General features: G+C 72.3%; 52 protein-coding genes (2 of these 52 cut by a window edge). 30 read left to right on the forward strand and 22 right to left on the reverse strand.

Annotated features, from left to right (window positions below; all coding sequences use genetic code 11):
- Positions 1-390, forward strand: partial view of a VOC family protein gene (locus tag ACGFI7_RS03540; protein ID WP_393398604.1) — the 3' portion only. 177 nt of this gene lie to the left of the window's left edge; the window shows 390 of its 567 coding nt (coding positions 178-567); its start codon lies beyond the left edge, outside the window; the stop codon is at positions 388-390.
- Here the strand turns inward: ACGFI7_RS03540 and ACGFI7_RS03545 are convergent.
- Positions 342-1,766: an MFS transporter gene (locus tag ACGFI7_RS03545; RefSeq protein ID WP_393398606.1), complete on the reverse strand. Its 1,425-nt coding sequence runs from the start codon at positions 1,764-1,766 to the stop codon at positions 342-344. The genes ACGFI7_RS03540 and ACGFI7_RS03545 overlap by 49 nt on opposite strands.
- 111 nt (positions 1,767-1,877) lie before the next feature.
- Between ACGFI7_RS03545 and ACGFI7_RS03550 the strand changes: the two genes are divergently transcribed.
- Both ACGFI7_RS03550 and ACGFI7_RS03555 read left to right on the forward strand, forming a co-directional pair.
- Positions 1,878-2,372, forward strand: a complete 495-nt coding sequence (locus tag ACGFI7_RS03550; RefSeq protein ID WP_393398608.1) for a winged helix-turn-helix transcriptional regulator — start codon at positions 1,878-1,880, stop codon at positions 2,370-2,372.
- A gap of 61 nt (positions 2,373-2,433) precedes the next feature.
- A complete protein-coding gene (locus ACGFI7_RS03555) occupies positions 2,434-3,324 on the forward strand; it encodes an aminoglycoside phosphotransferase family protein (RefSeq protein ID WP_393398610.1) in 891 nt (296 codons plus the stop codon).
- A gap of 4 nt (positions 3,325-3,328) precedes the next feature.
- Here ACGFI7_RS03555 and ACGFI7_RS03560 read toward each other — a convergent pair whose 3' ends face one another.
- Positions 3,329-3,973, reverse strand: coding sequence for a TetR/AcrR family transcriptional regulator (locus tag ACGFI7_RS03560; protein ID WP_393398612.1), 645 nt, complete (start codon positions 3,971-3,973; stop codon positions 3,329-3,331).
- 94 nt (positions 3,974-4,067) lie between these two features.
- Here ACGFI7_RS03560 and ACGFI7_RS03565 point away from each other — a divergent pair, with 94 nt between their 5' ends.
- Complete coding sequence (locus ACGFI7_RS03565) at positions 4,068-4,871, forward strand: alpha/beta fold hydrolase (RefSeq protein WP_393398614.1); 804 nt, start codon at positions 4,068-4,070, stop codon at positions 4,869-4,871.
- A gap of 6 nt (positions 4,872-4,877) precedes the next feature.
- Here ACGFI7_RS03565 and ACGFI7_RS03570 read toward each other — a convergent pair whose 3' ends face one another.
- Positions 4,878-5,315, reverse strand: a complete 438-nt coding sequence (locus tag ACGFI7_RS03570) for an acyl-CoA thioesterase (RefSeq protein ID WP_393398616.1) — start codon at positions 5,313-5,315, stop codon at positions 4,878-4,880.
- On the reverse strand, positions 5,316-5,948 hold the full coding sequence (locus tag ACGFI7_RS03575; RefSeq protein WP_393398618.1) for a TetR/AcrR family transcriptional regulator: 633 nt from the start codon (positions 5,946-5,948) through the stop codon (positions 5,316-5,318).
- Positions 5,949-6,018: 70 nt separating this feature from the next.
- Between ACGFI7_RS03575 and ACGFI7_RS03580 the strand changes: the two genes are divergently transcribed.
- Together ACGFI7_RS03580 and ACGFI7_RS03585 are read left to right on the forward strand one after the other, a co-directional pair.
- Complete coding sequence (locus tag ACGFI7_RS03580; protein ID WP_393398620.1) at positions 6,019-6,333, forward strand: hypothetical protein; 315 nt, start codon at positions 6,019-6,021, stop codon at positions 6,331-6,333.
- Between the two features lie 8 nt (positions 6,334-6,341).
- Positions 6,342-6,968 carry a TetR/AcrR family transcriptional regulator gene (locus ACGFI7_RS03585; RefSeq protein ID WP_393398622.1) on the forward strand — a complete coding sequence of 209 codons (627 nt, stop codon included), beginning with the start codon at positions 6,342-6,344 and terminating at the stop codon, positions 6,966-6,968.
- On the opposite strand, the gene ACGFI7_RS03590 is transcribed toward ACGFI7_RS03585, so the two are convergent.
- Complete coding sequence (locus tag ACGFI7_RS03590; RefSeq protein ID WP_393398624.1) at positions 6,936-7,109, reverse strand: hypothetical protein; 174 nt, start codon at positions 7,107-7,109, stop codon at positions 6,936-6,938. The two genes, ACGFI7_RS03585 and ACGFI7_RS03590, sit on opposite strands and share 33 nt — an antisense overlap.
- Before the next feature lie 155 nt (positions 7,110-7,264).
- Between ACGFI7_RS03590 and ACGFI7_RS03595 the strand changes: the two genes are divergently transcribed.
- On the forward strand, positions 7,265-7,417 hold the full coding sequence (locus ACGFI7_RS03595) for a hypothetical protein (protein WP_393398626.1): 153 nt from the start codon (positions 7,265-7,267) through the stop codon (positions 7,415-7,417).
- Positions 7,418-7,433: 16 nt separating this feature from the next.
- On the opposite strand, the gene ACGFI7_RS03600 is transcribed toward ACGFI7_RS03595, so the two are convergent.
- Genes ACGFI7_RS03600 through ACGFI7_RS03615 form a run of 4 tightly spaced genes read right to left on the reverse strand, consistent with a single transcriptional unit; the run spans position 7,434 to position 11,010 of the window.
- Positions 7,434-8,267: an LLM class flavin-dependent oxidoreductase gene (locus tag ACGFI7_RS03600; protein ID WP_393398628.1), complete on the reverse strand. Its 834-nt coding sequence runs from the start codon at positions 8,265-8,267 to the stop codon at positions 7,434-7,436.
- Between the two features lie 25 nt (positions 8,268-8,292).
- Positions 8,293-9,126, reverse strand: coding sequence for a GNAT family N-acetyltransferase (locus tag ACGFI7_RS03605; RefSeq protein WP_393398630.1), 834 nt, complete (start codon positions 9,124-9,126; stop codon positions 8,293-8,295).
- A gap of 60 nt (positions 9,127-9,186) precedes the next feature.
- Positions 9,187-9,534, reverse strand: a complete 348-nt coding sequence (locus tag ACGFI7_RS03610; RefSeq protein ID WP_393398632.1) for an STAS domain-containing protein — start codon at positions 9,532-9,534, stop codon at positions 9,187-9,189.
- A 33-nt stretch (positions 9,535-9,567) separates the two neighbouring features.
- Entirely contained in the window at positions 9,568-11,010 is a 1,443-nt protein-coding gene (locus ACGFI7_RS03615) for an LCP family protein (RefSeq protein ID WP_393398634.1), read from the reverse strand.
- A gap of 80 nt (positions 11,011-11,090) precedes the next feature.
- Between ACGFI7_RS03615 and ACGFI7_RS03620 the strand changes: the two genes are divergently transcribed.
- A complete protein-coding gene (locus ACGFI7_RS03620; protein ID WP_393399596.1) occupies positions 11,091-12,107 on the forward strand; it encodes a glycosyltransferase family 2 protein in 1,017 nt (338 codons plus the stop codon).
- A gap of 51 nt (positions 12,108-12,158) precedes the next feature.
- Here ACGFI7_RS03620 and ACGFI7_RS03625 read toward each other — a convergent pair whose 3' ends face one another.
- The gene (locus ACGFI7_RS03625) at positions 12,159-13,415 is read right to left on the reverse strand and encodes an SDR family oxidoreductase (RefSeq protein WP_393398636.1); all 1,257 of its coding nucleotides are present in this window, start codon (positions 13,413-13,415) and stop codon (positions 12,159-12,161) included.
- A gap of 95 nt (positions 13,416-13,510) precedes the next feature.
- On the opposite strand from ACGFI7_RS03625, the gene ACGFI7_RS03630 reads away from it, so the two are divergent.
- The 8 genes from ACGFI7_RS03630 to ACGFI7_RS03665 all read left to right on the forward strand — a co-directional run bounded on the left by ACGFI7_RS03630 (position 13,511) and on the right by ACGFI7_RS03665 (position 20,225).
- Positions 13,511-14,959, forward strand: a complete 1,449-nt coding sequence (locus ACGFI7_RS03630; protein ID WP_393398638.1) for a CDP-alcohol phosphatidyltransferase family protein — start codon at positions 13,511-13,513, stop codon at positions 14,957-14,959.
- Complete coding sequence (locus ACGFI7_RS03635; RefSeq protein WP_393398640.1) at positions 14,956-15,579, forward strand: DUF5941 domain-containing protein; 624 nt, start codon at positions 14,956-14,958, stop codon at positions 15,577-15,579. The genes ACGFI7_RS03630 and ACGFI7_RS03635 overlap by 4 nt, the downstream gene beginning before the upstream one ends.
- Before the next feature lie 77 nt (positions 15,580-15,656).
- The gene (locus ACGFI7_RS03640; RefSeq protein ID WP_393398642.1) at positions 15,657-16,391 is read left to right on the forward strand and encodes a sugar phosphate nucleotidyltransferase; all 735 of its coding nucleotides are present in this window, start codon (positions 15,657-15,659) and stop codon (positions 16,389-16,391) included.
- A 27-nt stretch (positions 16,392-16,418) separates the two neighbouring features.
- On the forward strand, positions 16,419-17,459 hold the full coding sequence (locus ACGFI7_RS03645; RefSeq protein ID WP_393399599.1) for an iron-containing alcohol dehydrogenase family protein: 1,041 nt from the start codon (positions 16,419-16,421) through the stop codon (positions 17,457-17,459).
- The gene (locus ACGFI7_RS03650) at positions 17,437-18,204 is read left to right on the forward strand and encodes a CDP-alcohol phosphatidyltransferase family protein (protein WP_393398644.1); all 768 of its coding nucleotides are present in this window, start codon (positions 17,437-17,439) and stop codon (positions 18,202-18,204) included. Before ACGFI7_RS03645 ends, ACGFI7_RS03650 begins: the two co-directional genes overlap by 23 nt.
- A 188-nt stretch (positions 18,205-18,392) precedes the next feature.
- Complete coding sequence (locus tag ACGFI7_RS03655; RefSeq protein WP_393398646.1) at positions 18,393-19,277, forward strand: glycosyltransferase family 2 protein; 885 nt, start codon at positions 18,393-18,395, stop codon at positions 19,275-19,277.
- Positions 19,278-19,375: 98 nt separating this feature from the next.
- A complete protein-coding gene (locus ACGFI7_RS03660) occupies positions 19,376-19,753 on the forward strand; it encodes a DUF4260 family protein (RefSeq protein WP_393398648.1) in 378 nt (125 codons plus the stop codon).
- Positions 19,725-20,225, forward strand: coding sequence for a TetR/AcrR family transcriptional regulator (locus tag ACGFI7_RS03665; protein ID WP_393398650.1), 501 nt, complete (start codon positions 19,725-19,727; stop codon positions 20,223-20,225). Before ACGFI7_RS03660 ends, ACGFI7_RS03665 begins: the two co-directional genes overlap by 29 nt.
- A 33-nt stretch (positions 20,226-20,258) precedes the next feature.
- On the opposite strand, the gene ACGFI7_RS03670 is transcribed toward ACGFI7_RS03665, so the two are convergent.
- The gene (locus tag ACGFI7_RS03670; protein ID WP_393398652.1) at positions 20,259-20,924 is read right to left on the reverse strand and encodes a nitroreductase; all 666 of its coding nucleotides are present in this window, start codon (positions 20,922-20,924) and stop codon (positions 20,259-20,261) included.
- A 403-nt stretch (positions 20,925-21,327) separates the two neighbouring features.
- Between ACGFI7_RS03670 and ACGFI7_RS03675 the strand changes: the two genes are divergently transcribed.
- Positions 21,328-23,499 (forward strand): PQQ-binding-like beta-propeller repeat protein, encoded by a 2,172-nt coding sequence (locus ACGFI7_RS03675; RefSeq protein WP_393398654.1) that lies wholly within the window; start codon positions 21,328-21,330, stop codon positions 23,497-23,499.
- A gap of 54 nt (positions 23,500-23,553) precedes the next feature.
- Here ACGFI7_RS03675 and ACGFI7_RS03680 read toward each other — a convergent pair whose 3' ends face one another.
- The 5 genes from ACGFI7_RS03680 to ACGFI7_RS03700 all read right to left on the reverse strand — a co-directional run bounded on the left by ACGFI7_RS03680 (position 23,554) and on the right by ACGFI7_RS03700 (position 29,859).
- A complete protein-coding gene (locus tag ACGFI7_RS03680) occupies positions 23,554-24,267 on the reverse strand; it encodes an acetoacetate decarboxylase family protein (RefSeq protein WP_393398656.1) in 714 nt (237 codons plus the stop codon).
- A gap of 36 nt (positions 24,268-24,303) precedes the next feature.
- Entirely contained in the window at positions 24,304-25,290 is a 987-nt protein-coding gene (locus tag ACGFI7_RS03685) for a glycosyltransferase (RefSeq protein WP_393398658.1), read from the reverse strand.
- Positions 25,291-25,347: 57 nt separating this feature from the next.
- Entirely contained in the window at positions 25,348-26,523 is a 1,176-nt protein-coding gene (locus tag ACGFI7_RS03690) for an acyltransferase family protein (RefSeq protein ID WP_393398660.1), read from the reverse strand.
- Between the two features lie 151 nt (positions 26,524-26,674).
- Positions 26,675-28,300, reverse strand: coding sequence for an LCP family protein (locus ACGFI7_RS03695; protein ID WP_393398662.1), 1,626 nt, complete (start codon positions 28,298-28,300; stop codon positions 26,675-26,677).
- 143 nt (positions 28,301-28,443) lie between these two features.
- Positions 28,444-29,859, reverse strand: coding sequence for a hypothetical protein (locus ACGFI7_RS03700; RefSeq protein WP_393398664.1), 1,416 nt, complete (start codon positions 29,857-29,859; stop codon positions 28,444-28,446).
- A 182-nt stretch (positions 29,860-30,041) separates the two neighbouring features.
- Between ACGFI7_RS03700 and ACGFI7_RS03705 the strand changes: the two genes are divergently transcribed.
- The 3 genes from ACGFI7_RS03705 to ACGFI7_RS03715 all read left to right on the forward strand — a co-directional run bounded on the left by ACGFI7_RS03705 (position 30,042) and on the right by ACGFI7_RS03715 (position 34,110).
- A complete protein-coding gene (locus ACGFI7_RS03705; RefSeq protein ID WP_393398666.1) occupies positions 30,042-32,063 on the forward strand; it encodes a hypothetical protein in 2,022 nt (673 codons plus the stop codon).
- A gap of 89 nt (positions 32,064-32,152) precedes the next feature.
- A complete protein-coding gene (locus ACGFI7_RS03710; RefSeq protein WP_393398668.1) occupies positions 32,153-33,049 on the forward strand; it encodes a glycosyltransferase family 2 protein in 897 nt (298 codons plus the stop codon).
- 2 nt (positions 33,050-33,051) lie between these two features.
- The gene (locus tag ACGFI7_RS03715; protein WP_393398670.1) at positions 33,052-34,110 is read left to right on the forward strand and encodes a glycosyltransferase family 4 protein; all 1,059 of its coding nucleotides are present in this window, start codon (positions 33,052-33,054) and stop codon (positions 34,108-34,110) included.
- On the opposite strand, the gene ACGFI7_RS03720 is transcribed toward ACGFI7_RS03715, so the two are convergent.
- The 3 genes from ACGFI7_RS03720 to ACGFI7_RS03730 all read right to left on the reverse strand — a co-directional run bounded on the left by ACGFI7_RS03720 (position 34,014) and on the right by ACGFI7_RS03730 (position 37,255).
- Positions 34,014-34,970, reverse strand: coding sequence for a YbhN family protein (locus tag ACGFI7_RS03720; protein WP_393398672.1), 957 nt, complete (start codon positions 34,968-34,970; stop codon positions 34,014-34,016). The genes ACGFI7_RS03715 and ACGFI7_RS03720 overlap by 97 nt on opposite strands.
- Before the next feature lie 36 nt (positions 34,971-35,006).
- Entirely contained in the window at positions 35,007-36,068 is a 1,062-nt protein-coding gene (locus ACGFI7_RS03725) for a hypothetical protein (protein WP_393398674.1), read from the reverse strand.
- Between the two features lie 104 nt (positions 36,069-36,172).
- Positions 36,173-37,255: an SPFH domain-containing protein gene (locus tag ACGFI7_RS03730; protein WP_393398676.1), complete on the reverse strand. Its 1,083-nt coding sequence runs from the start codon at positions 37,253-37,255 to the stop codon at positions 36,173-36,175.
- 94 nt (positions 37,256-37,349) lie between these two features.
- Here ACGFI7_RS03730 and ACGFI7_RS03735 point away from each other — a divergent pair, with 94 nt between their 5' ends.
- From ACGFI7_RS03735 to ACGFI7_RS03765, 7 genes are all read left to right on the forward strand, one after another.
- The gene (locus tag ACGFI7_RS03735) at positions 37,350-38,177 is read left to right on the forward strand and encodes a methyltransferase domain-containing protein (protein ID WP_393398678.1); all 828 of its coding nucleotides are present in this window, start codon (positions 37,350-37,352) and stop codon (positions 38,175-38,177) included.
- Positions 38,178-38,305: 128 nt separating this feature from the next.
- The gene (locus tag ACGFI7_RS03740) at positions 38,306-39,199 is read left to right on the forward strand and encodes a lysylphosphatidylglycerol synthase domain-containing protein (RefSeq protein ID WP_393398680.1); all 894 of its coding nucleotides are present in this window, start codon (positions 38,306-38,308) and stop codon (positions 39,197-39,199) included.
- A 93-nt stretch (positions 39,200-39,292) separates the two neighbouring features.
- Positions 39,293-40,411, forward strand: a complete 1,119-nt coding sequence (locus tag ACGFI7_RS03745) for a glycosyltransferase family 4 protein (protein ID WP_393398682.1) — start codon at positions 39,293-39,295, stop codon at positions 40,409-40,411.
- A gap of 20 nt (positions 40,412-40,431) precedes the next feature.
- On the forward strand, positions 40,432-41,523 hold the full coding sequence (locus tag ACGFI7_RS03750) for a sugar phosphate nucleotidyltransferase (protein ID WP_393398684.1): 1,092 nt from the start codon (positions 40,432-40,434) through the stop codon (positions 41,521-41,523).
- Between the two features lie 47 nt (positions 41,524-41,570).
- Positions 41,571-42,467: a DNA-3-methyladenine glycosylase family protein gene (locus ACGFI7_RS03755; protein ID WP_393398686.1), complete on the forward strand. Its 897-nt coding sequence runs from the start codon at positions 41,571-41,573 to the stop codon at positions 42,465-42,467.
- 62 nt (positions 42,468-42,529) lie between these two features.
- A complete protein-coding gene (locus ACGFI7_RS03760) occupies positions 42,530-45,088 on the forward strand; it encodes a bifunctional FO biosynthesis protein CofGH (protein WP_393398688.1) in 2,559 nt (852 codons plus the stop codon).
- A 150-nt stretch (positions 45,089-45,238) separates the two neighbouring features.
- Positions 45,239-46,918: a substrate-binding and VWA domain-containing protein gene (locus ACGFI7_RS03765; protein ID WP_393398690.1), complete on the forward strand. Its 1,680-nt coding sequence runs from the start codon at positions 45,239-45,241 to the stop codon at positions 46,916-46,918.
- Between the two features lie 82 nt (positions 46,919-47,000).
- Here the strand turns inward: ACGFI7_RS03765 and ACGFI7_RS03770 are convergent, their stop codons facing one another.
- The 3 genes from ACGFI7_RS03770 to cofD all read right to left on the reverse strand — a co-directional run bounded on the left by ACGFI7_RS03770 (position 47,001) and on the right by cofD (position 50,099).
- Positions 47,001-47,744: a lytic polysaccharide monooxygenase gene (locus tag ACGFI7_RS03770; protein ID WP_393398692.1), complete on the reverse strand. Its 744-nt coding sequence runs from the start codon at positions 47,742-47,744 to the stop codon at positions 47,001-47,003.
- A gap of 127 nt (positions 47,745-47,871) precedes the next feature.
- Complete coding sequence (locus tag ACGFI7_RS03775; protein ID WP_393398694.1) at positions 47,872-49,164, reverse strand: coenzyme F420-0:L-glutamate ligase; 1,293 nt, start codon at positions 49,162-49,164, stop codon at positions 47,872-47,874.
- Entirely contained in the window at positions 49,161-50,099 is a 939-nt protein-coding gene (gene cofD, locus ACGFI7_RS03780; RefSeq protein WP_393398696.1) for a 2-phospho-L-lactate transferase, read from the reverse strand. Before cofD ends, ACGFI7_RS03775 begins: the two co-directional genes overlap by 4 nt.
- A 171-nt stretch (positions 50,100-50,270) precedes the next feature.
- Here cofD and ACGFI7_RS03785 point away from each other — a divergent pair, with 171 nt between their 5' ends.
- From ACGFI7_RS03785 to ACGFI7_RS03795, 3 genes are all read left to right on the forward strand, one after another.
- Positions 50,271-52,343: a hypothetical protein gene (locus ACGFI7_RS03785; RefSeq protein WP_393398698.1), complete on the forward strand. Its 2,073-nt coding sequence runs from the start codon at positions 50,271-50,273 to the stop codon at positions 52,341-52,343.
- 321 nt (positions 52,344-52,664) lie between these two features.
- Entirely contained in the window at positions 52,665-52,925 is a 261-nt protein-coding gene (locus ACGFI7_RS03790) for a WhiB family transcriptional regulator (protein WP_049564653.1), read from the forward strand.
- A gap of 112 nt (positions 52,926-53,037) precedes the next feature.
- Positions 53,038-55,792, forward strand: partial view of a glycosyltransferase family 2 protein gene (locus tag ACGFI7_RS03795; RefSeq protein WP_393398701.1) — the 5' portion only. 290 nt of this gene lie beyond the right edge of the window; 2,755 of the gene's 3,045 nt are visible here — the first part of the coding sequence; its start codon is at positions 53,038-53,040; the stop codon falls past the right edge of the window.

Consider the following 55,792-nt stretch of genomic DNA (forward strand, 5'->3'; position numbering starts at 1 on the left):
GACTCGCTGCTGTCGCTCGCCGACCGCAAGCCCGACTGGCCGTTCACCCCGGCGCTCACCCGGGTGTACGTGGACGACGTGGCGGCGACCCTCGCCCGCGCGGAGGCCCGCGGGGCGCGGATCGTCACGCGTCCGACCGACTTCTTCGGTGACACGCTCGCCCGGTTCCAGGACCGGTGGGGGAATCTCTGGTGGGTGTACCGGCACGACCCCTCGGCCGCCCAGGACTGGGAGGCCGAGGGGTCCGACGCCGACGACTGGACGAGCTTCGCCACGCCCGAGCTCGACTACATCCACGCGAGCCTGGTGGAGGCGATGCGCTCGCTCCACGACCCGAGAAGTCAGCCCGACTGCAACGAAGGGCTGCCCTCGGGGTCGGGGACGGGCTGAGGGGCGGCGGCGCGGCGGCGGAGGCCGAAGGCGGTGATCAGGGCGCCGACGGCCACGGCCGCGACGGGGACGACGAGGGCGACCCGCTGGGCCTCCAGCATCGCCGCGGGCGTGCCGCCGTCGCCGAGCGCCGCCACGCTCACGGCCGTCACCGCCGACAGGCCGAGCGCGGTGCCGAACTGGATGGAGGTGTAGAGCAGACCGCTGGCCAGGCCGTGCTCATGCTCCGCGACCCCCTCGGTCGCGGCCATGGTCAGCGGACCGTACGCCAGGGAGAAGGCGATGCCGAGCAGGAACATGGTCGGCAGCATGGCCGCGTAGGTCCAGTCCATGCCCATCGGCAGGAAGAGCGCGTACGCGAGGACGGCGACGACCAGTCCGGCGAACAGCACGCGGGCGTTGCCGAACCGGTTGACCAGCCGGGGCGTGAGCGTCGGCGCCAGGATGACGTCCAGGCTGATCACGAGCATGGCCAGGCCGGTCTGCAGGCTGCTCCAGCCGCGCACCTCCTGCAGGTAGAGCGTGACGATGAACTGGAATCCGGCGAACGCGGCCAGGAACAGCAGCGCGCCCAGGTTGGCCCGCACCAGCGGGGCCGAGCGCAGGATGCCGAGCCGGACGAGGGGGTACGCGGTGCGTCGTTCGATCAGTACGAAGGCGGCCAGCAGGGCGAGGCCCGCGGCGAGTACGGTGATCGTGACCGGGAGGCCGTCGCCGGGGTGTTCCAGCCGGACCACGCCGTACACCAGCAGCAGCATCGCGCCGGTGATGCTGAACGCGCCGGCCAGGTCGAAGCCGCCGGGCGGGCGTTCGGCGGCCGGGCTCTCCTTGAGCAGGAGCAGCGCCGCCACGAGGATCACCCCGGCCAGGATCACCGGCGCGAAGAACACCCACCGCCAGCCGATGGAGGCCAGCAGTCCACCGGCGACCAGGCCGAGCACGTAGCCGCCCGAGGCCGTGCCGGCGTACACGCCGAGCGCCTTCGTACGCTGCGGCCCTTCGGGGAAGTTGCCGGTGACCAGGGAGAGCCCGGCGGGCGTCATGAAGGCGGCGGCGACGCCGGTCACGAAGCGGGCCGTCAACAGGGTCCACCCTTCGGTGGCGAAGCCTCCCAGGCCGGAGAAGAGCAGGAAGACGGTCAGCCAGAACAGGAACATCCGGCGGCGTCCCAGCAGGTCGGCGGCCCGGCCGCCGAGCAGCATGAAGCCGCCGTAGCCGAGCACGTACGCGCTGACGACGCCGCTGAGCATGCCGGTGGACAGGCCGAGATCCGCCCGGATCGCCGGTAAGGCCACGTTCAGCATGGCCACGTCGATCCCTTCCAGGAAGATGGCGCCGGCGAGCACGAAGAGCACGCCCCAGGAACGTGCGGACATCGAGGTGGGCACAGTCGGTCCTTTCACAAAAGCGGAACCGGCCCGCAGTTCCTCTCCTGCATGCCGGTTCCTTCTTGTAACCAGCAGCATCGTCGAGCATCATGGGATCTCATGGAAGACGGCACTTTCAAGTCACTCGGTCACTGCGGGGATACCGGCGACGACTACGACGTTCTCCAGTGGGACACGCGGGAGGACTGCGAGGTCCGGCAGATCCTCGACCGCGTGGCGGACAAATGGTCACTGTTGGTCATCGCCCTGCTCGACCGGCGCAGCCTCCGGTTCACCGAGTTGCGCCGCAACATCGACGGGGTCAGCCAGCGCATGCTCACCCGTACGCTGCGGCATCTGGAGCGTGACGGGCTGATCAGCAGGACCGTGCACCCGACCGTCCCGCCGCGCGTCGACTACGCGCTCACCTCGCTGGGCACGACCCTGCATTCGACCATCCGCGAGCTGGTCGTCTGGACCGAGACGCACCAGAACGAGATCGCCGCCGCCCGCAGCGCCTACGACGCTCGCGTGCTCGCCGAGCAGCGGGCCGCGGAAGCGGAGGCCGCCGAGCGGGCCGAGATCGCCCGCACCGCACTCAGCGGCACCCGCTGAGACGGAAAGCGGCGCGGAAAAGAGGTTGCGGGCCGGGACCGGCGCGGGGAGGGTTCCTCGGATGAGGATGCATGCCGACCAGCTGACGGTCTCGCCCGGGACGGTGCGCGCGTTGATCGACGCGCAGTTCCCCGAGTGGCGGGGGCTGGAGGTCAGGAGTGTCGTCTCCGAGGGCACGGTCAACGCCATCTTCCGCGTCGGCGACCGGTTGGCCGCCCGGTTCCCGCTGCAGCCCGGGGACGCCGACGGGACGCGGCGGTGGCTGCGGGCGGAGGCGGAGGCGGGCCGCGAGCTGGCGGGCCGGACGCGGTTCCGTACGCCGGAGCCCGTCGCGCTGGGCGAGCCTGGGGTGGGATATCCGCTGCCGTGGTCGGTGCAGACGTGGGTGCCCGGGGTGGTGGCCACGGAGGAGGACCCGGGGGAGTCGGAGGCGTTCGCGCGCGATCTGGCGGAGCTCATCCGGGACCTGCGCGCCGTCGGCACCCGGGGGCGCACGTTCGCGGGTCAAGGCCGGGGCGGTGACCTGAAGTCCCATGACGCGTGGATGGAGACCTGCTTCAGGAACAGCGAGGGGCTGCTCGACGTCCCCGGGCTGCGGCGGCTGTGGGACTTCCTGAGGAGCCTGCCGCGTGAGGCGGAGGACGTGATGAACCACGGTGACCTGATCCCCGGCAACGTGCTCGTGGCGGGCGGGCGGCTGGCGGGGATCCTGGACGTGGGCGGGTTCGGACCGGCCGACCCCGCGCTGGACCTCGTGAGCGCGTGGCACCTGCTGGAGCCGGGGCCGCGCCGGGTCCTCAGGGACGAGCTGGGTTGCGACGACCTCACCTGGGAACGCGGCCGGGCGTGGGCGTTCCAGCAGGCGATGGGCCTGGTCTGGTACTACGCCGACAGCAACCGGGCCATGAGCCGGATGGGCCGGCGCACCCTGGACCGCGTCCTGGCCGGCTGAGCCGTCAGCCGTAGGCGGCGAGGAACACCTCCACCGCCTGGCCGGCGAGGCTCTCCAGCTCCTCGGTCTCAGGACCGGCGGAGGTGCCGGCGAACATCGCCTGGTTCATCGGCTTGTACATGACCAGCCCGGCGAACTGGTAGGCGGCCAGCGTCGGGTCCGGCAGTTTCCGCAGCAGCCCGCGGTCTTCCAGGCGGCGCAGCGCCTCGCCCATCTCCACGACCGACGGGTGGAAGCCCTGCTCGAACCATGCCCCGGAGATGTGCGGGAACCGGTCGGCCTCGGCGATGACCAGGCGGCGCAGCCGCAGGACGTCCGGCCGGGTGAGGCCGGCCAGGAGGGCGCGGGCCAGGGCGTGCAGCGCCTGGCGCGCGTCGGCGGCGCGGTCGAGGTCGGCCGCGACCTGCCGGAAGCCGTCGAGGAGGTGGGCGGTGGTGCCGAGGATGATCTCGGTGAAGAGGTGTTCCTTGTCGGCGAACTGTTTGTAGACGGTCTGCTTGGACACCGCCGCCTTGGCGGCCACCTCGTCCATGCTCGCGCCGAGGTAGCCGTTCTGCAGGAACACCTCGGTCGCCGCGTCCAGGATCGCGCGCCGCTTTCTGGCCGTGCGACCAAGCTCGGGCTCGGCGCCGCTCTGCTGTGGGTCCACCACACCTCCTTGGGGCCTCGGGAGGAATAGTACTGGACAGTTCCGTACTGAAGTCAGTACTGTACGGTCCAGTTCTGAAAACGAGGAGGGGCACATGGGTACGGTTCGCTCGAAGGACGGCACCGTCATCGCTTTCGACGCCGTCGGGGAGGGCCGGCCGCTGATCATGGTCGACGGGGCCACCGCCCACCGCGCCGTCAACCCGCTGAGCGGGGAGGTGGGCGAGCTGCTCCGCGACGGGTTCCGGACGTACTCCTACGACCGGCGCGGGCGCGGCCAGAGCGGCGACACCGCACCGTACGCGACGGAACGTGAGATCGAGGACCTCGCCGCGCTGATCGAGGACGCCGGGGCCCCGGCCATGGTGTGCGGCTTCTCCTCGGGCGCCGCCCTGGCCCTCGACGCCGCGGTCGCCGGTCTGCCGATCGACCGGCTGGTGGTGTGGGAGCCGCCGTTCATCGTGGACGACAGCCGCCCGCCCCTGCCGGCCGACTACGTCGAGCGGCTCGACGCGGCCATCGCCGCGGGCCGTCCGGGCGACGCGGTGGAGCTGTTCTTCACCGCGGCGATCGGCATGCCCGCTGAGGTCGTCGACGGCTTCCGGCAGAGCCCGATGTGGGCGGTCGTCGAGGAGGTCGCGCACACGATCGCCTACGACGGGCGGTTCGTGGCCTCCACCATGGCGGGCACCCCGCTGGACAAGGACCGGTGGGCCTCGATCGACGTGCCCGTCCTGGCCATGCACGGAGACGGCACCGACCCGACGCTGATGGTCGGCGCCCGCGTCATCGCCGAACTGCTGCCCACCGCGACCCTGCGGGTCGTCAAGGGCGAGCAGCACAGCGTGGCCCCCGACGTGCTCGCCCCGGTGCTCAGGCGGTTCGCCGAGACCGCCTGAGCGATGTCACGACACCGCCGCCTGCAGGAAGAGGGGCGCGGCGGCGGCGCGCGACTCGGCGCTGATCGGGGTGGGGCGGAACGTGGCGGGGTCGAGGTTGACGTTGGCGCGGTAGCCCTCCGCGTGCGTGGTCTCGTGGTCGGCGGACAGGACGAGGAAGCCGTAGACCACGCTGGAGCTGCCCATCCGCTCGATCCACAGGCGCACGGCCAGCTCGCCCGCCCCCATGACGGGCATCCGGTAGGCGATCTTGAACTCGCGCACGGCGAAGGAGACGTCCTTGAACGCCGACGTGGCGGGGTCCGGCGTCCAGCCGAGCCTGCTCCAGTAGGCGGCGATCGCGCGCTCCACCAGCAGGGCGTAGCGCGAGTTGTGCAGCAGGCCCATGACGTCCAGGTCGTCGAAATGGACGTGGACGAGCTCGTAATGTCCTTCGTCGGTCATTCAGTCCTCCGGTAGGAGTGAAGGGTCGGGGCAGAGCGCGCGCAGCCTCTGCAGGACGGCGCGGCGCGAGTGGGTGAGGGTTTGTGAGTCGCCGAGCAGCCGGGAGTGGGTGACGACCAACTCGCCGAGTGCCTCGATCTCGTACGCGAGCTGGGCGGGATCGACGTCGGGCCGGAGCTCGCCGCGGGTGATGGCCTCGGCGGCGAGGCGCTGGACGAGCGCCAGCCAGTCGTGCAGGGCCTGTGAGACCCGCTCGTGCACCACGCCGGGCCGGTCGTCGAACTCGGTCTGCACGGCCAGGAAGAAGCATCCGCCGGGCAGCACCCGATCGGTGTAGAAGCGCAGCCGCGCCTCGTGCAGGGCGAACAGCCGCCGGACGCCCACCGGCGCGCGCAGCGCGGGGGAGACGACCCGCTCGGTCCACTGGCGGTAGGCCCACTCGATGGCGTCGAGCTGGAGGTGCTCCTTGTCGCGCCAGTGGGTGAAGAAGCCTGACTTGCTCACGCCGAGCGCGGTGGCCAGGCGGCCGAGAGAGAGCCCGTCGAGGCCCTCCATGGAGGCGAGGCGGACGGCTTGGGCAAGGATCGCCTCCCTGCTGCGCCGGCCGCGCAGCAGGCGTCCGTCGTGTGTCATGTCCCCAGACTATATGAACGACCGGTCGTTCTTCTATAGTTGAGCGACTGCTCAAATCAGGCTTTACTGGTTGAGCAGTCGCTCAAATCCGGGGGATCGATGCCTGACTGGACGTACCAGCCGCTGCGACAGGGCCGGGTTCGGTGGGGCGCTGCTGGCGGCCGGCGCGGCGATCACGCTGCTGAGCGCCTGGGGGTGGCGGCGCGGCGAGGGCTGGGTGTGGTGGTCGCTGGCGGTGGCCGCCGTCGCCGGGTTCGTGCCCGCCGTCACGGCCCACGGCGCCATCGGGTATCTGGATCTCTGGCATCTCGCCCCGGTCTTCGCCGGGGCGGCGCTCACCGCGGTGGCGCTCGCGCTCTCTCGCCCGTACCTGTGTGCCCGATGATGGTCGGCATGGCCGACACCCGACAGCGCCTGATCGACGGCGCGATCACGACGCTGCGCGAGCGCGGCATCGCCGGCGTCTCCGCGCGGACGATCGCCGCCACCGCCGGGGTCAACCAGGCGCTGGTCTTCTACCACTTCGGCAGCGTGCCCGAGCTGCTCAAGCAGGCGTGCCTGACCGCCACCGAGGCCAGGGTGGCGCCGTTCCTGGCCCGGATGGAGCAGGTCACCAGCCTCCGCGAGCTGCTCGACCTGGGCCGGCGGGTGCACGCCGAGGAGCGGGCGGCCGGCAACGTCACCGTGCTCGCCCAGTTCCTGGCCGGCGCGCAGGCCGACCCGGCGCTGGCCGAGGCCACCTCGGCCGCGCTGGAGCTGTGGATCGGCGGGCTGGAGCGGACGCTGGAGCGGCTGCTGGCCGGCTCCCCGGTCGCCGAACTGGCCGACGTCGAGGGGCTCGCCCGCGCGGTCGCCGCGGCGTTCATCGGGCTGGAGCTGTACGAGGGCGTCGACCCGGCGGGCGGGCAGGCCGCGCTCGACGCGCTGGAGCGGCTGGCGGTGCTGGCCGAGGTCGTCGACGATCTGGGTCCGGTGGCGCGGCGGGCGCTACGGGCCAGGCTCCGCAGATCCACCGCCTGACGCCTTCTCGCGCTCCGGCTCCTTGTGCAGCGGTCCCTCGACCAGATCCGTGGCCGAGGTCGGATCACCGTCCGTCAGGCCCGCGAACAGGATCGCGAGCAGGGCATAGAACAGGGACGACAGCTTGCCTGGCTTGTTCATGAGGACACCTCCATGTCGTCCTCAGAGTGAGAGAAGCCGCTTGCAGGTGACCTTCCTCCCGTTAAACCGAGCCTTCGGTGGATAAAGGGGGAAACGACAGTAAAGACCTTGATAGGGGAGAGATGCGCATGCTGCGTCGAAGGAGTCACAGGGCGATGCTCGCGAGCGCCGCGATGGCGGCCGTGCTCGGGCTGACCGGCGCCTGCGGAGGCGGTGGCGACGACGGCGACGACGATCCGGACGTCGTCAACACCACCCAACAGGACGGCGACGACCAGGACGACGGCCAGGACAACGACAACGACTGACCGGCGCGGAAGCGAGTCAGAGAGCCGTGAGCAGGGCCGTCACATGAGGGAGCGGGTCGGCGGCGACCGGACGGACCAGCACCGTGCCGGCCCCCGCCGCCCACAGGGCCTTGACGTGCGCCGCGGCCTCGTCGGCGGTGCCGACCGCCATCCCCACCTCCGCCTCGGCCACGCCCAGGAACGTCGCCTGCTCGGCCACGAAGCGGTCGGGGAACCCCGGCCCCACGTGCAGATAGGTGAAGGCGGCCAGCTCATGATCGCCGGTGGCGGCGATCTGGCCGAGCACCTGCCGGATCCGGTCGGGGCCGAAGCCCTCGGGCAGGATCGTGCCCTCGGCGACCCGTCCTGAAAGGGCCAGCGAGCGGGGCCGCAGCACGCCCGCCAGCACCGGCGGGACCACGTGCGGCGGATGGACCAGCGACAGCCCGTCCAGCCGGACCGACCGGCCCGCCATGGTCACCGTCTCGCCCCGGAGCAGCGCCCGTACGGCCGTGATCGTCTCCTCCAGGAGGGCCAGCGGCGACGGCACGGCGGCCCCCGCCTGGGCCATCCACGCCGGCACCCCGTGACCGATCCCGGCGGCGAGCCGGCCGGGGTGCAGCCGGGCGAGGTTGGCCAGCTCCATGGCCAGCAGCATCGGGTTGCGCAGCGGCGCCGGGGCGATGCCGATGCCGACGCGCAGCCGGGAGGTGACGGCCAGGGCGGTGGCGGCGGACGAGACGCCGCTGGTCCAGCCCAGGTCCTCCACCACCCACAGGTCGTCCACCCGGTCCAGGCCGTCGAGCGCCCGCGCCACCGGCACCAGCCGCTCGGGCGGCAGGTCCCTGTCGAAGATCACGCCCAGTCTCATGACGCCTCCCGGGTCGGCGCGCCCGTCACCCGGCCGCGCGCCAGTAGTAGCGGAACAAGCGGCCGACCTCGGAGTATCCGGCCCGCAGGAACGCCGCCGCGGTCGGCGCGTTGGCCACGTCGGTGGCGGCCACGACGCGCTCGACCCCGGCCTCGGCGAGCGTGCGGGTGCCGCGGGCCAGCAGGTCGTCGACGTAGCCGCGGCCGCGGTGCTCCGGCACCACCCCGATGTAGGCGATCGAGTGGTCGTCGGGCGCGACCAGGCCGACCGGCTCGTCGCCCAGATAGCCGATCACGAACCAGCCGGGCTTGCCCTTGCGGTTCATCAGGTCGTCGTACATCCAGCGGGCCTCGTGCTCGGCCCCCGCCGTCGCCAGCTCCAGCCGGGTGTCGTAGTCGAGCGACCCGTACGAGATGCGCACCAGCAGGTCGAGCACCTCGGCGGGGTCGAGCTCCCGGGCCGGGCGGTAGGTCAGCCGGCCGGGGTCGGCGGGCAGGTCGCTGCCGAGCCGCCATTCGAGCAGCAGCCGCTCGACCTCCATCGTGAACCCGGCGCCGGTCAGCGACTCGTGCTGCACCGCCCGGTCGACGAGCGGCGACAGGCCGGGCGGCAGCGGGATGTCATGAATGATCTTCGACAACCCGGCGGCGGTCAGGGCGCGGCGCAGCAGGCGTGCGGCGGCGGCGGGGTCGGGGCCCGGCTCGAACTGCCAGACGAGCACCGGCTCTGCGCCGGCGAAGGGCGCCCAGAACGCCAGCCGGACGGGGCCTTCCACGAAACACCACTCCGGCCGTGTCCTGCCCTCGTCGTGGGCGGAGACGAGCTGGGAGCGTGCGGGCTCGGGGAACTCGTCGAACAACGCGCATGCCTCCACAGGCGAAGGGACGACGACGCCATCATCTCGCACGCCCGGCGCGGGCTACGCCGCGGTGCCGAGCGCGGCCTGCGCGTCGGCGAGCGAAGGGCTCGTCTCGAAGTGACGGTCGAGGTTGGTGATCGTCAGCAGGTGGCTGATCATGCCGTCCTGCAGGACCAGAATCAGCCTGCCGCCGGTGCGCCGCACGTGGTTGAGGGTCGAGACCAGCACGCCCAGCCCCACCGAGTCGCAGAAAGGCACCTCGCTCAGGTCCATGACGAGCTGGAGCGGGCCCGGGGTGGACAGGACCGGCTCAAGCTCGGCGCGGAGCCGGGGAGCGGCTGCCACGTCGAGTTCACCGGAAATGCGTAGAACCGTGCACAGATCCTCCTGCCAACACCTGACCACCATGGGAAAAGGCTGCCCTGATGGGGGATTGTTAACCTATTTCTTGCAGATGTTCTGGCTTGCCGTTTCTGCGGTCGGGGAAGAGCTCGGCCGGGCCGACGGCGACGTGCTCGCCTTGGGCTTGGCCACCTTCGGCTGGTCGGCGCCCAGGACGACCTCGATCTCCTTGACGTCCGCCTGTCGCAGGTCGGCCCCCGGGATGGCGGCGGCGACCGTGCGCCCGGCGGCCTCCTGCCCGGGGCCGTAGCGCACCACCGTCTTCTTGTGGTCCTTGCGCGCGGTGTTGCCGGCGGTCTCCGGCACCCGGAACCCGTAGGCGATCAGCCCGGCCCGCGTCCGGGCGCCCAGCCCGCTGATCAGCGTGCCGTTGAGCACCCTGACCGTCACCTGCTGCGGCGGCACCGTCGTCGGCTTGGCGGACGTCTTGGCCGACGGGCTCGCCGCCGGGGTGGGCCTGGCCAGGTCCTGGTCGGCCTCGATGGCCCGGAACAGCTCGCGCGCCTTCGCCTTGTCCCACAGCACCGCCGACTCGCCGGTGGGCGTGCGGTAGTCGACGTCGGCCAGCGGCACGTCGGCGAACTGGACGTTGTCGAGCTTGACGTCCCTCAGCTGGGTGGCCAGGCCGAGCAGCCCGTCGTCGGGGTCCACCTTGATCGTGCCGAGCGTGGTGTTGACGAACGAGGCCAGCTTCGCCGGATTGGCCAGCGTGTCGGCGCTCAGCGCGCGGTTGAGCAGGGCCGAGATCACCTGCTGCTGGCGGTCGATCCGGTCGAGGTCGGAGCGGGCGGTGGCGCGGGTGCGGGCGTAGCCGAGCGCCTGCACGCCCTGCAGCTCGTGGGTGCCCGCGGCGAGGTTGAGCCCGGTCTTCGGGTCGTTGATCGGCACGGGGGTGCAGACCGTGACGCCGCCGAGCGAGTCGACCACGTCGATGAAGCCCAGCACGTTGACCTCGATGTACCGGTTGATCTTCAGGCCGGTGGCCTGCTGGACCGCCTGCACGGTCAGCTTCGGGCCGCCGAACTGGTAGGCCGAATTGATCTTGTGATCGCCCTTGCCGGGGATCGCCGTCCAGGTGTCGCGCGGCAGGCTCACGACCGTGATGCGGCTGTGGTCCTCCGACAGGTGGATCACCATCATGGTGTCGGTGCGCTGGCCCGACTCGCGACCGAGCTTGAGCTCGTTCTGCTTCTTACGGGTGAGGTCGTCGCGCTTGTCGACGCCCACCAGCAGGATGTTCTCGGCCCCGCGCGGCGCGGTCTCCTCGACCCCCGCGTCGACCGTGCCGATCTGGCGCGGCGTCGCCCAGACCACTCCGGTGCCGATCAGCACGCCCGTGGACAGCAGGCCCGCCAGGACGGCGTTGCGCCGCCGCACCCGGGCGCTCTTGCGCGGTCTGCGCCGCCCCGCGGCGAGCTTGACGCCGCCGTAGGCGTCACCGCCCACGATCACCCCGGCGTCCTCCTCGCCTGGGTCGCGCATGGCCGCCCCCCTCCTGCTGCCGGAGGATTGCGCTCTCGATTGCCGTCCTCCCGTGGTCGTACAGTAGCGTGAGCCCCGCCATGAAGCAGTTCCCCGACTCGCCGCACGCGCCAGCGGAGACGCGTGGCTGGCCCCCCATCTCCGTCGTCATGCCGGTCCTCAACGAGGAGCGCCATCTCCGCGAAGCCGTCGACCAGGTGCTCGCCCAGCACTATCCGGGTGAGATCGAGGTCGTCCTCGCCGTGGGACCGTCACACGACCGCACACAAGAGGTCGCCGAGGCGATCGCCGCCGCCGACCGCCGGGTCACCGTGGTGCCCAACCCGACGGGCCGCACCCCCAACGCGCTCAACGCCGCCATCGCCGCCTCCCGCAACGGCATCATCGCCAGGGTCGACGGCCACGCCATGCTCCCGTCCGACTACCTGCGGGTGGCGGTCGAGACCCTGTACGAGACAGGCGCCGACAACGTCGGCGGCGTGATGGCGGCCGAAGGCGTCAGCCCGTTCGAGCAGGCCGTCGCGTGCGCGATGACCTCCAAGATCGGGGTGGGGGCGGCGGCCTTCCACGTCGGCGGCACGGCCGGGCCCGCCGACACCGTCTATCTCGGCGTGTTCCGGCGATCCGCGCTCGACCGGGTCGGCGGCTACGACGAGCACTTCCAGCGGGCCCAGGACTGGGAGATGAACCACCGCATCCGCCAGACCGGCGGCCTGGTGTGGTTCCAGCCGCGGATGCGGGTCTCCTACCGGCCACGGCCCAACGTCAAGGCGCTGGCCAAGCAGTACTTCCACTACGGCAGGTGGCGCCGGGTGGTGGCGCGCACCCACGAGGGCACGATCAACCTGCGCTACCTCGCGCCGCCGGCCGCCGTGCTGGCCATCCTGCTGGGGCTGGTGGCCGCGCCGTTCCTCCCGCTCGCGCTGATCGTCCCCGGCGGCTACGCCGCGGCCATCGTGGCGGGGTCGGTGGTGACCGGGAGCGGGCTGTCGTGGGCGGCCAAGCTGCGGCTGCCGGTCGTGTACGCGACCATGCACATGTCGTGGGGCTGGGGCTTCCTCACCAGCCCGCGCAAGCTGGCCCGCCCGCCTCGCTGACCTTCACGCGCCGCCTCGCCGTCCACCGGTGAGGCGGCGCCCTACGCCCGCTCAGGTCTCGACGACCTGCCCGGTCAGGCCGGAGACCAGGGTGTCCAGGCAGACCCGGGCCGCCTCGGCGCCTCCGGTCCCGGGCCCGGTGAGCACCGCGTTGACCCGGACGCCGCCGGCCGCCCACTCGGCGGCCAGCGCCCGCGCCAGCTCCGCGGTGGCCGCCCGGACCGGCGCGGCGACGCTCCCGTCGCCGCCGCCCGCCTGGAGGACGAGCGCGCCGCCGCTCTCCCCGAGCACCGGGTAGGCCGCCCTGGCGACGTTCCCCGCCCCCAGATAGGCCAGCGCCAGCCCGTCCGCGTCCGCTCCCGCCAGCTCGCCGGCGCACGTCCCCGCCAGGTGGATCACGTGGTCCACCTGGCCCGCCTCGGCCAGCGCCTTGGCCGCCGGCTCCTCCGTACGGGCCAGCTCGGCGGGGAAGGCGCGCACCACCGCGCCGCACTCGCCGGCCAGAGCGGCGAGCGGCGCGGCCTCGCCGAAGACCGCGAGCGTGCGGCCGCCGAGTACGCGCCGGCGGTCGGCGGGGGAGGGGGCGGGCGTGCCGGCGGCGGCCAGCCGCAGCAGCTGGTCGGCGATGGACAGGTCGAGCGGATGGGTGACCTTCATGTTGCGCTCGCTGCCCGGCACGAGGTAGATCGGCACCTCCGGCAGGTAGCGCAGCACCACGCCGCAGTCGTCGGTCGCCTGACGGGTGGCGAAGTCCGGGTCGGCCATGGCCCGCCGGTACGCCTCGCGGATCACCGACAGCCGGAACGCCTGCGGCGTCTGCGCCCGGCGCAGCCGCGACCGGTCGAGCACCTCGCGCACGATGTCGCCCTCGGCCACCAGCACCGTGTCGGAGCTCGGGATGGCCACCTCGACGGCCTCGTACGTCTCCAGGGCGCGCACGCAGTCGGCGATGATCCGGGGCTCCAGCAGCGGCCGCACGGCGTCGTGCAGCAGGACGTCGCACTCCCGCTCGCCCACCGCCCGCAACGCCCGCCAGGTGCTCTCGGTCCGGCTGGCCCCGCCCTCGACGATCGCGGTCACCTTGCCGAACCCGCACCGCCGCACCAGCTCGCGCACCGGCTCCACGAACCCCGGCGTCATCAGCACGACGATCTCGTCGATGTCGGGGGAGGCGTCGAACAGCGCGATCGTGTGCTCCAAGATCGTCCGCCCGGCGAGCTTGATGAGCTGTTTGGGCTCGCTGTGGCCGACACGCTGACCGACGCCGCCCGCGAGCACCACGCCGATGGAGGGCCGCCGAGAAATCATAGTTCGAGGGTAACGGTCCTGGTCCGTGCTATCGCGTGGACAGATCGCTACGCTGTGTGCCACGCGCTCCCTCATCAAACGGGAGGACCCGCGCCTTGACAGACCCGCTCCCGGCGAGCGGCACGGCCAGTTCGGCGGTGCTCCTCGCCACGACTCCCGCGTGCCGGCTCGGCTGCCGCGAGGGCACGCTCCTGGACCGCCTCACCGACCAGCTCACGTCGCTGCGGGTGCGCGAGGTCCAGACGCTGACGTCCGCCGGCGGGCTCCCGGCCGACCTGCGCGGCGTCGCCAAGCTGGCGCGCGTGGCGGCGGGAGCGGTCGCGCTGCTGCCCGGCGACCTGGTGGCCCACACCGAGGCGCTGGCCATGCTGCTGGAGCACCCGGCGCGCGACACGCGGGCGCTGGTCGCCGGCGAGACCGCGATCGGCCCGATGCGGCCGCCGCTCCGGGCCGAGGGCGGGCGGATCACCGCGGCGGGCAGCTCGTTCCACACCGTGCCGGAGGCCAACGCCGCGTTCGCGGGCGTGATGCAGGTCGGCGAGGCCGACCTGGGGGCGCTCGCCGACGTCGCCGAGGAGCTGGCCGAGCTTGCGGACTCGGGCCGGCTCGGCCCGGTCACCCCGCTGGAGGCCGTCGACCTGCTGCTGGTCGGGGTGGTGAGGTCGGGGGCGCCGGTGCGCGCGGTGCCGCTCGGGCCGCTCCACTCCTCGCGGGTCACCGGGCAGGCCTCCGCCGACGCCGCGATCGAGCGGCTGGCCGAGGTGGACGAGGACGAGGTGCGCCTCGACGGCGCGGTCAAGTCCGACGACGGCTTCTTCGCCTCGTACTTCGTCTCCCCGTGGACCCGCCACCTGATCAAACGCGCGCACGCGCGCAAGCTCACCCCGAACGCCGTCACCGGCATCTCGATCGCCGTGGCCGGGCTGGCGGCGATCTGGTTCTCCGCCGGCACCCGGGGCGCGATGGTGGCCGGGGCCGTGCTGTTCTACCTGTCGTTCGCGCTCGACTGCCTCGACGGCCAGCTCGCGCGCTACACGCGCGGGTTCACCCCGCTCGGCGCGTGGGCCGACGGGATGGCCGACCGGCTCAAGGAGTACGCGGTCTACGTCGGCCTGGCCTTCGGCTACGTGGCCACCCATCCTTCCGGCGGCAACCCGGACGGGATCTGGTACCTCGCCGTCGGGGCGATGATCCTGCAGGCCGTCCGGCACTCGATCCACTTCTCGTACGCCGGATCGGTCTGGGACGCCGGCCAGGTCGGCGCGCTGTGGGCCAGACCGGTGCGCTCGCTGCTGGAGCCGGCCGACGCCGGTCGCGGCCGTCCCCGTCAGGGGTTGCTCAGGATCGCCCAGCGGGTGCGGCACGGCTCGGCGGTGCACTGGCTGCGCAAGATCTTCGCGCTGCCCATCGGGGAGCGGACGGCCCTGATCGCCGTCACCGCGGCGCTGTTCGACGCCCGGGTGACATTCGTGGCGCTGCTCGGCTGGGGCGGCGTCGCCGCCGTCTACCAGCTCGCCGGCCGGATGGTGAGGTCCGTGGAATGAGTCCGGTGCACATGGTCCCGGTGCCGCGCGGCAAGGTCGTCACCTACCGCGACGACGGGCCGCTCTCGCGCGGCATGGGCATGCTCGTGGCCGGGCAGCTCCCGCCGCTGCCGCCGCTGGTCGCCGCCGCGTTCGTCACCGGGATCCTGCTGCTGATGGGGGTGGCGGGGGCCGGCGGGCTGGCGGTGTTCGCGCCGCTGGTGCCGCTGCTGCTGGCCGGGCCGGGCAGCTCCCACCCGCACGACGGCCGGTTCGACTGGGTGGCGCCGCCCATGCTGCGGGCGATCGAGTACGCCTTCATCGCCGCCTGCGGCTTCGCCCACGACGTGCCGCCGGTGCTCATCTTCCTGCTGCTCGGCGCCGTCGCCTTCCACCACTACGACCTGGTCTACCGGCTGCGCCAGCAGGTCTACCCGCCGCCCTGGCTGTCGGCGCTCGGCCTCGGCTGGGAGGGGCGGATGCTGGTGCTCGGCGCGTTCGCGCTCGTGCCCTGGGCGACCGGCGGATTCGCGCTGCTGGCCGCGTATCTCTGGGGTGCTTTCGGCTGGGAGAGCCTCACCTGCTGGCTCGCCGCGCCCAGGACCGGAGCGCGCGCCGCCGAGGCGGGAACGCAAGACTAGCGGCGGATTACCCGCACGGGGCCGAAAGCCAACTAACCTTTGGGCCTACGTAGTCATGCTCGACTGAGGAGTGCACGTTGCTGGGAATGGTGCTGGCCGCTGGAGCCGGACGACGCCTGCGGCCGTACACCGACACGCTGCCTAAGGCGCTCGTGCCGGTCGACGGCGAGACCACGATCATGGACATCTCGCTGCGCAACCTGGCCGCCGTGGGCCTGCGCGAGGTCGTGGTCATCGTCGGTTACGCGGCGCAGGCCGTACACGAGCGCAAGCGCGAGCTCGAGGAGCGCCACGGCGTCGAGCTCACCCTCGTGCACAACGACAAGGCCGAGGAGTGGAACAACGCCTACTCCCTGTGGTGCGCGCGCGACTACTTCGCCCGCGGCGCGCTGCTGGTGAACGGCGACACCGTGCACCCCGTGTCGGTCGAGAAGACGCTGCTCGCCGCGCCGGAGACCAGCGACATCCTGCTGGCCGTCGACGACGTGAAGAAGCTGGCCGACGAGGAGATGAAGGTGACGCTCTCCGAGGAGGGGTCGCTGCGCCGCATCACCAAGCTGATGGACCCGTCCGACGCCTACGGCGAGTACATCGGGGCCACGCTCATCCGGCCCGGCGCCGCCGAGCGCCTGGCCGACGCGCTCCAGGCCACCTTCGAGCGCGACCCGCAGCTCTACTACGAGGACGGCTACCAGGAGATGGTGGAGCGCGGTGAGGCCATCCACGTCGCCCCCATCGGCGAGGTCGACTGGGTCGAGGTGGACAACCACGACGACCTGGCCAAGGCCCGCACCATCGCCGTCCGCTACTGAGGGGGCCGGATGCCGCTTCTAGCGAGGATGCTGCCCGCGCCGATCCAGATGGAGGTCAGGCGCGGTGCCGTCGCGGAGCTCGGCGCGCTGCTCGCCGACAGCAGGGTCGCCACCTCGGGCCGGGTGGCGGTCGCGGTCGGCCCCGGCCAGGGCGACCACATCGAGAGCCTGATCGCGCCGACCCTGGACGAGGCCGAGGTGTTCCGCGTCTCCGACGGCAGCGTGGAGGCCGCCGTCTCCCTCGGCGGCGACCTGCGCAAGGGCGCCTACGAGGTGGTGGTGGGCGTCGGCGGCGGCAAGACCATCGACACGACCAAGTACGCCGCCTCACTGGCCGGCATCCCCATGGTCGCCGTCGCCACCAACCTGTCCCACGACGGCATCTGCTCGCCGACGGCCTCTCTCCTGTACGAGGGCGGCAAGGGCACCTTCGGCGTGCCGATGCCGCTGGCGGTCCTGGTCGACCTCGACTTCGTGCACAACGCGCCCCAGGCGCTGGTCCGCTCGGGCGTCGGCGACGTGCTCAGCAACCTGTCGGCGTGCGAGGACTGGCAGCTCAGCAACGTCGAGCGGGGCGAGCCGATCGACGGGCTGGCCTGCTCGATGGCGCGCACCGCCGCGGAGGCGCTGCTCGGCCGGACCGACTCCATCGAGTCCGACGCGTTCCTGACCGTGCTGGCCGAATCGCTGATTTTGTCGGGCATGTCGATGGTGGTCGCCGGGTCATCTCGGCCCGCGAGCGGTGGAGACCATGAAATCATGCATGCCGTGGACCAGCTTTTCCCCGGCACCTCCAACCACGGCGAGCTCGCCGGGATCGGCACCGCGTTCTGCTATTTCCTGCGGGACGACCAGGTGCGACTCCGGCAGGTCACCGACTGCCTGCGCCGCCACCAGCTGCCGGTGCTGCCCGGCGACATCGGGCTGAGCAACGAGCAGTTCGCCGAGTCGGTGGTGCTGGCGCCGTCCACCCGCCCCGGCCGTTACACCATCCTTGAGCACCTGCGCCTGCAGGACTCCGAGATCCGCGATCGGGTGGAGGACTATGTCCGGGCCTTCGGTCGCTGAGCTGCGCGGGGTCGCCCAGCCCGCCGGTCATCTGGAGCGCCGCAACGGTGAGCACTGGGCGGGCGTGCTCTACATGCGCAGGCTGTCGATCTACGTCACCTGGCTGATGACCAAGACCCCGGTCACGCCCAACCAGCTCACCTGGGTGATGACGCTGGCGGGGGTCGCGGCCGGGGTGGTGGTGGCGCTGCCGGGGCTGTGGGCGGCGGTGGGAGCCGCCCTGCTGGTGCAGGTCTACCTGCTGCTCGACTGCTCCGACGGCGAGCTGGCCAGGTGGACCGGCAAGACCTCGCTCACCGGCGTCTACCTCGACCGCGTCGGCGCCTACTTCACCGAGGCGGCGTTGCTGGCCGGGCTCGGCTGGCGGGCGTCGGCCGTGCTGCCCGACTGGTACACGGTGCTGGGCTTCGCGGCGGCGCTCGGCGCAATCCTGATCAAGGCCGAGTCCGACCTGGTGGAGGTGGCGCGGGCGAAGGGAGGCCTGCCCGCCGCCACCGAGGCGGCGGCCGTGCAGTTCCGCTCGGGGCTGCTGGGGCTGGGCCGGCGGGTGCTCGCGGCGACCGGGTTCCACCGGATCGTGCAGCCGATCGAGCTGTCGCTGCTCGCGCTGGCGACGGCGGTGATCGACGTGGTGCGGGGCGATCTGCTGGCCACCCGGGTGCTCGTGGTGGCCTGTGTGGTCGCGGCCGGGCTACAGGTTGTCCTGCATTTGGTCAGCATTCTCGCGTCGAGGCGGCTGGCGTGATGCGATTCCCGGAACCGGCGGCGGCCCTCGTCCGTCCTATTGATCGGACATTGGCGGTTCGGTGGGGGTTCACTACCGGTTCCGATACGCTTAGCTCCACCAATATCAGGAAATATGCGAACCAGCAGACTCGGTGATCATGAAAGATTGCTCCGCCCGTGCTCTCAACGCGTCAGGACGATGATTCGTTGAAGATCTCGTGCGTCATCCTCACCATGGGAAACCGGGTCGCGGAGCTGGACCGGGCGGTCGCGTCCGCGCTCAACCAGATCGACGGAGACGTCGAGGTGGTGATCGTGGGCAACGGCGCCGACGTGCCCGAGCTGTCCGCGACGCCACCCGCTGGTTCGTCGGCGACCGTCAAAACGATTCGGCTCCCCCACAATACGGGCATCCCCGCCGGCCGTAATCGGGGGGTCGAGGAGTGCTCCGGCGACGTGGTGCTGTTCCTCGACGACGACGGCTGGTACGCCAACCAGAAGGTGGCCTCGCACGTCCGCGACCGCTTCGCCACCGAGCCCGACCTGGCCGTCATCTCCTTCCGGGTGATGGACCCCGACGGCGGCATCGGCCAGCGCCGCCACGTCCCGCGCCTGCGCGCCGGCGACCCGGAGCGCAGCTCGCCGGTGACGACGTTCCTGGGCGGCGCCTCGGCCGTCCGCCGCTCGGCCTTCCTCCAGGTGGGCGGGCTGCCGGAGCGGTTCTTCTACGCGCACGAGGAGACCGACCTGGCCTGGCGGCTGCTGGGCGAGGGATACCGGATCGAGTACGACGCCGAGACGGTCATGTACCACCCGCAGGTGCCGCCGACCCGTCACGCCGACTTCTTCCGGCTCAACGCGCGCAACCGCGTGTGGCTGGCCCGCCGCAACCTGCCGTGGGCGCTGGCGGTGCTCTACCTGCTCGACTGGGTGGTGCTGACCCTGATCAGGGAGCGGGGCTCGAAAGAGTCGCTGAAGGCCTGGTTCACCGGCTTCTTCGAAGGGCTGCGCACGCCCGCGGGCGAGCGCCGGCCGATGGCCTGGAAGACGGCCTGGCGCATGGTGAAACTGGGCCGCCCGCCCATCGTCTGAAGGGCCTGGAAACCCCCGTCCTCCGGCGGGGGCTTTTTCCGGCTTGACGGCTAACAGCGTTAGCATTAGGCTAACAGTGTTAGCTGAGGGAGGGTGTCATGAGGGTGGCTTGGGGCGGGCTGGCGGTTTTCTGTCTGGCCTTCATCGTCTTCGAGGCCGTGAAGCACGGCTGGATGGCCGGGGTGTCGGCGCTGGCCTTCCTGATCCTGCCGGACCTGACCATGCTCATCGGGGCGAGAGAGGGCGGCGGCGGGCGGATCTCACCGCGGGCGGTGCCGTTCTACAACGCGGCGCACCGGGCCTGGGTGCCGCTCCTGCTGCTGGTCGGCTACATTTTCGTGCCGATCGGCGGAGTGCCGACGTGGACCGCAGGGCTGGCCTGGCTGGCGCACGTCGCCGCCGATCGCGCCTTCGGGTACGGATTGCGGGAGCGGGACGGGAGCAGGCGTGTCAGAGCGGTCACGGCAGATCGTTGAGGCGGCCGTGTGCCTCGTCGAGGAGGGCGGGACGGAGGCGCTCACCATGCGCGCGCTGGCCGAGCGCCTGGGCATCCGGGCGCCCTCGCTCTACAAGCACTTCCCCGACAAGGCCGCCGTCGAGGCCGAGGTGATCGCCCTCGCCATGCGCGACCTGGCGCGGGCGCTGGAGGCGGCCAAGGACGAGCTGGAGGCGCTGGCCGGCGCCTACCGCGCCTACGCGCTGGCGCACCCGCACCTCTACCGGCTGATGAGCGCCGGGCCGCTGCCGCGCGAACGGCTGCCCGACGGGCTGGAGGAGCGGGCCGCGCTGCCCGTCGTGCGGGCCATGGGCGGGGAGAGAGTGGCGGCGCGCGCGGTGTGGGCCTTCGCGCACGGCATGGTCATGCTGGAGCTCGACGGCCGCTTCCCGCCCGGCGCCGACCTCGACGGCGCCTGGCGAGCCGGCGTGGCCGCCTTCAGCCGTACCTAGGGGTCCGTCCCGTAGATCTTGACCGCCTGACGGTCACGCTCCGATGAAGCTCACTGTTTCCGTCATTTCCGCGCGCTCGGTACGCAGCCGTGGCACGCCTTCCTTCTCGAACCCCACCGAGACACCGCAGAACAGTGCGAGCCTGTCATCGGCTCCGACTATGCGGCTGACGGTCTTGCGATACATGGTCCACATCACCTGGGGGCAGCTGTGCAGCCCTTCCGCCCTCAGCAACAGCATGACCGTCTGTAAGTACATCCCCGCGTCCCCCCACTGCCCGGGCCCCATCATCCGGTCGAGGTAGCAGAACAGTACAACCGGCGCCCCGAACGCCTCCGAGTTCAAAGCGGCGATCTTCATGGGCCTGTCGGGGTCGTCGTGCTCGATTCCCAGCGCTTTGTACCGCTGGGCAGCAGCGGCGGAGAAGCGGTCCAGATACGGTGAGGCCAGGTCTGCCGGGTACATCGGATACTCCCGCTCATCGCCCGGGTCTCCGGCCAGTGCCCTGGCCGTCGCGTGCTTCTTCAGCTCGGCCAAGGGCTCACCGGCCACTACGTACAGATGCCACGGTTGGAGGTTCCCGCTCGATGGAGCCCGCGTCGCCGCGGTCAGCACGCGTTCAAGCGCTTCTTTGGGCACGGGCTCATCGCTGAACGCCCGCACGGCCCGGCGACTGTCCACGGCTTCATACACATCCACGTCTTCTCGTCCTCTCACTCATTGACGAGCACCTCTCTAACGCCTGGTACATGCGCTCACGTTTGTCGGTGCGAAGAGCCATTGCACGGTGGTCCTTCATCCTGTCGATGCCGCGTCGGCCAGTACGCGCCCGGGACGTTCGCTGGGACGGCCCAGCCCGCGGCGTGGAATGCGCACACCCTCCAGCACGCGCCGGAAGCAGGGGCTGTCGCCTTGCCGGCCAGGCATGCTGATGGGCACGCACCACGATGGAGTCCACGCTCACCTCCGCGGGCCGGGCGCGGTTTGGTTGACAGGCTGCCCCGGGACCGTCCGAGTGCGTGGTCGACAGGCCGTCTGTTCGCGGGCTCGCCGTACCGGCATAGTGAGATCTGTCGGACGGGGGTCTGGGAGGAGTGGACGCGTGGGCGCGTTGGAAGGGCTTCAGCCGGGGGATCCGCAACGGATAGGCCCATACCGGCTCGTGGCGCGGCTCGGCGCGGGCGGGATGGGCCGAGTGTATCTGGGGTACTCCCGAGGCGGCCGCCGGGCTGTAGCGGTGAAAGTGGTACGCCCGGAGCTCGGCGATGACCAGGCGTTCCTGGACAGGTTCGCCCGCGAGGTCGCGCTGGCCCGCACCGTGAGCGGCTTCTTCACCGCCGCCGTGCTGGACGCCGAGCCCAAGGGAAACCCGCCGTGGCTGGCGACCGCCTACGTGCCGGGGATGTCGCTGGACGACGCGGTGTCCGCTCATGGTCCGTGGCCGGAGAACTCCGTGCTGGCACTGGGCGTGGGGCTGGGGGAGGCCCTGCAGTCGATTCACTCGGTCGGCGTGGTGCACCGGGACCTGAAGCCGTCCAACGTGCTCCTGACCGCTGACGGACCCCGCGTCATCGACTTCGGCATCTCGGTGGCCATCGAGGGCACCCGGCTGACCCAGACCGGTATGGCGGTGGGCACTCCCGGCTTCGTCTCTCCCGAGCAGTTGACCGGTGACCCGGTCGGGCCCGCTTCGGACGTGTTCTCCCTGGGAGCGGTGCTGACGTTCACCGCCAGCGGGTCCGGACCGTTCGGAGCCGGTTCCTGGCAGGGCCTGTGGTACCGCACGGTCCACCAGGACCCCGATCTCCAGGCGCTGCCGCCCGGGCTGCGAGGTCTGGTCGAACGGTGCCTGGCCAAGCGGCCCGAAGCCCGGCCGACCACGACGGAGCTGATCGACGAGCTCACCGGGGCCGCCTGGCCGGACGGGCGCCCGGCGCCGGCCACGCAGTTCACCGGAGTCTCCTGGTTACCGGAGGCGGTCGCGCAGATCGTGCGGGGCCGCGCTATGACTCCCGTGGCCGATCGGCCGGACGCGCGAACGGAGCACGTGCAGCGGCCGGGTCCGCCACCGACTCCGACGAGGGCGCTGATCGTTCCGCCTCCAGCCGGTGGAGGCGACCGGCGCGGTCCCACCCGCCGACGCGTTCTGCTCGGCCTGTCCGCGGCCGGTGCGCTGGCGGCCGGCGTCGCCGGCACGCGGTTCCTCGCCTCACCACCGCCTTCGCAGCGAGCGGAAAAGTGGAAGCTGGCCGGGGCGGGCTCTCCTGTCGTCGCGAACGGGCTGCTCTACACCGATGTGCGTTCGACTCTGTACGCCCTGGATCCGGCCACCGGCCGCGAACGGTGGTCGTTCCGCCTCCGCTCTCGCGTGAACTCGATGGTGACGGACGGTCGAACCGTCTATTTCAGCGACCTCCGCAAGCCCCAGCGCCTCTATGCCGTGAGCGGAGCAACGGGCCGCGAGCTGTGGCATTTCGACTGCGAGGCGATCTCGAAGGCCAGTCCTGTTCAGGTGCAAGACGGCGTGGTCTACACCCGGGATCTGAGGCACTTGTACGCGGTGAGTGCCGACACCGGCCGGCAGATGTGGCGGTTCGGGTACGTCTCGAGCGACGAACCGGTCTTGACGAGGAGGGCCATCTATCTCCTCGACTACGAGGAGCAGGTATGCGGGCTCCACCCGATCTCGGGCGATGTGCTGACGAAGTTCACCATCCCGGATCAACGCCCCTCGCCGCTGGAGCTGGCCGAAGGGACGTTGTACCTCCGCGGCGACGGCCGGTTGTATGCCGTCGACGCCCAATCCGGAGAGGTGAAGTGGCAGATCATCACCACAGGTGCCCCCTCGCGGCCGGTCGTGTCCGGCGAGGTGGTCTGCTTCGCTGCCGACAGCGGCCGGTTCTGCGGGGTGGATGGCGCCTCGGGCAAGGAGTTGTGGCATGTCGACACGGGTGGCAACCTGTATTCCCAGCCGGTCGTGGAGCACGGGGTGGCCTATTTCGGTGGACGCGACGGCGTCCTCCACGCGGTGGAGGCGGCCAGCGGGGATGAGCGGTGGACCTTCAGCGTCCGGGGGACGGGGATGCGGACGCCCGTACTCGCTCGGGGAACGGTTTACGTCGCCAGCGATCACCTCTACTGGCTGTATGCGGTGGACGCGGTCACCGGGAGCGCGCGATGGCGGCTTCGCACGGACGGTGAGATTCACGAGCGGGTGGTCACCGACAAGATGGTCTACGTCGCCAGCCGCTCCCTGTACGCGGCACCCGTCTAGGACGTCGCTCCAGCCTCTTGGACGCGGGCAGCACAGATCCCGAACCCCTTCACGTCAGACCGGTTCGGCCTCGTCCAGGGTCATGGTCGCGTGCGCGACCGTGCCCGCCAGCAGCGGGCGCCTGGGCAGGCCCAGCTCGCTCAGCTCCTTGGCGATGGGATGGTTGCCGAGGCGGATGAGCGCGCCGCCGGGGCGCACGCGGATCCCGCGCGTCCGTACGGACCAGGGGATGCGCCGGGTGCGGCCGTCGCGGTGCGTGTAGGCGTCCAGGGTCACCAGCGGCCCCGGGCCGGGCAGCGGGGTGCCGGGCTTGACCAGCATGTCGAGCACGAGCCTGCCGTCCCTGCGCAGGATGCACCGTTTGTACGGGGTGCCGAGCCGCAGGTCGATGTCCGCCAGCTCCTTCGGCACGCCCCACAGCGAGCGCCCCGCCTCCAGCGTGAACCCCTGGTCGACCGGCATCCAGTGGACGAACGCGGCCGCGTTCCTGAGATCCCCGAGCCCCACCGACCCCGCCGCGCCCGGCCGCCGGATCAGGAACGCCATGCCGAACTCGTGGTAGGAGTCGAGATCACCGTCGCGGTAGTCGGCGAACACCAGCACGCAGACGGCTTTGCCGGGCAGCACCTCGGCCACGTCCAGCCCCGAGTACGCGAGCACGGCCCGCGCGGCGTCGGCACGGACCAGGTAGAGAGCGCCGCACACCATCACGTCCCTCACCCGGACGGGCATGGTCACCGTCCGGCCCTGGATCAGATGCGATGCCATAAGTCCTAGTACATCAACCCCGCAACGCCGTGACCATCACCCCATGGACCGGCTCTGTACCGCGAACGACCGGGCGCCGGCGGCGACGCCCGCCCAGCCCTCCATCCGCGCCACGAACGCCGGGGCGTGGTCCGGCCAGTGGTGGTGCGCCCGGGCGTGCGCGTGCCCGCGGGCGGCGAGCGACCGGCGCAGCCCCGGGCTCTCCTTCAGGTCCAGCACCGCGTCGAGCGCCGCCTCCACGTCCAGGGGCACCACGACGCCGCAGCCGGCCCGATCCACCAGGGCCGCGCCCTGCGGGGTGGTGACGACGGGCAGGCCGCGGCCCAGGTAGTCGAGGATCTTGGTGGGCACGCGGGTCACCGCCGGGTCGGCCAGCGACAGCCCCGCCAGGGCGCCTTCGGCCATGCGCAGCGCGTGCCGGTTGGGCACGTGGCCGAACCAGTCGAGCAGGCCGGCCCGCTGGGCGTCGCGCAGCAGCGGGCGCGCCTCCCGGTCGGCCGGGCCGATCAGGTCCATCCGGACGCCATGAGGGGCCAGCCGCCGGGCCAGGCCGATCAGCTCGCCCACGCCCGTGGCCGCCGACAGCCGGCCGAGGTGGACCACGCGCGTGTCACCGGGCGGCGGCGGGTCCGTGGACACGAACGTGGCCTCGGGCACCACCTCAGGGGTGATCAGGTGGCACCGGCGGGCCGCCCGCGCCAGACGGGCCTCGGAGACGTCCTCGCGCACGTCCCAGACGACCGGCTGGCGACGGTACGGCAGCGCGCGCAGCAGGCGCCGGTCGTGCACGATCAGCAGGTCGGCACCCCGCGCGCCGCGCCGGAGCGCCGTCCTGGCCCGGCCGTGGCCCGCGTCGCGGGCCACGTCGACGGCGGCGAGTCCCGCGGCCGGGGTCACGTTGTGCTGGGTGAACGGCGCGACGTAGGTCACCTCGTGGCCCGCGTCGAGCAGCGCCCTGATCTGCCGATGCATGATCCGGGCGTCCTCGGGATGGTGGACGACGGTGGCGACGCATACCCGCATGCGTCCGATGCTCCGCGCCTGCGGGGGCGGCGGCGTGAATGCGGGAGGAACTACCGCTTAACGCTTGGAAGGACGCCGGTAGAGCCAGGTCAGGCGTGGCTCCAGCACCCACTTGAAGACCGTCCGGGTCTCCGGCAGGCAGAGCACGATCGCCAGCGCGAAACAGCTGAAGCTGATCGCCAGCGTGCCCAGCGGGCCGTGCAGCCACGGCAGGTTGAGCCAGCCCTGGTCCTTGGCGATGAGCACCGGGATGCCGTGGAGCAGGTAGCAGTAGAGCGTGCGGGTGCCGAGATCCGAGTACCACGTCTCGCCTCTGGGCACCAGCGCCAGCACCGCGATGCAGAGCGCCAGGCCGCAGAGGAGCAGCCCGGTGCGCACGCCGAGCCCCATGTACCAGGACAGGTCCATCTTCTCGTAGCTGCTCTTGTAGTAGAACGGCGCGAGCGGGGCCTTGGGCGCGATGAGGATGGCCACGGCGGCCGCGGCGACGATGGTGACGGCCGAGACGATCTTGATCCACAGGCGGTCGAGCAGCTCGAAGTGCTCCGGCTGCATGACCAGCCCGATCACGAAGAACGGCAGCAGGCCGAAGAACCGGTCCATGCTGAAGTCACCGGAGATCTCGGAGAACCCGGCGAACAGGTAGATCGCGATCGCCACCGGGACGGGGAACTTCATCCGCTTCCACACCGGCGTCGACAGCCGCCAGAACAGCAGCGCCAGCAGGTACCAGTTGAGCCACGCCGGGTCGATGATCGTCAGGCTCCACTTCTGCCCGAGGGAGAAGCGCAGCGCGGCGTAGCCGACCTCGACGATCACGTACGGCACCAGGAAGGTGTCGACGAGCTTGTTGGTCTTGGCGTTGGAGTTCCAGAAGTTTCTGGACAGGTAGCCGCTGATCAGCACGAACAGCGGCATGTGGAAGGTGTAGATGAAGATGTAGAGCGACCGGTTGGAGTCGGCGTCGAGCGTCGGCACCAGCGAGTGACCCACGACGACGAGCGCGATCAGCACGAACTTGACGTTGTCGAGGTACGGGTCGCGCTTGCGCTTCGGCGCCTCGGCCCGGGGCTCCGGCTCCTGGGCGGGAGCGGGAGCCGTCGGCTCCTGACCCGAACGCGGGGTGAAGAGCCCTTCGCCGCCAGGGAGCGGCCAGCGCGCTCCCGTGTTCGCCGGACCCGCACTCACATCGCCGGGGGTCTGGACCGGAGGGGAGTACTTGGTGTCAGACACAGGGAAGTCGCTCAGCTTCGCTCGGGGCCGGGGAACACGACAGGCGGCAACGCCTACGAGGGCCAGCCGCGTCGCGGACCCGAACCACGATATCCGTTGGCGGGGGTCCTGTCTCACGGCACGACAGTTACACAGACAACTTGCAGGTGGCTTACACGCAGACGTTGCGCTGCTGGGACGCGGTGATCGTGTTCTTCTCCACCGCCTCGGACAACTGGGTGATCTTGACGCCCTTGAAGTCGGTGCCGATGACGAGCTGGAGCACCGGGCCCTTCTTCGCGGTGGCGGACGGGGTGCTGGTGGGCGCCACCGTGGGTGTGTAGGGCTCGGTGTTGCTGGGCTTGACCTTGCCCGCCTCGGGATCCGGCGCCGGGTTGAGCTTCTTGGCCAGGACACCGGCGTGGTCGGTGCCGGTCTGGGCCGTCTTCGGGTAGCGCACCTCGGTGGTGGCCACCGGCTTGCCGTCCGCGCCGGAGTAGTTGCCCAGTCCGGCGACCTGGAAGCCTTCCTTGGCGAGCTGGTCGGCGACCTCGCGCGCCTTGCCCGGCTCGCCGGTGGCGTTGAGCACCTGGACGCGCACCTGCTGGGGCTTGACGGTGACCTTCGGCGTGCTCGTGGTCGCGGTCGGCTCGGGGTCGGGCAGGTCGGTGTCGTTGATGATGGAGGTGAACAGCTCGCCCGCCGCGGGCTGCTGCCAGACGACGCGGTTCTCGTTCTCGGCGTCGGGCACCCACGGCACGGTGGTCAGCTTGACGCCCTTGGCGGTCAGGTCCTTGGCGCTGGTGGCGATGTCGAGGAGCTTCTGCGGGTCGTTGGCCAGGTCGGGGTCCATGGTGACCGACTGGGCGGCCGACTTGATGAAGCCCCTGAGCTTGACCGGGTCGGTGAGCAGGTCGTTGCTCGTCGCCTTGGCGATGACCTTGCTGAGGAAGATCTGCTGCCGCTTGATGCGCTGGATGTCGCTGCCGTCACCGTAGTTGCGCAGGCGGACGTAGCCGAGCGCCTTCTCGCCGTTGAGCAGGCTCTTGCCGGCGGGCAGGACCAGCTTGGAATTCCTGTCGTTGACGCCGGACTTGAGGCAGATCTCGATGCCGCCGAGCGAGTCGACGATGTTCTTGAAGCCGCTGAAGTCGACCTCGACGAAGTGGTTGACGCGGATGCCCGTCAGCGTCTCCAGGGTGGACATCGTGCAGGCGATGCCGCCGTCGTTGTAGGCCGAGTTGATCATCGCCCGGTGCGGCGGCATCTCCTGCTCGGTCTTCTCGTTCTTGCACTTGGGGATCTCCACCATCGAGTCGCGCGGGAAGCTGATGAGGCGCGCCTGGTCGCGGTTGGGGGAGATGTGCAGCAGGATGATCGTGTCGGTGCGCTTGCCGCCCGCGTCCGCGAGCCGGGCCGTCTCCTGGCCGTATCTCGCGTTGCCGTCGCCCGCGCGGGTGTCGGAGCCGACCAGCAGCACGTTCAGCGCGCCGGTGTCGCGGGGGCGGGGGTTGATGATGTCGTCCTTGACGTCCTTCTTGTTGATCGCGCCGAAGGCGTCGCGGTAGGCGACGTAGCCGGTCAGCGAGCCGGCGACCATGAGGGAGGTGGCGGCGATGCTGACCCAGGCCAGCACCCGCATCTTGCCGTTGCCGCCGCCGGCCTCGCCCCGGCCGCCCCTCGGGGGCTCCTTGGGGGGAGGCGGCGCCGCGGCGGCGAGCCTGCGGGCCATCCTGCTGCCGGGCTGGGTCGGCGCGGACCTGCGGTCCTCTATGGACACGCCTCTGTGGTCACTCATGCGCCCCCTCGCCTCGTCACTGCGCGTCATACGCCGGCTCGGTCGTTCTGCGCCATGAGACTAGGTCACTCGCGGCGCCGCCGCAGCCATGACTGGAGGAATCGACCGTGACCCAGGCGTGATGATACCGGGGCAAAGCATACTCAGACTTGGACATTTCGCGGAATATCATCGTCAAACTCTTTACCGTTTGCGCAGGCCAGTGCCGCTGCCAGGCAGGCGAGCGGCACCGCCGGCAGCACGTACCGGTAGTCGAACTCGGCGGCTGCCGCCGGAGTGATCAACAGCACAGCGGCCACGGACCAGGGTAGGAGCCAGAGCGCCGGACCGGAACCCCTGCTTCTCCCGTACCGGAATCTCCGCCACCCCGCGGCGACCGGCGGCACGAGCAGGATCAGCAGCAGGACCGTGCCGGGGAGCCGGGCCACGTCCTGATAGCCGCGCATCCATCCGGCGTACGGCTCGACGACCGCGGTGCCGATCGGGCCCTGCTCGTACCGCTTGGCGAACTCGGTCCCGACCTGGGCCGGGTAGCGGCCCGGCGGACCCGGCGGGGTCTCGGGGAACTGGTAGTAGCCGTAGATCTCCTGGTCGGGGTAGACCGGGCGGCCCCACATGAACGAGCGGCCCAGCTCCGCCAGCACCGAGCCGGCGTAGTCGAGCGGCTGGGTGCGGATGGCCAGCAGCGCGAACCGCATGGCCAGGTCGTCGGTCTCCTCGGTGAACGTGATGCCGGGCAGGGCCACGATCGGGGCGTCCTTGGCCCAGATGTACTCCTGCGACGGCGGGCGCCGGTCGGCCGGGCGCGGATCGCAGAGCACCCGCAGGTCGGCCGGCGGGTCCATCTTGACGCAGTCGGCGAACGACATCGTCCGGGCGTACAGGAAGACGCCGTTGGCGCCGATGATGCCGACCCGCTGGTAGGTGGCGTAGAACCAGCCGCCGTACGCCAGGATCGGCACCACCGCGGCCACCAGCATGATCCAGGCGGGCCTGAGCCGCCCGCGCAGCACGAACCACGCCGCCAGCAGCACGATCAGCGGCTGCCCGACCGTCCGGGTCAGCGAGGCGGCGGCCAGCAGCAGCCCGATCGAGACCGCCCTCGGCCGGTCCGACAACCCGAGCGCGACGGCGGCGACTACCAGGAACATGAAGAGCGTGTCGGAGACCAGCAGGTGCTCCAGCTCGATCTGGTACGGCTCCACCAGCACGGGGACGGCCGCCAGCGTCGCGATCCACCGCCGGGTGCGCCGCACCGCCGCCCAGTAGACCAGCGCCCCGGTGGCCAGCCCGAGCAGATGCTGCGCCGCGGTGACCGCGCCGAAGGAGTGCAGCGGCTCCAGCAGCTTCATGAACATCGAGTAGCCCGCCGGGCGCACCAGGTCGGGCCGCGGCCGCAGCACGGTGACCACGTACGTGTAGGAGTCGGGAAACCACAGCGCCGGCCGGTAGCCGAGCATCGTGACCCCCCGCAACCCGGCCCCGATCACCAGGACCGCCAGGAACCACCCATGCCGCCGGACGAACCCCGCCCGCGCGCCCTCCCGATCACCCACCACGCCGCGTACGCTACCGGCCCCCACACCCCCTCCCGCCCATGACGGACGGCGGAGCGGGCGGACGGTGAGGAGGTCGGTCGGTCTTCGGCGTACGTGGTGGAAGGGGACGGGACACCGCGCCACGGCGCGCCGGGGTGGGTCCGCGTGGGGGCGTGGTGATGTTGGATACGCTCGCTCATCTGATGGGAATCGCCTGGTTGGACCCGATGCGGAGGCCGACGGCGGGCCGGGTGCTCGCGGTGGTCTCGGTGCTGCCCGCGTTGGCCGTGGCCGGTTGGTTGCTGGTCGCGCTGCCGCTGCTGGGGCTGGGCGTCTATCGGCCGTGGATCGCGGTGCCCTTGGGGCTGCTGGTGGCCGGGGCGCTGGGGTGGGCGGGGGCTCGGGGGACGGGCAAGGCGGTGGAGGCCACCGCGGGGCAGACGGCGGCGGTGGTCGCGGTGGCGCTCGGCTCGGGCCTGTTCAACGCGGTCATGCACGGCGAGCAGCTGGCGGTCCGCCGTGACCCGGCCACCTACGCGCAGTACGCCATCTGGCTGGCCCGTGAGGGCTACCTGCCGATCCCCACGCAGGTGGCGGCGTTCGGCGGCCCCGACCCGTCGCTGATCTTCGACAGCGTCGGCTTCTACTTCTACGACGGCGCCGTGGTGCCGCAGTTCATGCCGGGCGCGCCGCTGGTGTTCGCGCTGGGGGAGTGGCTGGGCGGGCTGTTCCTGACCCCCGCGGTGCTGGGCGCGCTGGCGGTGCTCGCGCTGGCCGGGCTGACGGCGCGGCTCGTGGGCGGCCGGTGGGCGCCGGTGGCGGCGCTGGCCTTCGCCTGCTGCCTGCCGATCGTCTACACCTCGCGCGCCACGTTCAGCGAGATGCCGTCGATGCTCCTGCTGCTCGGAGGGCTGGCGCTGACGTACGACGCCCTGTACGGGCAGGGGCGCCGGCTCGTGGCGGCGCTGGGCGGGCTGACGCTGGGGCTGGCTGTGCTGGTGCGGGTGGACGCGCTGCGCGACGTGCTGCCGGTGCTGGCGTTCGCGGGCCTGCTCATCGCGATGGGCCGCCGGTCGCCGGGCCGTCCGAGAGAGGTCGGGCCGCCGCTGCTGGCCGGGCTCGCCGCCGGGGCGGGTCTGGGGCTGGCCGCGGGTTACGGGCTGTCGCGTCCCTATCTGATGTACCTGTCGAGCTCGCTCCGGCCGTTGCTGCTGATCTGCGCCGCCGTCCTGGTGCTCACCCTCGCCGGTACGGTCGCCGCGCCGCTGCTGGCCAGGCTCCGGCCGCCCCGATGGCTGCCGGCGGCCGGGGCGGCGCTGGTGGTGGTGGCCGTGGCCGGGCTGGCGGCGCGGCCGTGGCTGCAGACCGTGCGCCGCGTCCCCGACAACGTCGACGACCGGCTCACCGCGATCTTCATCGAGCAGATCCAGAAGGCCAACGGCCTGCCGGTCGACGGCACCCGCCTGTACTTCGAGCACACCCTGCACTGGGTGGCCTGGTACGTGGGCGTCCCGGCGCTGGTGCTCGCCACGATCGCCGCGGCCGCGCTGACGCACCGGCTGCTGCGCGGCCGCAGCCTGCCGTGGCTGCTGCCGCTGGCGGTCATCGGCTGGGTCACGCTGACCACGCTGCTCCGCCCGGCGATCACCCCGGACCACCCGTGGGCCGCGCGCCGCCTGGTGCCGGTGGTGATCCCCGGCGTGATCCTGCTGGCCGTGTGGGGGGCCGAGCGGCTGCGCGAGCTGGCCGGCAGGGGCGGGCGGCCGCGCCGCTGGGTGGCGCCCGTCTGCGTGCTGCTCCTGGTCGTGCCGCCGGCGGTGACCTCGATCGGCACCGCGTTCACGCCCGTCGGGCGGGGCGAGGCCGCCGCGGTGGCGGCGATGTGCGCGCGCATCCCGGCCGACGCCACCGTGCTCGTCGCCGAACGGGTCACCAGCGACCGGTTCACCCAGGTCGTCCGCGGCACCTGCGGCGTCCCGGCCGCGGAGGTGAAGAGACGCGACGGCGACACCGCGTCGGAGCCCGACGTGCGCCGCCTGGCCGAGCGCGTGCGGGCCGCCGGGCGCACCCCGGTGGTGCTGGCCGCCGAGGAGGCGCAGGTGGCCCCGTACGGGCCCGCCACCCGGCTGATCGGGCTGGTCACGCGGCAGGACGAACGGTCGCTGATCGAGGCGCCCGACGGCACCTGGTCACTGCACATCAACGTGTGGATGGCCCTGCCTTGACCCGCGATGTGCACTCGGCCGCCGGCGGGGCAGAGTACCCTCGTCCCACGTGAGCACGCACGAAGCCCCCGCAGCAAGGTGGACCCGCCGTGGATGAGGAAACCCCGTACGTCACCATCGTCCTGCCGTGTTACAACGAGCAGGATCATGTCATCGACGAGGTCGACCGCATCACCAAGGCGATGGACTCCAGCGGCTACACCTACGAGCTGGTCGCGGTCGACGACTGCTCGACCGACGAGACGCTGGCCAGGCTGAAGGAGGCCGCGCCGCTCTACCCCCAGCTGCGCATCCGCGCCTTCCACCGCAACGGCGGCTCCGGCACCGTGCGCAGGATCGGCACGCAGGAGGCCAGGGGCGAGATCGTCGTCTGGACCGACGCCGACATGACCTACCCCAACGAGCGCATCCCCGAGTTGGTGCAGATCCTGGAGAAGGACCAGACGATCGACCAGGTCGTCGGGGCCCGCACCAGCGAGGAGGGGTCGCACAAGCTGCTGCGGGTGCCGGCCAAGTGGGTCATCCGCAAGGTCGCCGAGATGCTCGCCGGGCAGAAGATCCCCGACCTCAACTCCGGGCTGCGCGCCTTCCGCAAGTCGGTGGCCAAGCCCTACCTGCGGCTGCTGCCGCCCGGGTTCTCCTGCGTCACCACGATCACGCTGTCGTTCCTGTCCAACCAGCACGACATCTACTACCTGCCGATCGACTACGCCAAGCGGGCCGGCAAGTCGAAGTTCAGCTTCGTCTCCGACGCCTACCGCTACATCCTGCAAGTGCTGCGGATGATCATGTACTTCAACCCGCTCAAGGTGCTCATGCCGCCCGCGCTGTGGCTGGTGGGCATCGGGTTCGCCAAGGGCGTGTGGGACATGATCGAGCACCCCTTCTACTTCCCGGCCAACACCGTCATGATCTTCCTGTCGGGGATGCTGATCGGGTCGGTGGCGCTGCTGGCCGACCTGATCGTGCGGTCCCGGGGAGACTGAGCGTGCGCGTCGCGATCGTCGGCCCCACCTACCCGTACAAGGGCGGCGGGGCGCAGCACACCACCGAGCTGGCGCACCGGCTGGCCCGGCTGGGCCATGACGTGGTGATCGAGTCCTGGCGGGCTCAGTACCCGTCGTTCCTCTATCCGGGGCAGCAGACGATCGACGCGCCGGAAGGCGTCCCGTACCCGAAGGTGCTGCGCGAGCTCGACTGGCGCCGTCCCGACGGGTGGGTGGCCGCCGGGCGGCGGCTGCGCGCCGCCGACCTGGTGGTGCTGGCCGTGCTCAGCCCGGTGCAGGTGCCGCCCTACCTGGCCGTCCTGGCCGGGCTGCGGGGCCGGGCCCGTACGGTCGCGCTCTGCCACAACGTGCTGCCGCACGAGCGCAAGCCGTACGACCGGCCGCTGATGAAGGCGCTGCTCAGGCGGGCGGGAGTGGTGCTCACCCACTCCGAGCAGCAGGCCGGGCTGGCCCGCGAGCTGACCTCACGGCCGGTGCGGGTGGCCGCGCTGCCGCCCCACCTGCCGTCCACGCACGCCGCCCGGTCCGACCGGGTGCACCGGCGGCTGCTGTTCTTCGGCATCGTGCGTCCGTACAAGGGGCTCGACCTGCTGCTGCGGGCGCTGCCTCCGGACGTGTCGCTGACCGTGGCCGGCGAGTTCTGGGGCGGGCTCGACGAGACCAGGGCGCTGGTCGGCGAGCTGGGTCTCGGCGACCGGGTCGACCTGCGGCCCGGTTACGTCGCCGCCGAGGACGTGCCGGGGCTGTTCGCGGCGGCCGACGCGCTCGTGCTGCCGTACCGCAGCGCCACCGCCAGCCAGAACGTGTGGCTCGCGCACGAGCACGGCCTGCCGGTGATCGCCACCCGGGTGGGGGCGCTCGCCGACCACGTCACCGACGGCGTCGACGGGCTGCTCGTGGAGCCGGGCAGCGCCGAGGCGCTGCGCGGGGCGATTGAGCGGTTCTACGTCTCGGGTGAGCCCGAGAGGTTGCGGTCGGGGGTCAAGGCCGTCGACCCCGACCCGTTCTGGGCCGCGTACACCGCCACCTTGCTCGGCTGACGGCCCAGCAGGAACGCCAGCCCGGCGGCCGTCACGTCGGCGAGGGTGAACGCCAGCCGCGACACCACCGCGACCGCGAGCGCGGGGCCGGTGCCGAGGATCGGGTGGAGCACCAGCACCAGCGCGCCCTCGCGGACGCCCACCCCGGCCGGCACGAGGAACGCGAGCAGCCCGGTCGACCAGGCGAAGGCGTAGGCCCCGGTCGCGATCACGTACAGGTCCCAGCGGCCCGCGAGCATCCAGGTGTGCAGCCCGTACACGAGCCAGCCGACCACCGTCCACGCGACCGCGATCAGCACCGTGCGGCCGGGCAGGACCTCGTCGAGCGTGTCGCGGCGGGCCAGCCGCAGCGCCAGGTTGAGCCCCCAGGTGAGCACCTTCGGATGCATGCAGACGGCGATCACCGGCAGCAGGAGCAGCAGGTACCACGCCTGCCGGACCACCTCCTGGGTGGCCAGCGTGGTGGCGGCGATGGCGATGCCGACGCCCAGGTTGATCACCAGCGCCAGCGAGATGCACGCGAACGTGCGGCGCGGCGGGCTCCCGTGGTCACGGCCGAGATCCATCATCGCCGCGTACGCCCAGATCGCGCCGGGGATGTACTTGCCGAGCTGGCCCACGAACATGATCCGGCCCGCGGTCCGCACCGGGAGCGGCGAGCCCAGCCCGGCCAGCACCTGCCGCCAGGCGAGCAGCATGAAGAACTGGCCGAGCAGCACGGCGGCGAACGCGCCGGCGACCGCCCACGGTGAGATCTCGGCGACGGCCGCGGCCGTGTCGTCCCAGTTGGTGGCCAGACCGTAGCCCAGGAAACCGAGCGCGACCAGCGCCAGGACGACGCGCAGCAGGCGGCGGATCATCCCGCAAGGGTACGGTGTCCGCGCAGCTGAAGCCAGTCACCGAGTGACAAACAGCCACACCAGGCACGAAACCAGCGCCACCGCCGCCATGACCGTCAGGACGATCTTCACGGCGCTGTACGGACGATCGCCCTGCACCTCGCCGCCCACGCCGTTGATCAGCACCTGGTACGGCTTCCCGCCGTACAGGTACGACCCGATCCACACCGGCAGCAGCACCAGCTTGAACGTGACGTCCGCGTAGCGGGTGTCCACCTCGTGCAGACGCTGCTCGTCGCCGCCGATGTCGCGCTTGCAGTCGGCCGCGATCACCTCGGCCATCGTGCCCTTGGCCGTCTCCAGGCCCGCCTCCGGCCCGGTGTCGTAGCGCAGGCTGTGGTGACCGGCCACGAAGCCGGCCTGGAAAGCCGTCACGCGCTCCAGCGGCCACGGCGCCAGCGCGTCCAGCCGTTCCTTCGGCACCTGGCCGGTGGCGGGGACGAGCACGTCGTCGAACGACCTGGAGACCGACCCGCCGGCCGGGTACCAGCGGGTCTTGCGCACCTGGCGGGTGTTGGTCTGGCCGTTCTCCGTGTAGGTCTCGGTGACCCAGTAGTGCTCGCCGCGCTGGCCGGAGTAGCGCGAGTAGGTGGCGGCGTCGAACGTCCAGTGCGGCAGGTAGGTGCTCTTGAGCGACTCCGCCTCGGTGACCTTCTTGAGGCGGTTCGGGGCGAACCAGCGGGACCGGGTCCAGGTGCTCAGCGCTTCGCGGGCGGCCGGCTTCTCCAGCGCGAACGGCAGCACGGCCTCCGGCGCGATCTCGTCGCCGGTGCTGCCGGCGACCAGGGCGGTGCCGCAGAACTGGCAGTCCTTGGAGATCGCGTCGCTCTCCGTGCGGGCGCCGCAGCCAGGACAGGTGAACTGGTTCGGGGCGATGGCCTGCACACGCGGCTTGGCCAGGAAGGCGTCGTAGGAGTGTTCGCGGACCTGCCGGTCGGGAGCGGCGACGGGCTGCTCGTGGCCGCAGTACGGGCAGCGCAGCAGCGCGGTGCCCGGCGCGTACCGGACACTCGCGCCGCAGCCCGCGCAGGGGTGGGTGGTGGGGGTGAGCGAGGTCATCGCAGGTCTTTCGGGACAGGCTCACGCCGGTGGAAGGGGGCGCGGGCAGCTGAACGGGGGGTCAGGCAGGGGCCGGGGTGGCGCGGGCAGGGGCGCGGGCCCGGTCAGGCCGGGGGGAGGGGCGGCGGGGTGTGGTGCAGGAGGGCCGCCAGTTCGGGGACGTCGCGGGCGGGGGTCCACTGGGCCATGCCGGCCCGCCACACCAGCGCGTCCGGGGTGAGCCCGGCGGCGGCCAGCCCGGTCTCGTCGAACGGGCCGCGCCGCTCGCCGCCGACCCCGAGGAACCACGGGGCTTGCTGGGGGAGCGGCGGGGGCTGCTGCGCGTGCGCGGGCTGCTGGGCCGGCTGCCCGCCCAGGGCGGCGGCCATCTGCTGACCGGCCGCGATGCCCATGCCGAGCCCCATGCCCTCGCCCGCGCCGCCCGCGTTCTCCAGCGCGTTGGCCGCCTGGAACCGGGTGTACTGGCCGAGGTCGCCGACGAGGCCCATCTGGGTGCGCTTGTCGAGGGCCTGCTCCACCTCGGGCGGGAACGAGATGTTCTCGATGGTGAAGGTCGGGATGTCCAGCCCGACGGTCGAGAGGTCGGCCGAGAGGATGTCGGCCAGCCGCCGCCCCATCGCGTGCTGGTCCGCGGCCAGGTCCAGCACCGGCACCTGGGCCGCGCCGAGGGCGCCCGCCAGCCTGCCCACGATCATCTGGCGCAGGTAGCCCTCGACCTCCTCGGTGCGGAACCGCTGGTCGGTGCCCGCCAGCTCACGCAGCAGGCTGGCCGGCTCGGTGACCCGGACGGAGTACGAGCCGAACGCCCGCAGCCGCACCGGCCCGAACTCCGGGTCGCGCAGCATGACCGGGTTCTGGGTGCCCCACTTGAAGTCGGTGAACTGCCGGGTGCTGACGAAGTACACCTCGGCCTTGAAGGGCGAGTCGAAGCCGTACTTCCAGCCCTTGAGCGTGGACAGGACCGGCAGGTTGCGCGTCTGCAGGGTGAACGTGCCGGGCGGGAAGGCGTCGGCGATCTGTCCCTCGTTGACGAACACCGCCACCTGGGACTCCCGGACGATCAGCTGGGCGCCCATCTTGATCTCGTTGTCGTGCCGGGGGAAACGCCAGACGATCGTGTCGCGACTGTCGTCGAGCCATTCGATGATGTCGATGAACTCGCCGCGAATCATGTCCAGAAAAGCCATCTTCTACCCGCTTGTCCGTGGTTCTCCGAGGCGGGCACCGTACCAAAGCCGGATCGACAACTGATTGCGGCGGGCGCGGGTACTGTTGGGCGACGTGGGGAAGCAACGGGTCGCGCAGCTGGCCTACTCCGAGTTCCAGGCGGCGATGCTCGACGAGGAGAAGCGCCGGCGCAAGGCCGCGAAGATCATCGCGGTGCTGGAGCACTTCCACGGGCCGCTCGGCGGGCTGACCGTGGGCGACATCGGCTGCTCGGCCGGGTTCATCGCCGACGAGCTGGCCGCGGCCGGGGCCAAGCACACGCTCGGCGTCGACATCGACGTGCCGGGGCTGCGCAAGGCGGCCGACCGGTTCGGCGAGCGGGTGGCCTTCGTCTGCGGCGACGGCACCGCGCTGCCGTTCCCCGACGGGTCGATCGACGTGCTGGTGTTCAACCACATCTACGAGCACGTGGTCGACCCCGACGCGGTGGTGGCCGAGATGCGCCGGGTGCTCTCCGACGACGGCGTGCTCTACCTCGGGCTGGGCAACCGGCTGGGCGTCATGGAGCCGCACTACAAACTGCCGTTCCTGTCCTACCTGCCGCCCGCGCTCGCCGACCGCTACGTGCGCGCGACCGGCCGGGCCGACCACTACTACGAGCGCTTCCGCACCCGGCGCGGGCTCCGCCGGATGCTGCGCGCCTTCCACGTGTGGGACTACACGTTCCCCGTGCTCGCGACGCCGGAGCGGTTCGCGGGCGGCGAATTGTTCTCCGGGGCGCTCGGCCGCGCGGTCCGCGCGCTCCTGGCCCGCACCCCGCGCGCGGTGCTCCGGCTGCTGCTCCCGATCATCCCCACCTACCTCTGGGTCGCGACCAAGACCCCGCGCAGGCCGGTCGGCGCCGCCCTGCCCCAGCCTCCCGAACAGGTCCGCCCGCTGTGACCGACGCTCCCCGCTCCGACGCTCCCCGCTCCGACGCTCCCCGCTCCGACGCCCCTCGCTCCGACGCCCCTCGCTCTGACGCCCCTCGCTCTGACGCCCCTCGCTCCGACGCCCACGATGGGCAGGGCGTGCTTCCTCCCGGGCGCGGCGGGCGCCCGCGAGGGTGGCGCAAGGCGGTCAGGGGCGGATTCCTGGCCGTGGCGCTGGCCTTCGGGGTGTGGGCCGTGGCCTCCCGGTGGGACGAGGTCGCCGCCGGGTTCGCGCGGCTGACCCCAGGCATGGTGGCGGCCTCGCTCGTCGCCGTGGTGGGCGCGCTGCTCGGGGCGATGCTGACGTGGCGGACGCTGCTGGCCGATCTCGGGTCGCGGCTGCCGGTACGGAGCGCGGCCAAGGTCTTCTTCGTGGGCCAGCTCGGCAAGTACATCCCCGGCGCCGTCTGGCCGATGCTCGCGCAGATGGAGATGGGCCGCGACCTGGGGGTGCCGCGGGCGCGGAGTGCGGCGGCGTTCTTCCTGATGATGCCGATCCAGCTCGCCACCGGGCTGCTGGTGGCCTTCGGGACGCTGGGGTGGGACCGGTTCGGCTGGCTGCTGCTCCTGGTGCCGGTCCTGCTGGTGCTCCTGGAGCCCAGGGTGATCAACGCGGTGATCGGCTACGGGCTGCGCAGGCTGAAGCGGGAGCCGCTGGAGCGGCCGCTCACCCGTAAGGGGATGCTCGCCGCGCTCGGCTGGGCGCTCGCCGGGTGGGCCTGTTACGGGGTGCACCTCTCCTTCGTGGCGCCGCAGGGCGGGCTGGTCTTCGCGATCGGGGCGTTCGCGCTGTCGTGGTGCCTGGGCATCATGACGTTCGTGGTGCCCGCCGGCGCGGGTGTCAGGGAAGTGGCCATGGTGGCGGCGCTGGCGCCGGTGATGGACAGCGGACCGGCCATCGCGGTCGCGCTCGCCTCCCGCGTGGTGATCATTCTGGGTGACCTGATCTGCGCCGCCGTGGCCGGATTGTCAGCGCGGCGCGTCTCCGTGTGATTTGGCACACGTTTTAGGGGACGCTGGTCATAAGGTGGAAGAAGAGGGGGGCTGCGGAGCCCCGCGTTGATCTTGAGGGGAGAAGATCACCGTATGCCTCGAGTGCTCGTGGACGCGGCGGCGGTTCCCGCCGACCGCGGCGCCCTGATCAGGTATGTCGACGGATTGGTAGCGGCCCTCGACCGGGCGGGGGCCGACCTGGCCGTGGTGTGTCAACGGGCCGACGCCGCCCGCTACAGCCGCCTCGCGCCCTCGGCCCGGGTTCTCCCCGGCCCCGTCTCGATCACCAACCGGGCGGCCCGGCTCGCCTGGGAGCAGACCGGCCTGCCGCTGCTCGCCCGCCAGGCCGGCGCCGACGTGATCCACGCCCCCTATTACTCCATCCCGCTCCGCTCGGGCCTGCGCACCGTGGTGACCGTGCACGACGTCACCTGGTTCACCGAGCCGGAGCAGCACAGCCCGGCCAAGGCCTCGTTCTTCCGGTCCGCGACCCGCACCGCCGTGCGCCACGCCAACCGGGTGATCGTGCCCTCCAAGGCGACCAGGGACGAGCTGGTCCGCGTCCTGCACGCCGACCCGACCCGCATCGACGTCGCCTACCACGGCGTCGACCACAGCCAGTTCCACCAGCCCTCCGAGGAGGAGGTCCGGCGGGCGGCCAGCCGGTGCGGGCTGCACGGGCAGCCGTACGTTGCCTTCCTCGGCGCGCTGGAGCCGCGCAAGAACGTGCCCAACCTGATCCGCGGCTTCGCCAGGGCGGTCAAGGACCTGGAGACGCCGCCGGCGCTGGTGCTCGGCGGCGGGGTGCACGAGAACGACGTCGACGCGGCCTGCCGTGAGGTGGAGACCACGGTCAAGGTGGTGCGGCCGGGCTTCCTGGGAGCGGCCGACCTGGCGGGGTTCCTCGGCGGCGCGCTGGTGGTGGCGTTCCCGTCGCGGGGCGAGGGGTTCGGGCTGCCGGTGCTGGAGGCGATGGCCTGCGGCGCGCCGGTGCTCACGACCCACCGCACGTCGCTGCCCGAGGTCGGCGGCGACGCGGTCGCCTACACCGAGCCCGACGCCGACGGCATCGCGCGCGGGCTGGCCGACCTGCTGGCCTCGCCCGGCCGCAGGCGGCAGCTCAGCGAGGCCGGGCTGGCCAGGGCACGCGAGTTCACCTGGGAGGCGTCGGCCGAGGCCCACCTGAGCTCCTACCAGCGCGCGACCGAATAGTTCGCTACCCTCGCACAACTATGGAGAGCTCTTTGCCGGACCTCGAGGCGATCCTCCTGGTCGGCGGGCGTGGCACCCGCCTGCGCCCGCTGACGCTGGGCACGCCGAAACCGCTGCTGCCGACGGCCGGGGTGCCGTTCCTGGCCCACCAGCTCGCGCGGGCCCGCGCGTTCGGGGTGCGCCGGATCGTCTTCGCCACCTCCTACAAGGCGGCGATGTTCGAGCCGGTGTTCGGCGACGGGTCCGGGCTGGGGCTCTCACTCGAATACATGACGGAGGAGACGCCGCTCGGCACCGGCGGCGCGATCCGCAACGCCGCCGAGGCGCTCGGCTCGGCCCCGTCCGACCCGGTTCTGGTGCTCAACGGCGACATCCTGTCGGGCCACGACATCGGCGAGCAGGTGCGCCTCCACCTGGCACGCCAGGCCGCTGTAACGCTCCATTTGACGGAGGTGGAAGATCCGTCCAGGTTCGGCTGCGTGCCCACCGACGACACGGGGCGGGTCACGGCGTTCCTGGAGAAGACGCCCAATCCGGTGACCAACCGGATCAACGCCGGCTGCTACGTGTTCACCCGGTCGGTGATCGACGAGATCCCGCGCGACGAGGTCGTGTCGGTGGAGCGCGAGACGTTCCCCGGGCTGATCGAGTCGGGACGGCCCGTGCTGGGCTACGCCACCCGCACCTACTGGCTGGACGTCGGCACGCCGGCCGCGTTCGTGCAGGGCTCGCGCGACCTGGTGCTCGGCCGGCTGGAGTCCCCGGCGCTGCCGGGACCCACCGGCGACTTCCTGGCGCTGCCGGGCGCGTCGGTGTCGCCCGAGGCCAAGGTGCGCGGCGGCACGTCGGTGTGCGAGGGCGCGGTGGTCGACGCGGGCGCGGCGGTGTCGGGGTCCGTGCTGTGCGAGGGCGCCGTGGTGGAAGGCGGCGCGGTCGTCACCGACTCGGTGCTCGGCCGGGGCGCGCGGGTGCGCGCGGGCGCCGTGGTGAGCGACGCGGTGATCGGCGACGGCGCGGTCGTGGGGCCGGGCAACGAGCTGCGCGCCGGGGTGCGGATCTGGCCGGGCGTCGAGCTGCCGGAGCGGGCGATCCGCTACTCCAGCGACGTGTGACCCCCGCCCCGTCCCGTCGACTCGCGGCGGGGCGGCAGACTGGACGGGTGGAGGAGCGTACCTGGGTCCCGGACGGGCCGCTGGAGGTGGGCCTGGCGCTGGCGCCGCACAAGCGGGGCGGCGGCGACCCGGCCTGGCGGCAGACGCCCGACGGCGCGATCTGGCGCACCTGCCGCACCCCGCTCGGGCCCGCCACGCTGCGGGTGTCGGTGACGGGCGGGCGGGTGCGCGGGCAGGGCTGGGGTCCTGGGGCCGAGTGGTTGCTCGACGGCCTGCCGGCGCTGCTCGGCGCCGACGACGACGTCTCCGGGTTCGAGATCAGGCACGACATCCTGCGCGAGGCGGTGCGCCGGCACGCGGGGCTGCGGATCGGCAGGACGGGCCGGGTCATGGAGGCCCTGGTGCCCGCGGTGCTGGAGCAGAAGGTCGTCGGGCAGGAGGCCTGGCGGGCCTGGCGGTGGCTGCTGCACCACTACGGCGAGCCCGCGCCGGGGCCGGCCCCCGAGGGCATGCGGGTGGTACCCGAGCCGTCGGTGTGGCGGGAGATCCCGGCCTGGCACTGGCACCGGGCGGGCGCCGAGGCGGTGCGCGCCCGGACGATCGCGACCGCCGCCTGGCACGCCGCCAAGCTGGAGGCGGCCGCCACCAGCGAGGAGCTCGACCGGATGCTGCGGGCGCTGCCGGGCATCGGGGTGTGGACGTCGGCTGAGGTGCGCCAGCGGGTCTTCGGCGACCCGGACGCGCTCAGCGTCGGCGACTTCCACCTCGCCAAGATCGTGGGATACGCGCTGACCGGCGAGAAGACCGACGACCCGGGCATGCTGCGGCTGCTGGAGCCGTACCGCGGCCATCGGCACCGGGCCGGGCTGTTCATCACGCTCACCGGCCGGCGCCCGCCGGCCCGCGGCCCCCGGATGGCCCCCCGCGACTACCGCGCGTTCTGAGCGCCGGGCCGCAGGTCGTACCGCGTCCGCTTTGCGAAAGTTCGCATGAGTAGTGTCTGTCTATGACCGTTGCCAGTGATTCGGCCATGCGCCGCGCTCTCGCCCGCGCCCGTGACGGCAAGACGCTCGACCGCACCGAGGCCACCGTGCTGTTGCACGCACGGGGCGAGCACCTCGACACCCTGCTCGGGCACGCCTCCCGGGTGCGGGACGCGGGGCTCGAGGCCGTCGGCCGCACCGGAATCATCACCTACAGCCGTAAGGTGTTCATCCCTTTGACCCGGTTGTGCCGGGATCGCTGTGGCTATTGCACGTTCGCCACTGCCCCGCACAAGCTGGCGGCGCCGTTCTTGTCCCCCGACGAGGTGCTGGAGATCGCCCGCCAGGGCGCCGCGCTGGGTTGCAAGGAGGCGCTCTTCACCCTGGGCGACCGGCCGGAGGACCGGTGGCACCAGGCCCGCGAGTGGCTCGACGCGCACGGCTACGACGACACGCTGTCGTACGTGCGCGCGATGGCGATCAGGGTGCTGGAGGAGACCGGGCTGCTGCCGCACCTCAACCCGGGCGTGCTGGGCTGGCGCGACCTGCAGCGGCTCAAGCCGGTGGCGCCGTCCATGGGCATGATGCTGGAGACGACCTCGCGGCGGCTGTTCGAGGAGAAGGGGCAGCCGCACTACGGGTCGCCGGACAAGGACCCGGCGGTGCGGCTGCGGGTGCTGGAGGACGCGGGGCGCAGCAACGTGCCGTTCACCACCGGCATCCTGATCGGCATCGGCGAGACGGTCGAGGACCGGGCCGAGTCGATCTTCGCGATCCGGCGGGTGGCCCGCGAGTACGGCGGCGTCCAGGAAGTCATCGTGCAGAACTTCCGCGCCAAGCCCGACACCGCGATGCGCGGCCTGCCGGACGCCGACCTGGAGGAGCTGGCCGCCACCATCGCCGTCACCCGGCTCGTGCTCGGCCCCAAGGCCCGCGTCCAGGCCCCGCCGAACCTGGTCGACGCCGAGTACGCGCTCATGATCCGGGCCGGGATCGACGACTGGGGCGGCGTGTCCCCGGTCACCCCGGACCACGTGAACCCGGAACGGCCGTGGCCGCAGATCGACGAGCTGGCGGCCCGTACCGCGCAGGCGGGGTTCCGGCTTCGCGAGAGGCTGACCATCTACCCCGAGTACCTCCTGGCGGGCGAGCCGTGGCTGGACCCGCGGCTGGCGGCGCACGTGGCCGCGCTGGCCGAGCCGGAGACCGGGCTGGCCCGGGAGGGCGCGATCCTCGTGGGGCGGCCCTGGCAGGAGCCCGACGGGGGCTTCGCCCCGGGTGGACGGGTGGACCTGCACGTCGAGGTGGACACCGTGGGCCGCACCGGCGACCGGCGGGACGACTTCGACCACGTGTACGGCGACTGGGAGGCGCTGCGCGACCGGCTGCCCGCCGCGACAGGCGGCGGGGGGACGCCCGCGGAGATCAAGCAGGCGCTGAGCAAGGCGGCGAGCGACCCGGCGGGGCTGACCGACGAGGAGGCGTTGGCGCTGCTGTCAGCCGACGGCGAGGCGCTGGAGGAACTGGCCCGCATCGCCGACGACCTGCGCGCGGAGGCGGCCGGCGACGACGTGACGTACGTGGTCAACAGGAACATCAACTTCACCAACGTCTGCTACACCGGCTGCCGGTTCTGCGCGTTCGCCCAGCGCCGGACGGACGCCGACGCGTACACGCTCAGCCTGGACCAGGTGGCCGACCGGGCGGAGGAGGCGTGGCAGGCGGGCGCCACCGAGGTGTGCATGCAGGGCGGCATCCACCCCGACCTGCCCGGGAGCGCCTACTTCGACATCGCCAGGGCGGTCAAGGCACGCGTGCCCGGCATGCACGTGCACGCCTTCTCGCCGATGGAGGTCATCAACGGCGCCAGCCGGATGGACCTGTCGATCGAGGAGTGGCTGCGGGGGGCCCGCGAGGCCGGGGTGGACTCGCTCCCCGGGACGGCCGCCGAGATCCTCGACGACGACGTCCGCTGGGTGCTCACCAAGGGCAAGTTGCCCGCCGCCGAGTGGGTCGAGGTGATCACCACCGCGCACCGGGTGGGCATCCCGACCACGGCCACGATGATGTACGGGCACGTGGACAACCATCTCCACTGGGTGCGGCACATCAAGCTGATCCGGCGGCTGCAGGAGGAGACGGGCGGCTTCTCGGAGTTCGTGCTGCTGCCGTTCGTGCACACCAGCGCGCCCATCTATCTGGCGGGCGTGGCCAGGCCGGGCCCCACCGCGCGGGAGAACCGGGCGGTGCACGCGCTGGCCAGGATCCTGCTGCACGGCGCGATCCGCAACATCCAGTGCTCCTGGGTCAAGCTCCAGGACGACCTGTGCCGCCAGGTGCTCCAGGGGGGCGTGAACGACCTGGGCGGCACGCTCATGGAGGAGACGATCAGCCGGATGGCCGGCTCGGAGAACGGCTCGTACAAGACCATCAGCGAGCTGCGCGCCATGGCGGAGGTCACCGGGCGGCCGGTCCGTCAGCGCACCACCGAGTACGGCGTGCCCAGCGCGGAGCGGCTGGCCGCCTCCGCGGCCAGCGACGGCGTGTGCCAGAGCGTGCGGCGGGTGCTTCCGCTGGCCTAGATGTAACCAGTTCTAGTTAGACTTGCGTCCGCCCTGGGAGGCACTGGGAGAATCGGCAACCCCTTCGGAGAGAGGTTCACCGTGCGTTTGGGCCGACACCGCGCCGCACTATCTCCCCAGCAGAGGCGGAGCAGGGCGCTGCGACGCGGAATGCTGGCAGGCGCGACCGTCGTGGCCGTGGTCACGGCCGCGATCGTCGTGGCGTTCGGTGGCGGCACGGCGCTGTGCGCGACGCGAGAGCCTGTTCTGGTCTCTGTGGCGGCAGCGGTGGATGTGGCGCCGGCGGTCATGGAGGCGGCCGGGCGCTTCAACGAGACCAAGACCACGGCCGGCGGCCGGTGCGTGCTCGTCCAGGTGACCGAGCAGCCGCCGGCCACGGTGTTACGCACGCTCATCGGCGACCGGGTGGGCGTGCTGCGCGAGCGGCCCGACGGGTGGGTGGCCGACTCGTCCGCCTGGATCCGGCTGGCGCGCAACCAGGGCGCGGGCGCGCTGCCGGGCGGCGAGACCGTGGTGGCGACCTCGCCGCTGGTGTTCGCCACCCGTTCGTCGCTGGCCGAGCGGTTCGCCATCGGCAAGACGGAGATGAACTGGCGGATGGTGTTCCCGGCCACCGTCCGGGGCCGGCTCGCGCCCAACGAGAACGAGCCCGACGTGGTCCGCGTGCCCGACCCGTCGCTGGCGGGCGCCGGCATCGCCACCGTCGCCGCCGCCCGCGACGTGGTCGGTACGGGGCCGGACGCCGACAAGGCGCTGACCGCGTTCGTCCGGTGGGCGCAGGCCGGGTCGGCGCCGGACTACCGCAGCATGCTGACCGCGGTGGACGACCGCACGTTCTGGCGGCGGCCGGTGGTCATCGTGCCCGAGCAGTCGGTGTGGACCCACAACCGCACCCCGTCGGACGACCCGGTGGTCGCGCTGCACCCGCGCGAGGGCACGATCACGCTCGACTACCCGTACGTGGTGACCGCCACCGACCCCGACGTGGCCGAGGCGTCCGAGACCTTCGCCGCCTGGCTGGGCGGCGCCGAGGCCCAGGACATCGTGCGCCGGGCCGGGTTCCGCTCGGGTGACGGCACCCAGGGGCCGATCTCGCCCGGTCCGGAGATCCCGCAGGCGACGCCGAAGGTGCGGCCGTCGGTGTCGCCGGAGGACATCGACGAGGCGTTGCGGGCCTGGAGCAGGCTGGCCCCGCCGACGAACATCCTGGTGCTGACCGACACCTCCAAGCACATGGCGCAGAAGCTGAAGGGCACCACCAAGGCCGGCGTCGCGCTGGAGGCGGCCAGGATCGGGCTGCAGCTCTTCCCCGAGTCCACGCACATGGGGCTGTGGGAGTTCGCGCACCGGGTCGGCGGCCTCCAGGACTACCGCGAGCGGGTGGGCCTCGGGCCGATCAACGAGCCGGACTCGGGCCAGCTCGTCCGGCGGGGGGAGCTCAACCGGCTCACCACCACGATGTCGGCCGACCCTGACCGCGACAGCGTGCTGTACGACGCGATACTCCGCGGCTTCCGCAAGGTCGGCGCCGAGTACCGCGAGGAGATGAACAACTCGCTCCTGGTGATCACCGCGGGCAAGGACGACGGCCGCGGCATCAAGTTGCCGGCCCTGCTGGAGCGGCTGCGCGCCGAGTGGGACCCGGACCGGCCGGTGCAGATCATCGTCATCGCGTTCGGCGACGGCGTGGATCGCGACGGCCTGGCGGCGATCACCGGCGCCACCAACGGCTCGCTGCACGTGGCCCAGCAGCCCGGCGAGATCATCGACGTCTTCCTCGCCGCCCTGGCCCGCCGCCTGTGCCATCCCACCTGCAAGCCGACAGCATGACGGAAGCGGGCACGTAAGGGAGCGCGGAAGGGAGCACGGAAGGGAGCGCCGTGCGGAGCGCCCCCTTCCTGTCATCGGTACGTCAGACGCGCTGCCAGAGGGCGGGCACGTTCGGCGGCTCCCAGCCGGTGAGCGCCGTGTGGGCCTGGATGCAGCGGTAGGTGGCGCCGCCGTAGGTCACGGTGGAGCCGACCGCGTACGTGGTGCCGGCCTTCCAGGTGCCGCCCGGGTTCGAGGTGGGGGTGGGCGTCGGGGTCGGGGTCCTAGTGGGGGTCGGCGTGGGGGTCGGGGTGGGCGTGGGGTTCGGGTTGCCGCCGCCGCCGATCTGCAGGTCGATGCAGGCGTAGAAGGCGTTGGTGGTGTCGGCGACGTTCCAGACGGCGAGCACCTTCTGCCTGCCGCTGTAGCCGGCCAGGTTCACGACGTGGTTGACCTGGGCCGCGGGCTGGCGGCCGCCGTCGTTGAACGAGGCGACCCGGTTGGAGCCGATGTAGTACTCCCAGGTGCTGGTGGCGTGGCGGGCGGTGAGCGTCCAGGAGAACGTGACCGTGCTGCCGACCGAGGTCGCGGGCCAGGCCTTGCTCTCGTCGCTGAGCTGGGCGAACCGGGCGACGCCGCCGTGGCAGTTGCGCTGGCCCTTGGGGCCTTCGACGCTCTGCGGCTCGTAGACGATGTCGCCGCAGCCGGAGACCCGGCCCTGGGCGCAGAGCGCCTGGCGGCTGGGCGGTGAGTTGACGTACCCGTGGGCCAGGGCGGGGGTGGCCGAGACCACCGTGGTGGCGGCGGCGGTCGCCGCCACCGACAGGACCGTGAGCAACCTTCGCATGGATGGGCTCCTTTACCTTGGGGGTGCGCCCAAATGTAAAGGAAAGTTTCCTAACAGTGAACCGATTCGTGACTTTTCATGAAAAGGTGCAGTCAATGAGAGGTACGCGACCGTCCCGCCCGGCGGGTCACCGTACGAGAGTGAAATCGGCGGCGTCACGCGGCGCGCGGTCGCGCGGCGGGGCGGCGGCGTGGCCGACCGCGACGCAGCCCATCGGGTCCCACGTCTCCGGCAGCTCCAGCACCTCCCGCACCACCGGGCGGCAGAACATGGTCGACGACACCCACGCCGAGCCCAGCCCCTCGACCGCGAGCTGGACGAGGAAGTTCTGCACGCCCGCGCCCGTCGCCACCACGAACATCTCCCGCTCCGCCGCGTTGCGCCGCTCGTCGCGGTACGTGTGCGAGCCCTCCATCACGAGACAGGGGACCACCAGGTAGGGGGCGTTCCGCAGCACGTCGCCGCGCCTGACCCGCTTGGCGATCGACTCCTCGGTGAACCCGTCGCCGCGCAGGTCGGCGATCCACGCCTCGCGCATGGCGTCCAGCAACCGCACCCGAGTCTCCGCCGACTCCACCAGCACGAACCGCCACGGCGTCGTGTGGTGCGGCGCGGGCGCGGCGATGCCCGCCGCCACCGCCCGCCGCACCGCCTGCGGGTCGACCGGCCGGTCGGCGAACTCCCTGATGGTCCGGCGGGCGAACACCACCTCGCGCGACCCGTACCGGAACATGTCCTCGTCGGCGGGGCGCACCAGCGGCCGGGCCCCGGGACCGTCGTCGTCGGTCACCAGGTGGGACAGCCCGCGCACGATCGCCACCGGGACCCCGTCGAGCTTGCCCTTGACCAGCTCGCCGGCGGCGGCGATCTCGTCCGCCAGGGCCGTCACGGTGGCGTTGAGCGGGTTGCCGTGGGTGTCGGCGCCGCCCCTGAAGTCGGCCAGCGGGACGACCCCGGCCGCGCCGACGGCCACGTCGGTCAGCCCGTGACGCCACGGCCGGCCGAAGGTGTCGGAGACGATCACGCCGACGCGGCGGCCCAGACCGGCCCTGATCCGCCGCGCCGAGGCGTCGGGGTCCTCGGGCAGCAGCAGGACGGTGCCGGCGGCGGTGTTGGACGCGTCGACCCCGGCGGCGGCCATGACGAAGCCGTGCCGGGTCTGCGCGATCACCGTGTCGCCGCGCCTGGCGACCACCCGGACGGTCTCGTCCTCGATGGCCTTGGCCCGGTCGGGGGCCTCGCGGACGCGCCCTTCCGCCTTGCTCACGATCTTCGAGGTGACCACGAGGATGTCGCCGTCGCGCACGTCGGCGCCGGCCAGCAGCGCGGCGATGTCGTCGCCGGGGCGCACCTCGCCGAGGCCGGGCACGCCGAACACCTCCAGGCGCTCGGCGGCGGCCCGGGTGGGGTCAGGGGTCATCGGGAGAGCTCCTGTGCGAGGTCGAGGGCGGCGCGGGCGATGGCGGCCGCCGCGTCCTGGTCGGTCATGAGAAGGGGACGGGCCGCCACCCGGACGCCGTCCAGGGCCACCCCGGAGTCCTCGGGCGCCACCAGCCAGCCGTCGACCAGCTCCGCACCGTACAGCTCCAGCACCGCCTGGGCGCTGGTCTCCACCCCGATCGCCGTCAGGCAGGCGTCGGCCATGCCGCGCACCGGGGCACCGCCGATGATGGGCGAGACGCCCACCACGGTCTTGGCCAGCAGCGCCTCGCGGATACCCGGGACCTGGAGGATCGTCCCGATGCTGACCACGGGGTTGGACGGCGGCAGGATGACCACGTCGGCGTCGCCGATCGCCTCCAGCACGCCCGGTGCGGGCTTGGCCGCGTCGACGCCGACCAGCGCGAACGACTCCGCCGGGACCGACGCGCGCATCCGGACCCACCACTCCTGGAAGTGGACCGCGCGCCTGCCCCGCTCGTCGGAGATGATCACGTGCGTCTCGCACCGGTCGTCGCTCATCGGCAGCAGCCGGACCCCGGGCTGCCAGCGGGTGCAGAGCGCCTGGGTGATCTGGGAGAGCGGGTAGCCGGCCTCCAGCATCTGCGAGCGCACGATGTGGGTGGCGAAGTCGCGGTCGCCCAGCCCGAACCACTGCGGCTCGACCCCGTACGCGGCCAGCTCCTCCTTGACCGTGTGGGTCTCGTCAGCCCGGCCCCAGCCCTGCTCCTCGTCGATGCCGCCGCCCAGGGTGTACATGACGGTGTCGAGATCGGGGCAGACCCGCAGGCCGAAGAGCGTGATGTCGTCACCGGTGTTGCCGATCACGGTGATCTGGTCGTCGGGGGCGGTCGCGCGCAGCCCGCGCAGGAAGCGGGCCCCGCCGATGCCGCCCGCCAGGGACACGATGTGCATGCGGCCAGTCTTCCACCGTGCTTCCACTGTGCCGTTTTGCCCCGTCTTTGGATCAGTGGACAACGGCGCAAAGGGCGCGTATTGAGACCAACGCGCGACCTGTGGCCTGAGCGGTCGTTGCGGCGATATGGCAAACTCCCCATCGGGCTAAAGGGTCTGATGGGGGTAGTTGTGAACAAACTTGACGTCACCCGGCTGAGAGAGCCGGCTGCCTGGATCATGCTGGCGGCCGGCGGCCTCGACGTCCTCGTCGCGGTCGGCCGGCTCCTGATCGGCTCGTCGGGAAGCTCGACGTTCGCCGAGCGCGCCGCCATGTACTCCGGCAGCCTGACCAGCCCTGTCTTGACCGCGCTGCTGCTCGGGGCGGTGCTGCTGCTCACCAAGGTCGGCGAGCCCTCGCCCCAGGCGAAGATCGTGACGTACGGGTCGGCCGCCTTCCTGGCGCTGGCAACCCTGTTCGGGGCGCTGACGCTGCTCCTGGGCCTGTTCGCGGACCTGGGCGCCCGCTCCACCGTGGAGTTCGTGCTCGGCAACGCGCCCACGCTGGCGCTGACCGCCATCGCCCTGGTCTACCTGCTGCCGCAGGTGCTGCCCGAGCGCCGGCCCGCCCAGGGCTACCCGCAGGGCTTCCCGCCTCCGCAGGGCTTCCCGCCCCCGCAGGGTTACGGCCCGCAGGGCTTCGGTCAGCAGCCTGGGTACGGCCAGCAGCCCGGGTTCGGGCAGCCGGGTCACGGCCAGCAGCCGCCGTCGCAGGGCCAGCCCGCTCCGGGGTACGCGCCCCAGCCTCCGTCCCAGGAGTACGGCGCGCAGCCGCCGTCCCAGGGCGTGCCCGGGTTCGCCCAGCAGGGGCAGGCCCCGCAGGGACAGGACGCCTACCAGCCGCAGCCCGCGTCCCAGCACCCGCAGGCCGCCCAGCCCCAGCCCGTCCAGCACCAGCAGCCCGCCCAGCAGCCGAGGGCCGCGCTCCCGGCCGCCCCGGCGGACCGCGAGCCGAGCCAGGAGCAGCAGGCCGGTCCCTACGACCAGGGCTTCCCCCAGCAGCCCCCGGCCCAGGATCCCTACGCCCCGGCCGCCCAGGGGCCGGCCGAGCAGTTCGCGGCGCCCGCCCCGGGCGCGTACGCGCCTCCGGCCCCTCCGGCCCAGGACCCCTACGCGCCTCCGGCCCAGGAGCAGTACGCCCAGCCCGCGCAGCCGCCGTTCGCGGCGCCCGTCCAGGCTCCCGCCCAGGACGCGTACGTCCCGCCCGCGCAGGACGCCTACGCCCCACCGGTCCAGGATTCGTACGCCCCGCCTGCCCAGGATGCGTACGCGCCTCCCGCGCAGGACCCGTATGCCCCGCCTGCCCAGGACGCCTACACCCCGCCGGTCCAGGCGCAGGAGCAGTACGTGCCGCCGGGCCAGGACGCCTACGCGCCGCCCGCTCCCGCCCAGGACCCCTACGCCTCCCAGGCCCAGCAGCCCGCCTACACCTCCGGTGAGACCGCGCCGGACGCCGGGTACCAGCCGCAGGAGTACCAGCCCGCCCCGTACGTCCCCGCGGACAGCCAGCCGAACGCCTACGGCCAGCCGAACCCGTACGCCCCGGCCGACAGCCAGCCCAACGTGTACGGCTCGTACACCTCACAGGACAGTCAGCCCGAGGTGTACGGCCCATACACCTCACAGGACAGCCAGCCCCAGGCGGGCCAGGCCGGCGGGTTCGCCCAGCCCTACTCCTCGGGCGAGACCTCGCCCAGCGTCTCCTACCCGCAGCCCGAGCAGGGCCGGCAGCCCTACTACGACCAGCCGCCGGCGTTCGACCAGCAGACCCAGGGCGGCCAGCCGTTCACGGGATACTCCGGTCACGAGTTCGGGGCGGCCGCCCAGGAGCCCGACGCGCCCGTGGACCCGCGCTCGCAGCAGCTGCTCGACGCCTACCAGCAGGCCGAGACCTACCAGTCCGGCATCGGCACCCAGCCTGACCTGCGGGTGCCCGACTACTCCGGCCAGCCCAGGCCGTACGACGACCCGTTCGGCCACCCGCAGCAGCCCGCCCCCCAGCCTCAGGCGCAGCCGCAGCACGGTCAGCAGGCTCCGCAGCAGAACCCGTACCAGCCGACCCACCAGGCGCCCGGCGGCGGCTGGAGCGGCGAGCAGCCGGGCGACTCGACGGTCAGGCTCGACCCGAACAGCTACCGGGGTGACGACCCGATCGACCCGATCGACCCGACGGCCATATACACCCCCAACGAGCCGCGCAGGTAACGGGTCCGCAAAGTACTGCTAGAGAAGAGGTGGCTGAAGGGCGGAGCTCTATCCCGCCCTGATACGGTTCCGACCGCTGACAGCGTTGAACACACCCGCCCACGCCGTGCAGCAGAACGGCGTGAACCGGGCGCGAACCCCACACGCGACGCTGGACCGGGGCGAGAGCAGGTCTTTCCCCGGATACCGGCATGCCGCTTGACGTCGCGTACGGCACACGCGTGTAATTACAACCATGTTGTTACGCCTTCCAGTGGGTGGGTAATAAGGAAGGCGTTCCATGGGGGGCTCCATTGCGGGCGGGCGGCAGGGAGGTGTGCAGTGACCGATCTGGTCATCGCACAGGATCAGCTTGACGCTGAAGAACTGGGCTGGCAGGAACGCGCGCTCTGCGCGCAGACTGATCCAGAGGCGTTCTTCCCGGAAAAGGGCGGCTCCACCAGAGAAGCCAAGAAGGTGTGCCGATCGTGTGAGGTGCGTGCCGAGTGCTTGGAATACGCACTCGAACACGACGAACGCTTCGGCATCTGGGGTGGGCTGTCCGAGCGGGAGCGCAGAAGGATCAAGCGCCAGGCCGTTTAGCGATATGTGCGAAGGGGTCACGCGGGAGTTCCCGTGTGACCCCTTTTTTGTGTGGATGACCCGGTTCCACCGGTAGGGTAAGCGCGCCTGATCATCCGCCCCTTGGAGCCTGATGACTCGTCCCTACGTCACCGTGGTCGTCGTCTCCCACGACGGTGCGCGCTGGCTCGGGGAGACCCTGCGCGGCCTGCTCGGACAGAGCCGGCGCCCGGACCGCGTGATCGGCGTCGACAACGGCAGCCGTGACGGTTCGGCCGACCTGCTGGCCCAGGCGCTCGGCCCGGGAAACGTGCGCAAGCTGCCCCGGTCGGCCTCCTTCGGCGAGGCCGTGGCCGACGCGCTGCGCGCCGCCCCCGCCGTCGGCGAGAACGAGTGGATCTGGCTGCTGCACGACGACTGCGCCGCCGACCGGCGGGCGCTGGAGGCATTGCTGCACGCCGCCGACCAGGACCGCAAGGCCACCGTGCTGGGCCCGAAGCTGCGCGACTGGATCGACCGCCGCCGGCTGCTGGAGATCGGCGTGACCGTGGGGCTCACCGGCCGCAGGGACACCGGGCTGGAGCCGCGCGAGTTCGACCAGGGGCAGCACGACGGCACCCGCGAGGTGCTGTCGGTGTCCACTGCCGGGATGCTGATCCGCCGTGACGTGTGGGAGGCGGCCGGCGGGCTCGACCCGTTCTTCCCGCTCTTCCGCGACGACCTCGACCTGTGCTGGCGGGTACGCAACGCCGGCCACCGGGTGCTGGTCGTCACCGACGCCGTCGCCTGGCACGCCGAGGCGGCCGCCCGCAGGCGGCGGCGCATCACGGTCAGCGGCGACCACCCGCGCCGCCTGGACCGGCGCAACGCGATCTTCGTGGTCATGGCGAACCTGCCGTTCCGCACCCTGCTGTGGGCGCTGGTCAGGAACGTGGTCGGCTCGTTCGTCCGCACCCTGCTCTTCCTGGTGGGCAAGCAGCCGGCGAACGCGCTGGACGAGTTGGTCGCGTTCGGGTCCATCCTGGTCCACCCGCTGCGGCTGCTGCGGGCGCGGCGGGCCAGGCGGGCGGGGCGCAAGAAGGGGTTCGCCAGGGTCCGGCCGCTGCTCACGCCCCGGGGCGCCGGGCTGCGGCGGCTCGTCGACATGACGCGCGGCTTCCTGAGCGGCGACCGGCCGGTCGAGTCCGCGGGCCGGCACCACCACGCCGCCCCGGAGAACCCGGAGGAGCCCGAGGAGCTCCCCGAGGACCGGGGCGCGGTCAAGCGTTTCCTCGGCCGGCCCGGGGTGCTGCTCGTGCTGGCGCTCACCCTGGTCACGCTGGTGGCCGAACGGTCGCTGCTGGGCGGCGCCCGGCTCGGGGGCGGCGCGCTCGTCCCGGTGACCGGGGACGCGGCCGGCCTGTGGGCCTTCTACACCGACGGCTCCTCCGGCTGGGCGCCGCCGTACACGGCGGTGGTCGCGGCCCTGTCCACGCTCGCGTTCGGGCAGACGTGGGCGGTGGTGTCGGTGCTGCTGCTCGGCTCGGTGCCGCTGGCCGGCGCGTCGGCGTACCTGGCCACCCGCCGCCTGCCGATGCTCTCCGCCCGCCGCCCCGCCCGTGGTGGGAGGTCGCCGTCGGACGTCGCCCCGGCCCAGGACCTCTTCTCACCCGGCTCAGCGAGCCCCGTCGAGCCGGGTCCGCGGGAGAAGGGGAGACGGCGACGGGCGGGCAGACGCGGACGCGGGAGCGCCGTCCCGGCGACGTCCGCCTCCACGACCACGTCCCGATCCACGGTCGACGGTGCCGGGGTCTCCGGGGTCTCCGAGGGTGCCGGTCCGGCCGGGGTCGGGGTCGCGGTGCGGGTGTGGATCGCGGCCACGTACGCGTTGCTGCCCGTCGCGACGGGAGCCGTCGCGGCCGGTCGGCTGGGGACGGCGGTGGTGTTCGTGCTGCTGCCGGCCTACGCCGTGCTCGGCGGGCATCTGCTGTTCGGCGACCACCGGCGGTCGCGCCGCGCGGCCTGGGGACTCGGCCTGCTGCTGGCCGTGGGGACCGCGTTCGTGCCGCTCGTCTACGCGCTGGCCGCCGTGCTGGGCCTGGCGGCGGCGTGGCTGCTGCGCGGGCGCCGGCCCGGTGTCGTGATCTCTACCGGTATCGCGCTGGCCGTGCCGGTCGTGCTGCTGCTGCCGTGGCTGGTGGACCTGGCGTCGGCACCGGGCCGGTTCCTGCTGGAGGCAGGGCTGCACGGGCCGGAGCTGAGCGACGCCCGGCTCGCGCCGGAGTTCCTGCTGGCGCTCAACCCCGGCGGGCCCGGCGCGCCGCCGTTCTGGGTGACCGGCGGGCTGGTCGCCGCCGGGCTGGCCGCCCTGGTCGTGCGCGGCCGCCGGCGGGCTGTGGCGGCGGGATGGGCGGTGGCGCTGTTCGGCGTGCTGGTGGCGCTCGTGGTCGCCCGGGTCGAGGTCTCCGGCGCGCCCGCCTGGCCCGGTGTGCCGCTGGCGCTGGCCGCCGCCGCGCTGCTCGTCCTCGCGGGCCTGAGCGCCGGGAGCTTCGCCTCGCTGCGGGCCGCGGGCGGGCCGCGCCGGATGGCGGCCGGGCTGGTCGCCGTCGTGGCGTTCGGCACGCCGCTGCTCGCCGCCGGTCTCTGGATCGTCCAAGGGGTACGCGGCCCGCTCCGGTCCGACGCGCCCGACCCGCTGCCCGCGCTGGCCGCCGTCCACTCGCGCGACGGCGGGCGGACCCTGCTCATCAGGGGATCGGAGTTCACCGTGCTGCGCGGCCGTGCCCCGCTGCTGGGCGAGGCCGACGTGCCCGTGACCTCCGAGGCCCGCGTCCGGATCCGCGCCGCCGCCGAGGGCCTCGCCGGCGGGCGCGGCGGCACCGACGCCGCCACCCTCGCCCAGAACGGCG

This window comes from Nonomuraea sp. NPDC048826 (assembly GCF_043198225.1).
Lineage (GTDB): Bacteria > Actinomycetota > Actinomycetes > Streptosporangiales > Streptosporangiaceae > Nonomuraea.

Excerpts from the sequence above, each read along its gene's own strand:
- ACGFI7_RS03650 (WP_393398644.1), top strand. The coding sequence starts at position 17,437 with ATGTCCGGGCCTTCGGTCGCTGAGCTGCGCGGGGTCGCCCAGCCCGCC.
- ACGFI7_RS03565 (WP_393398614.1), top strand. The coding sequence starts at position 4,068 with ATGGGTACGGTTCGCTCGAAGGACGGCACCGTCATCGCTTTCGACGCC.
- ACGFI7_RS03730 (WP_393398676.1), bottom strand. The coding sequence starts at position 37,255 with ATGGCTTTTCTGGACATGATTCGCGGCGAGTTCATCGACATCATCGAA.
- ACGFI7_RS03745 (WP_393398682.1), top strand. The coding sequence starts at position 39,293 with ATGCCTCGAGTGCTCGTGGACGCGGCGGCGGTTCCCGCCGACCGCGGC.
- ACGFI7_RS03645 (WP_393399599.1), top strand. The coding sequence starts at position 16,419 with ATGCTGCCCGCGCCGATCCAGATGGAGGTCAGGCGCGGTGCCGTCGCG.
- ACGFI7_RS03635 (WP_393398640.1), top strand. The coding sequence starts at position 14,956 with ATGAGTCCGGTGCACATGGTCCCGGTGCCGCGCGGCAAGGTCGTCACC.
- ACGFI7_RS03625 (WP_393398636.1), bottom strand. The coding sequence starts at position 13,415 with ATGATTTCTCGGCGGCCCTCCATCGGCGTGGTGCTCGCGGGCGGCGTC.
- ACGFI7_RS03590 (WP_393398624.1), bottom strand. The coding sequence starts at position 7,109 with ATGAACAAGCCAGGCAAGCTGTCGTCCCTGTTCTATGCCCTGCTCGCG.
- ACGFI7_RS03660 (WP_393398648.1), top strand. The coding sequence starts at position 19,376 with ATGAGGGTGGCTTGGGGCGGGCTGGCGGTTTTCTGTCTGGCCTTCATC.
- ACGFI7_RS03620 (WP_393399596.1), top strand. The coding sequence starts at position 11,091 with ATGAAGCAGTTCCCCGACTCGCCGCACGCGCCAGCGGAGACGCGTGGC.
- ACGFI7_RS03695 (WP_393398662.1), bottom strand. The coding sequence starts at position 28,300 with ATGAGTGACCACAGAGGCGTGTCCATAGAGGACCGCAGGTCCGCGCCG.
- ACGFI7_RS03765 (WP_393398690.1), top strand. The coding sequence starts at position 45,239 with ATGCTGGCAGGCGCGACCGTCGTGGCCGTGGTCACGGCCGCGATCGTC.
- ACGFI7_RS03775 (WP_393398694.1), bottom strand. The coding sequence starts at position 49,164 with ATGACCCCTGACCCCACCCGGGCCGCCGCCGAGCGCCTGGAGGTGTTC.
- ACGFI7_RS03705 (WP_393398666.1), top strand. The coding sequence starts at position 30,042 with ATGGGAATCGCCTGGTTGGACCCGATGCGGAGGCCGACGGCGGGCCGG.
- ACGFI7_RS03610 (WP_393398632.1), bottom strand. The coding sequence starts at position 9,534 with ATGGTGGTCAGGTGTTGGCAGGAGGATCTGTGCACGGTTCTACGCATT.
- cofD (WP_393398696.1), bottom strand. The coding sequence starts at position 50,099 with ATGCACATCGTGTCCCTGGCGGGCGGCATCGGCGGGGCCCGCTTCCTG.
- ACGFI7_RS03615 (WP_393398634.1), bottom strand. The coding sequence starts at position 11,010 with ATGCGCGACCCAGGCGAGGAGGACGCCGGGGTGATCGTGGGCGGTGAC.
- ACGFI7_RS03685 (WP_393398658.1), bottom strand. The coding sequence starts at position 25,290 with ATGCGGGTATGCGTCGCCACCGTCGTCCACCATCCCGAGGACGCCCGG.
- ACGFI7_RS03600 (WP_393398628.1), bottom strand. The coding sequence starts at position 8,267 with ATGAGACTGGGCGTGATCTTCGACAGGGACCTGCCGCCCGAGCGGCTG.
- ACGFI7_RS03760 (WP_393398688.1), top strand. The coding sequence starts at position 42,530 with ATGACCGTTGCCAGTGATTCGGCCATGCGCCGCGCTCTCGCCCGCGCC.
- ACGFI7_RS03550 (WP_393398608.1), top strand. The coding sequence starts at position 1,878 with ATGGAAGACGGCACTTTCAAGTCACTCGGTCACTGCGGGGATACCGGC.
- ACGFI7_RS03750 (WP_393398684.1), top strand. The coding sequence starts at position 40,432 with ATGGAGAGCTCTTTGCCGGACCTCGAGGCGATCCTCCTGGTCGGCGGG.
- ACGFI7_RS03770 (WP_393398692.1), bottom strand. The coding sequence starts at position 47,744 with ATGCGAAGGTTGCTCACGGTCCTGTCGGTGGCGGCGACCGCCGCCGCC.
- ACGFI7_RS03555 (WP_393398610.1), top strand. The coding sequence starts at position 2,434 with ATGAGGATGCATGCCGACCAGCTGACGGTCTCGCCCGGGACGGTGCGC.
- ACGFI7_RS03720 (WP_393398672.1), bottom strand. The coding sequence starts at position 34,970 with ATGATCCGCCGCCTGCTGCGCGTCGTCCTGGCGCTGGTCGCGCTCGGT.
- ACGFI7_RS03585 (WP_393398622.1), top strand. The coding sequence starts at position 6,342 with ATGGCCGACACCCGACAGCGCCTGATCGACGGCGCGATCACGACGCTG.
- ACGFI7_RS03725 (WP_393398674.1), bottom strand. The coding sequence starts at position 36,068 with ATGACCTCGCTCACCCCCACCACCCACCCCTGCGCGGGCTGCGGCGCG.
- ACGFI7_RS03570 (WP_393398616.1), bottom strand. The coding sequence starts at position 5,315 with ATGACCGACGAAGGACATTACGAGCTCGTCCACGTCCATTTCGACGAC.
- ACGFI7_RS03595 (WP_393398626.1), top strand. The coding sequence starts at position 7,265 with ATGCTCGCGAGCGCCGCGATGGCGGCCGTGCTCGGGCTGACCGGCGCC.
- ACGFI7_RS03545 (WP_393398606.1), bottom strand. The coding sequence starts at position 1,766 with ATGTCCGCACGTTCCTGGGGCGTGCTCTTCGTGCTCGCCGGCGCCATC.
- ACGFI7_RS03575 (WP_393398618.1), bottom strand. The coding sequence starts at position 5,948 with ATGACACACGACGGACGCCTGCTGCGCGGCCGGCGCAGCAGGGAGGCG.
- ACGFI7_RS03680 (WP_393398656.1), bottom strand. The coding sequence starts at position 24,267 with ATGGCATCGCATCTGATCCAGGGCCGGACGGTGACCATGCCCGTCCGG.